This is a genomic window from Paralcaligenes sp. KSB-10 (assembly GCF_021266465.1).
Classification (GTDB): domain Bacteria; phylum Pseudomonadota; class Gammaproteobacteria; order Burkholderiales; family Burkholderiaceae_B.
Genome location: NZ_CP089848.1, coordinates 4,288,189 through 4,344,746, shown reverse-complemented (window position 1 = coordinate 4,344,746; position 56,558 = coordinate 4,288,189). Strand labels below are relative to the sequence as shown.

Annotated in this window: 57 protein-coding genes and 1 pseudogene (2 of these 58 only partly in view); 21 read left to right on the top strand and 37 right to left on the bottom strand. The window is 55.8% G+C overall.

The features are described from left to right. Positions 1-710, bottom strand: partial view of a 3-keto-5-aminohexanoate cleavage protein gene (locus LSG25_RS19890; RefSeq protein WP_232742595.1) — the 5' portion only. 373 nt of this gene lie to the left of the window's left edge; the window shows 710 of its 1,083 coding nt (coding positions 1-710); its start codon is at positions 708-710; its stop codon lies beyond the left edge, outside the window. Between the two features lie 245 nt (positions 711-955). Beyond that, the gene (locus LSG25_RS19885) at positions 956-1,975 is read right to left on the bottom strand and encodes an AraC family transcriptional regulator (RefSeq protein ID WP_232742594.1); all 1,020 of its coding nucleotides are present in this window, start codon (positions 1,973-1,975) and stop codon (positions 956-958) included. A gap of 148 nt (positions 1,976-2,123) precedes the next feature. Here LSG25_RS19885 and LSG25_RS19880 point away from each other — a divergent pair, with 148 nt between their 5' ends. Then, on the top strand, positions 2,124-2,690 hold the full coding sequence (locus tag LSG25_RS19880) for an alpha/beta hydrolase (RefSeq protein WP_232742593.1): 567 nt from the start codon (positions 2,124-2,126) through the stop codon (positions 2,688-2,690). Positions 2,691-2,728: 38 nt separating this feature from the next. Beyond that, the gene (locus LSG25_RS19875) at positions 2,729-3,724 is read left to right on the top strand and encodes a tripartite tricarboxylate transporter substrate binding protein (protein ID WP_232742592.1); all 996 of its coding nucleotides are present in this window, start codon (positions 2,729-2,731) and stop codon (positions 3,722-3,724) included. A gap of 49 nt (positions 3,725-3,773) precedes the next feature. On the opposite strand, the gene LSG25_RS19870 is transcribed toward LSG25_RS19875, so the two are convergent. Next, positions 3,774-4,682, bottom strand: a complete 909-nt coding sequence (locus LSG25_RS19870; protein WP_232742591.1) for a LysR family transcriptional regulator — start codon at positions 4,680-4,682, stop codon at positions 3,774-3,776. Between the two features lie 43 nt (positions 4,683-4,725). Here LSG25_RS19870 and LSG25_RS19865 point away from each other — a divergent pair, with 43 nt between their 5' ends. From LSG25_RS19865 to LSG25_RS19845, 5 genes are read left to right on the top strand one after another with little or no spacing between them, the layout of a single operon-like run. Beyond that, positions 4,726-5,793, top strand: a complete 1,068-nt coding sequence (locus LSG25_RS19865; protein ID WP_232742590.1) for a tripartite tricarboxylate transporter substrate binding protein — start codon at positions 4,726-4,728, stop codon at positions 5,791-5,793. Positions 5,794-5,812: 19 nt separating this feature from the next. Beyond that, a complete protein-coding gene (locus tag LSG25_RS19860; RefSeq protein WP_232742589.1) occupies positions 5,813-7,900 on the top strand; it encodes an acetate--CoA ligase family protein in 2,088 nt (695 codons plus the stop codon). After that, positions 7,897-8,667 (top strand): enoyl-CoA hydratase/isomerase family protein, encoded by a 771-nt coding sequence (locus tag LSG25_RS19855; protein WP_232742588.1) that lies wholly within the window; start codon positions 7,897-7,899, stop codon positions 8,665-8,667. Before LSG25_RS19860 ends, LSG25_RS19855 begins: the two co-directional genes overlap by 4 nt. Then, positions 8,664-10,091, top strand: a complete 1,428-nt coding sequence (locus LSG25_RS19850) for an aldehyde dehydrogenase family protein (RefSeq protein ID WP_232742587.1) — start codon at positions 8,664-8,666, stop codon at positions 10,089-10,091. Before LSG25_RS19855 ends, LSG25_RS19850 begins: the two co-directional genes overlap by 4 nt. A gap of 9 nt (positions 10,092-10,100) precedes the next feature. Next, positions 10,101-10,919: an enoyl-CoA hydratase gene (locus LSG25_RS19845; protein WP_232742586.1), complete on the top strand. Its 819-nt coding sequence runs from the start codon at positions 10,101-10,103 to the stop codon at positions 10,917-10,919. A gap of 115 nt (positions 10,920-11,034) precedes the next feature. Here LSG25_RS19845 and LSG25_RS19840 read toward each other — a convergent pair whose 3' ends face one another. After that, complete coding sequence (locus LSG25_RS19840) at positions 11,035-12,552, bottom strand: PLP-dependent aminotransferase family protein (RefSeq protein ID WP_232742585.1); 1,518 nt, start codon at positions 12,550-12,552, stop codon at positions 11,035-11,037. 133 nt (positions 12,553-12,685) lie between these two features. Here LSG25_RS19840 and LSG25_RS19835 point away from each other — a divergent pair, with 133 nt between their 5' ends. The 5 genes from LSG25_RS19835 (at position 12,686) to arsB (ending at position 16,003) form a co-directional block, all read left to right on the top strand. After that, positions 12,686-13,324 (top strand): FMN-binding negative transcriptional regulator, encoded by a 639-nt coding sequence (locus LSG25_RS19835; RefSeq protein ID WP_232742584.1) that lies wholly within the window; start codon positions 12,686-12,688, stop codon positions 13,322-13,324. 97 nt (positions 13,325-13,421) lie between these two features. Next, positions 13,422-13,727: a hypothetical protein gene (locus tag LSG25_RS19830; RefSeq protein WP_232742583.1), complete on the top strand. Its 306-nt coding sequence runs from the start codon at positions 13,422-13,424 to the stop codon at positions 13,725-13,727. Between the two features lie 173 nt (positions 13,728-13,900). After that, entirely contained in the window at positions 13,901-14,236 is a 336-nt protein-coding gene (locus LSG25_RS19825) for a helix-turn-helix transcriptional regulator (RefSeq protein WP_232742582.1), read from the top strand. 166 nt (positions 14,237-14,402) lie between these two features. Continuing rightward, positions 14,403-14,915: an arsenate reductase ArsC gene (locus LSG25_RS19820; RefSeq protein WP_232742581.1), complete on the top strand. Its 513-nt coding sequence runs from the start codon at positions 14,403-14,405 to the stop codon at positions 14,913-14,915. After that, positions 14,912-16,003, top strand: a complete 1,092-nt coding sequence (arsB, locus tag LSG25_RS19815; protein WP_232742580.1) for an ACR3 family arsenite efflux transporter — start codon at positions 14,912-14,914, stop codon at positions 16,001-16,003. Before LSG25_RS19820 ends, arsB begins: the two co-directional genes overlap by 4 nt. A 31-nt stretch (positions 16,004-16,034) precedes the next feature. Here arsB and LSG25_RS19810 read toward each other — a convergent pair whose 3' ends face one another. The 4 genes from LSG25_RS19810 to LSG25_RS19795 are packed head-to-tail and all read right to left on the bottom strand — an operon-like array spanning position 16,035 to position 19,729. Then, positions 16,035-17,405 carry a lyase family protein gene (locus tag LSG25_RS19810; protein ID WP_232742579.1) on the bottom strand — a complete coding sequence of 457 codons (1,371 nt, stop codon included), beginning with the start codon at positions 17,403-17,405 and terminating at the stop codon, positions 16,035-16,037. Positions 17,406-17,419: 14 nt separating this feature from the next. Continuing rightward, positions 17,420-18,166, bottom strand: coding sequence for an amino acid ABC transporter ATP-binding protein (locus tag LSG25_RS19805; protein WP_232742578.1), 747 nt, complete (start codon positions 18,164-18,166; stop codon positions 17,420-17,422). Continuing rightward, positions 18,163-18,894, bottom strand: a complete 732-nt coding sequence (locus LSG25_RS19800) for an amino acid ABC transporter permease (protein ID WP_232742577.1) — start codon at positions 18,892-18,894, stop codon at positions 18,163-18,165. The genes LSG25_RS19805 and LSG25_RS19800 overlap by 4 nt, the downstream gene beginning before the upstream one ends. A 19-nt stretch (positions 18,895-18,913) precedes the next feature. Further along, positions 18,914-19,729, bottom strand: coding sequence for an ABC transporter substrate-binding protein (locus LSG25_RS19795; RefSeq protein WP_232742576.1), 816 nt, complete (start codon positions 19,727-19,729; stop codon positions 18,914-18,916). A 185-nt stretch (positions 19,730-19,914) separates the two neighbouring features. Here LSG25_RS19795 and LSG25_RS19790 point away from each other — a divergent pair, with 185 nt between their 5' ends. Beyond that, positions 19,915-20,880, top strand: coding sequence for a LysR family transcriptional regulator (locus tag LSG25_RS19790; RefSeq protein WP_232742575.1), 966 nt, complete (start codon positions 19,915-19,917; stop codon positions 20,878-20,880). A 305-nt stretch (positions 20,881-21,185) separates the two neighbouring features. Here the strand turns inward: LSG25_RS19790 and LSG25_RS19785 are convergent, their stop codons facing one another. From LSG25_RS19785 to LSG25_RS19750, 8 genes are all read right to left on the bottom strand, one after another. Continuing rightward, positions 21,186-22,544: an acetyl/propionyl/methylcrotonyl-CoA carboxylase subunit alpha gene (locus LSG25_RS19785; RefSeq protein ID WP_232742574.1), complete on the bottom strand. Its 1,359-nt coding sequence runs from the start codon at positions 22,542-22,544 to the stop codon at positions 21,186-21,188. A gap of 15 nt (positions 22,545-22,559) precedes the next feature. Then, positions 22,560-22,784 carry a biotin/lipoyl-binding carrier protein gene (locus LSG25_RS19780; RefSeq protein WP_232742573.1) on the bottom strand — a complete coding sequence of 75 codons (225 nt, stop codon included), beginning with the start codon at positions 22,782-22,784 and terminating at the stop codon, positions 22,560-22,562. A 65-nt stretch (positions 22,785-22,849) separates the two neighbouring features. Then, positions 22,850-24,778 carry an acetyl-CoA carboxylase biotin carboxylase subunit gene (locus LSG25_RS19775; protein ID WP_232742572.1) on the bottom strand — a complete coding sequence of 643 codons (1,929 nt, stop codon included), beginning with the start codon at positions 24,776-24,778 and terminating at the stop codon, positions 22,850-22,852. Positions 24,779-24,853: 75 nt separating this feature from the next. After that, positions 24,854-26,479 carry an acyl-CoA carboxylase subunit beta gene (locus tag LSG25_RS19770; RefSeq protein WP_232744775.1) on the bottom strand — a complete coding sequence of 542 codons (1,626 nt, stop codon included), beginning with the start codon at positions 26,477-26,479 and terminating at the stop codon, positions 24,854-24,856. A 101-nt stretch (positions 26,480-26,580) separates the two neighbouring features. After that, entirely contained in the window at positions 26,581-27,813 is a 1,233-nt protein-coding gene (locus LSG25_RS19765; protein ID WP_232742571.1) for a CaiB/BaiF CoA-transferase family protein, read from the bottom strand. Positions 27,814-27,834: 21 nt separating this feature from the next. Beyond that, complete coding sequence (locus LSG25_RS19760; protein WP_232742570.1) at positions 27,835-28,854, bottom strand: tripartite tricarboxylate transporter substrate binding protein; 1,020 nt, start codon at positions 28,852-28,854, stop codon at positions 27,835-27,837. 56 nt (positions 28,855-28,910) lie between these two features. After that, complete coding sequence (locus tag LSG25_RS19755) at positions 28,911-30,470, bottom strand: acyl-CoA carboxylase subunit beta (RefSeq protein WP_232742569.1); 1,560 nt, start codon at positions 30,468-30,470, stop codon at positions 28,911-28,913. 51 nt (positions 30,471-30,521) lie between these two features. Next, positions 30,522-31,517, bottom strand: coding sequence for a hydroxymethylglutaryl-CoA lyase (locus tag LSG25_RS19750; protein ID WP_232742568.1), 996 nt, complete (start codon positions 31,515-31,517; stop codon positions 30,522-30,524). Between the two features lie 260 nt (positions 31,518-31,777). Between LSG25_RS19750 and LSG25_RS19745 the strand changes: the two genes are divergently transcribed. The 3 genes from LSG25_RS19745 to LSG25_RS19735 are packed head-to-tail and all read left to right on the top strand — an operon-like array spanning position 31,778 to position 33,683. Continuing rightward, a complete protein-coding gene (locus LSG25_RS19745) occupies positions 31,778-32,218 on the top strand; it encodes a MarR family winged helix-turn-helix transcriptional regulator (RefSeq protein WP_232742567.1) in 441 nt (146 codons plus the stop codon). Next, entirely contained in the window at positions 32,211-32,945 is a 735-nt protein-coding gene (locus LSG25_RS19740; RefSeq protein ID WP_232742566.1) for an enoyl-CoA hydratase/isomerase family protein, read from the top strand. Before LSG25_RS19745 ends, LSG25_RS19740 begins: the two co-directional genes overlap by 8 nt. Before the next feature lie 9 nt (positions 32,946-32,954). Next, on the top strand, positions 32,955-33,683 hold the full coding sequence (locus LSG25_RS19735; protein ID WP_232742565.1) for an enoyl-CoA hydratase/isomerase family protein: 729 nt from the start codon (positions 32,955-32,957) through the stop codon (positions 33,681-33,683). 567 nt (positions 33,684-34,250) lie between these two features. Here LSG25_RS19735 and LSG25_RS19730 read toward each other — a convergent pair. After that, positions 34,251-34,775: an MltR family transcriptional regulator gene (locus LSG25_RS19730; RefSeq protein ID WP_232742564.1), complete on the bottom strand. Its 525-nt coding sequence runs from the start codon at positions 34,773-34,775 to the stop codon at positions 34,251-34,253. Positions 34,776-36,153: 1,378 nt separating this feature from the next. On the opposite strand from LSG25_RS19730, the gene LSG25_RS19725 reads away from it, so the two are divergent. Beyond that, positions 36,154-37,347, top strand: a complete 1,194-nt coding sequence (locus LSG25_RS19725; RefSeq protein ID WP_232742563.1) for an FRG domain-containing protein — start codon at positions 36,154-36,156, stop codon at positions 37,345-37,347. A 541-nt stretch (positions 37,348-37,888) separates the two neighbouring features. Here the strand turns inward: LSG25_RS19725 and LSG25_RS19720 are convergent. The 9 genes from LSG25_RS19720 to LSG25_RS19680 all read right to left on the bottom strand — a co-directional run bounded on the left by LSG25_RS19720 (position 37,889) and on the right by LSG25_RS19680 (position 45,166). Next, positions 37,889-38,866 carry a tripartite tricarboxylate transporter substrate binding protein gene (locus LSG25_RS19720; RefSeq protein ID WP_232742562.1) on the bottom strand — a complete coding sequence of 326 codons (978 nt, stop codon included), beginning with the start codon at positions 38,864-38,866 and terminating at the stop codon, positions 37,889-37,891. Positions 38,867-38,895: 29 nt separating this feature from the next. Next, on the bottom strand, positions 38,896-39,561 hold the full coding sequence (locus LSG25_RS19715) for an RraA family protein (RefSeq protein WP_232742561.1): 666 nt from the start codon (positions 39,559-39,561) through the stop codon (positions 38,896-38,898). After that, on the bottom strand, positions 39,558-40,382 hold the full coding sequence (locus LSG25_RS19710; protein WP_232742560.1) for a carbon-nitrogen hydrolase family protein: 825 nt from the start codon (positions 40,380-40,382) through the stop codon (positions 39,558-39,560). The genes LSG25_RS19715 and LSG25_RS19710 overlap by 4 nt, the downstream gene beginning before the upstream one ends. A 7-nt stretch (positions 40,383-40,389) precedes the next feature. Then, on the bottom strand, positions 40,390-41,310 hold the full coding sequence (locus tag LSG25_RS19705; RefSeq protein ID WP_232742559.1) for a LysR family transcriptional regulator: 921 nt from the start codon (positions 41,308-41,310) through the stop codon (positions 40,390-40,392). Further along, complete coding sequence (locus tag LSG25_RS19700) at positions 41,291-42,214, bottom strand: TauD/TfdA family dioxygenase (protein WP_232742558.1); 924 nt, start codon at positions 42,212-42,214, stop codon at positions 41,291-41,293. Before LSG25_RS19700 ends, LSG25_RS19705 begins: the two co-directional genes overlap by 20 nt. 671 nt (positions 42,215-42,885) lie before the next feature. Further along, positions 42,886-43,242: a glutathione S-transferase family protein gene (locus LSG25_RS19695; protein ID WP_232742557.1), complete on the bottom strand. Its 357-nt coding sequence runs from the start codon at positions 43,240-43,242 to the stop codon at positions 42,886-42,888. A 372-nt stretch (positions 43,243-43,614) separates the two neighbouring features. Then, entirely contained in the window at positions 43,615-43,995 is a 381-nt protein-coding gene (locus LSG25_RS19690; RefSeq protein WP_232742556.1) for a VapC toxin family PIN domain ribonuclease, read from the bottom strand. After that, entirely contained in the window at positions 43,992-44,198 is a 207-nt protein-coding gene (locus LSG25_RS19685; RefSeq protein WP_232742555.1) for a type II toxin-antitoxin system VapB family antitoxin, read from the bottom strand. Before LSG25_RS19685 ends, LSG25_RS19690 begins: the two co-directional genes overlap by 4 nt. Positions 44,199-44,419: 221 nt before the next feature. Then, positions 44,420-45,166, bottom strand: a complete 747-nt coding sequence (locus tag LSG25_RS19680) for an SDR family oxidoreductase (protein ID WP_232742554.1) — start codon at positions 45,164-45,166, stop codon at positions 44,420-44,422. A 95-nt stretch (positions 45,167-45,261) separates the two neighbouring features. Between LSG25_RS19680 and LSG25_RS19675 the strand changes: the two genes are divergently transcribed. Continuing rightward, entirely contained in the window at positions 45,262-46,182 is a 921-nt protein-coding gene (locus tag LSG25_RS19675; RefSeq protein WP_232742553.1) for an AraC family transcriptional regulator, read from the top strand. A gap of 168 nt (positions 46,183-46,350) precedes the next feature. On the opposite strand, the gene LSG25_RS19670 is transcribed toward LSG25_RS19675, so the two are convergent. Further along, a complete protein-coding gene (locus tag LSG25_RS19670) occupies positions 46,351-46,824 on the bottom strand; it encodes an AtaL-like protein (RefSeq protein ID WP_232742552.1) in 474 nt (157 codons plus the stop codon). 10 nt (positions 46,825-46,834) lie between these two features. Beyond that, the gene (locus LSG25_RS19665; RefSeq protein ID WP_232742551.1) at positions 46,835-47,728 is read right to left on the bottom strand and encodes an SDR family oxidoreductase; all 894 of its coding nucleotides are present in this window, start codon (positions 47,726-47,728) and stop codon (positions 46,835-46,837) included. A 114-nt stretch (positions 47,729-47,842) separates the two neighbouring features. Between LSG25_RS19665 and LSG25_RS19660 the strand changes: the two genes are divergently transcribed. Continuing rightward, the gene (locus LSG25_RS19660) at positions 47,843-48,739 is read left to right on the top strand and encodes a LysR family transcriptional regulator (RefSeq protein WP_232742550.1); all 897 of its coding nucleotides are present in this window, start codon (positions 47,843-47,845) and stop codon (positions 48,737-48,739) included. 65 nt (positions 48,740-48,804) lie between these two features. Here the strand turns inward: LSG25_RS19660 and LSG25_RS19655 are convergent. The 4 genes and pseudogenes from LSG25_RS19655 to LSG25_RS19640 all read right to left on the bottom strand — a co-directional run. Continuing rightward, positions 48,805-48,948: pseudogene (locus LSG25_RS19655) on the bottom strand (sugar O-acetyltransferase); the annotation flags it as partial. Positions 48,949-49,054: 106 nt separating this feature from the next. Continuing rightward, on the bottom strand, positions 49,055-49,849 hold the full coding sequence (locus LSG25_RS19650; protein ID WP_232742549.1) for an SDR family NAD(P)-dependent oxidoreductase: 795 nt from the start codon (positions 49,847-49,849) through the stop codon (positions 49,055-49,057). Positions 49,850-50,015: 166 nt separating this feature from the next. Continuing rightward, positions 50,016-50,519 carry an SRPBCC domain-containing protein gene (locus LSG25_RS19645; protein ID WP_232742548.1) on the bottom strand — a complete coding sequence of 168 codons (504 nt, stop codon included), beginning with the start codon at positions 50,517-50,519 and terminating at the stop codon, positions 50,016-50,018. 3 nt (positions 50,520-50,522) lie between these two features. After that, positions 50,523-51,125: an NADPH-dependent F420 reductase gene (locus tag LSG25_RS19640; RefSeq protein WP_232742547.1), complete on the bottom strand. Its 603-nt coding sequence runs from the start codon at positions 51,123-51,125 to the stop codon at positions 50,523-50,525. Positions 51,126-51,286: 161 nt separating this feature from the next. Here LSG25_RS19640 and LSG25_RS19635 point away from each other — a divergent pair, with 161 nt between their 5' ends. Then, positions 51,287-52,225, top strand: coding sequence for a LysR family transcriptional regulator (locus LSG25_RS19635; protein WP_232742546.1), 939 nt, complete (start codon positions 51,287-51,289; stop codon positions 52,223-52,225). 7 nt (positions 52,226-52,232) lie between these two features. Here the strand turns inward: LSG25_RS19635 and LSG25_RS19630 are convergent, their stop codons facing one another. Then, positions 52,233-53,105 carry an NmrA family NAD(P)-binding protein gene (locus LSG25_RS19630; protein ID WP_232742545.1) on the bottom strand — a complete coding sequence of 291 codons (873 nt, stop codon included), beginning with the start codon at positions 53,103-53,105 and terminating at the stop codon, positions 52,233-52,235. Positions 53,106-53,150: 45 nt separating this feature from the next. Beyond that, positions 53,151-53,573: a DoxX family protein gene (locus tag LSG25_RS19625; RefSeq protein WP_232742544.1), complete on the bottom strand. Its 423-nt coding sequence runs from the start codon at positions 53,571-53,573 to the stop codon at positions 53,151-53,153. 117 nt (positions 53,574-53,690) lie between these two features. Between LSG25_RS19625 and LSG25_RS19620 the strand changes: the two genes are divergently transcribed. Then, positions 53,691-54,596 (top strand): LysR family transcriptional regulator, encoded by a 906-nt coding sequence (locus tag LSG25_RS19620; RefSeq protein WP_232742543.1) that lies wholly within the window; start codon positions 53,691-53,693, stop codon positions 54,594-54,596. Positions 54,597-54,710: 114 nt separating this feature from the next. Here LSG25_RS19620 and LSG25_RS19615 read toward each other — a convergent pair whose 3' ends face one another. From LSG25_RS19615 to LSG25_RS19605, 3 genes are all read right to left on the bottom strand, one after another. Beyond that, positions 54,711-55,304, bottom strand: a complete 594-nt coding sequence (locus LSG25_RS19615) for a YdeI family protein (RefSeq protein WP_232742542.1) — start codon at positions 55,302-55,304, stop codon at positions 54,711-54,713. Between the two features lie 328 nt (positions 55,305-55,632). Beyond that, positions 55,633-55,926, bottom strand: coding sequence for a YciI family protein (locus tag LSG25_RS19610; protein ID WP_232742541.1), 294 nt, complete (start codon positions 55,924-55,926; stop codon positions 55,633-55,635). A 588-nt stretch (positions 55,927-56,514) separates the two neighbouring features. Then, positions 56,515-56,558, bottom strand: the final stretch of a protein-coding gene (locus LSG25_RS19605; protein ID WP_232742540.1) for an SDR family NAD(P)-dependent oxidoreductase. Its footprint extends 751 nt past the window's final position; only the last 44 of its 795 coding nucleotides appear in the window; its start codon lies beyond the right edge, outside the window; its stop codon occupies positions 56,515-56,517.

The window sequence follows — 56,558 nt, the reverse complement described above, 5'->3', positions numbered from 1 at the left end:
TTGGCCAGGTTGTAGATGTTGGCTTGATCCATGCCACCGCTGATAGCCACCCAGTTCATCACTAGCGGTCCCTTGTAGACGCCGCGACGAATCATCCGTTCGATCGTCTCAAAGCTGTTGATGTTGTAGCACTGGAACTCGCTCTGGATCCCGGCGGCTGTCAGGCGTCGAATGTGTTCCTCGACCCAGCTGGGATTCGAAGGCACGATCATGTCCTTGTACGTTGCATACAGGTGCGGGAACCCCCGCGAAACTCCCTTGAAGTCATCCTCACCGGCATGTTCTGTCACATTCATCTGCGTCGTGTTGACGGTCACTGTCACTTGGTCGGGCTTCGGGTCGAGTTCGGCCAACATATGCCGCGTATCATCGCTTAGCCACTTGGCGGCCTGGCCATCGGATTCGGGCGCGAAACTGATGGAGCCGCCCACCTGGATGACCATTTCCGGAACGCGGGCGCGCACCCCGGCGATCAGCTCATTGAACATGGACAGGCGCTTGCTGCCCTTGCCATCAAGTTCGCGCACATGCAGATGCAGCACGGTGGCACCGGCTTCGTAGCAATCGACCGCCTTCTGGATCTGCTCTTCCATCGTGATAGGAATATCTTCCGGGAAGTCCGAGGGAATCCAGCCCGGAGCATAGGGAGCGGCGGTGATGATCAGAGGCTGCTGGTTCTCGGGATACAGATGGCCGTCAAGGAAGTTCATGATGAGTCTCCACGTAAGTATTTAGAATGTCGAACTGCTTGGCATCATTATCTGATTCCATCGACGCTCCCACTTATCTTTGGGGGACACGGTCTTGCTAATTCGCGACAACGGGGTATGGCTGGCCATGACACAGCGCAAAATCGCAAAATATTGAATAAGTTTTTGACGACGGCCAATGCATTGAATTAGTGCCAGCCAAAAGAAAACGGCCGATCAAAAAATAATCGGCGGCTCCGGGCAGATTATTTGCGGCTCTTGTCGATAAGCCGCTGGGCACGACTTTCTTTGGCGCTGCAGCCAAACTGTGCCTGGTACCAGCGAGAGAAGCTGCTGGGCGCGGTAAAACCCAGGATTTCTGCAATATCGGTCAGCGACCGTTCGCTTTCAAGCACATAGCGCGCAGCCAGCTCTTTGCGAATATCGTTCACCAGGGACGAAAAACTGTGCTCGCGTTCCGCCAGGCGGCGCTGCACCGTGCGGGGCACCACACCCAAATGCTCGCTGACCTTTTCGATACTGCAGCGCCCGCTTGGCAGCAGCAGCAAGATGGTGCGCCGCACATCATCCAGAACCCGGGTTTCGGGCGACTGGTCTGCATCGTCGATCAGCTTTTGGGCATAGCGCACCATGGCCGGATCCGCCGATGGATTGCGCACATCCAGATCGGCTTTCGCGCAGACGATGCAATTGAAATCGCAACCAAACTCGATTGGACAGCCAAAAAGCTGAGTATGTACGCTCAGATCGTGCGGTGCGCAATGCTCAAAGCACACGCGCCGGGGCCGCCAGTCATTGCCCACCAGTTGGCGTATCAAGCGCACCATCACCCCCAGAGCCAGCTCTACACGTTGGCGTATGGGCTGATGCACACCTCCCGCCATGACCGCCTCCCGGATCAGCACTATGCCGTCGCCTTCTTCTATAGTCAGCGAGAGCGCGCCGTTGAGCACGACCACGTAACGCATCAGCATGTAAAGCGAGTCGCGCAAGGTAACCTGGTCGCGCATCAGCAAACCCACGGCGCCAAGGTTGGACAGCAGGCGGGACTTGGCCATGCACAGACCAAAGCTTTCGTTGCCCGACGCACTGGCCGAAACCTGCAGCAAACGGCCCACGGATTCCACAGGGATCATCAAATCGGGTTCATCGAGCGCGCTGGGACTCAAGCCCACGTCCAGGAGCATACGCACCGGATTCAGCCCAGACGCAATGGCCACTTCGCGGTAGTTGGTAAGGCAAGCTGCACGGACAAGAGGCGCCATCGGTCTATCAGAGTGAAAGTGGCATGAAATGCAAAACGCATGTCGTCCAAGGATAAGCGCAACCAGCGCAGCGCGCCCACACTTGGAGCATCGACCATTCTACACTGGGAACCATGGGCATGATACAAGCCCCCCAAGCGGAAAGAAAATGCCTAACCAAGCCACTATCCTGATCGTTCCGGGCCTGCGTGACCATGTGCCCGCTCACTGGCAAACCCTGCTGGCGGCCAAGCTCCCCAAAGTGCGCAGCGTGGCTCCGCTGGAGCACGATAAGCTCAGCTGTGCGGCCCGTGTCGATGCCATTGAGCGCACCTTGGCCGACATTGAAGGTCCGGTCATCATTGTGGCGCACAGCGCCGGCACGATGATGGTGGCTCATTGGGCACAGCGCGCCACGCGACCTATTCAAGGGGCTCTGCTGGCCACGCCGTCCGACATGGAAACGCCCATGCCCGCCGGCTACCCAACCGTGGATCAACTCGACAGCAACGGGTGGTTGCCGATTCCGCGCAACAGGCTGCCCTTCCCCACCATCCTGGCGGCCAGCAGCAACGACCCTTTATCTCGCCTGGAGCGTGCCCGTGCGCTGGCGGAGACTTGGGGCAGCCGTTTTGTGGAATTGGGCGCGGTGGGCCATCTGAACCCCGCATCGGGCTTTGGCGAATGGCCGAGGGCCGAAGAACTGATACGCGAACTCAGCCTGCATGCTGTGTGAGCATGCTCAAATTTAGACAGCATATCCAGGAGACAAAAATGCAGAAACAATACAAAAGAAAATGGCTCGCATGCATGACCGCAATGGCGCTGGGCGCCATGACTTTGAGCCCCATGGCACTGGCGGCCGATACGGTTTGGCCAAGCAAGCCCATCCGCTTGCTGGTTGCCGGCCCGGCGGGAGGTACCGCGGACGCGCTGGCGCGCTTGCTGGCCGAAGGCCTGCAGAAGAGCCTCGGCAAACCTATTATCGTGGAGTCCAAGCCTGGCGCATCGGGCGGCATTGCCATCAGGGATCTGATGTCCAATGGCAAAGACGGCTATACCTTTTTGGTCATCCAGGACGGCGCGGTCAGCGAAGTACCTTTGGCCTACAAAGTCAATTACAAGCCTTTCACCGATATCAAGCCCTTGGCCCAGTTAAGCCGCACAGGGCTGGTATTGGTCGCCAACAAAGATCTGAAACTGAATAACTTGCAGGATGTAGTGAAGTATGGCCAGTCGCAAAAAGACGGTGTCAATTTTGCGTCTTATGCCACGGGAATGAAAGGACACACCTCCGGCATGCTGCTCGGCCAGCTCACCCATATGAATATGCGCTATGTGGGGTACAAAGGCTCGCCGCAGGCCCTGGTGGATTTGATGGGCGGACAGTTCCCATTAATGTTTGACGGCATAACCACGTCCTTGTCGCTGATTAAAAGCGGGAAAATCAAGGCCATTGCGGTCAATTACCCGACACGGATCCACGAACTGCCCGATGTACCCACCTTCACGGAACTGGGCTATCCGCAGCTATCCAAGGCAGGCTGGTTCGGCGTGTGGGCACAACCCGATACGCCTGCCGAAATTCAGAAAAAACTACGCGACGTAACACTTGCGTTTTTTCAGCAGCCCAACGCCCTGAGCCGCATCAACGCACTCGGCATGGAACCGGGGAAACCCTATACAAGCGAAGAGCTCATGGCTGATTTGCGAGAGGCCTATCAGAAACAGGCGGCTTTGCTGAAGTCAATAAACTATCAACCCCAATAGGTTCGCCGCGAAGAGCGTTCGCGGCGGCGCCATAGTTCACAGCGCCCGGCTATCGATTTTTAATCAGGTCGGATACCAATTCCCGTACCCTCGCGCCGACTAGTCTGGCTGCTTTCGAAAGCGGCCTGTGTCTTGTGAAACTAAGCGCAACTGTGCGGCGAATCACAGGCCTGTCGATTTGAGCGGCTGCCAACTTGCCCGCCTCGAGTTCATCTTTGATGGCCAACAGCGGAAGCAGTGTAAATGCATGCCCGCTCATGGCGACGTCCTTCATGGCGGTCAATGTGTCGACCTCCATTACAACATCGGGCCATATATTGTGTTGGCGGCCCAGCATATCCAGCGTAGCCCGCAAGCCATTGGGCGTTGAGGGTAAAACCAGAGGCAGGTTTGCCAGAGTTCGAAACGGCAGTGTTGCCTTGGCCCCCAGCGCATGCATGGCATCAGGCCGGCCTATCAAAAAAGTGTCGACCGCGCCCAATGAATCTTCGTGACGCCCATCGCTGGCGCCATATCGATTGACTACGATCATATCCAACCTACCCGAGCCAAGCTGTTCATCCAGATCGCCGCTAAACCCTTCGGTAACGTGCAAGCGCACTTCCGGCGCCAATGCCCGGATATTGGTGAACAGCACGGGCAGCAACTCCCGGCTCATCGAAGGCAGCACGCCAAAATGGACGGTTCCCGTCAGCACCCTTGCAGCGTCTTTCACCGTGCTTTCAAGCCGGCCTACCTGGTCGAGCACGAGCTCGATCTCTGGTCGAACCCGCTTGCCAAACTCCGACAAAGTCATGCCCCTGCCGGTTCTTTCGAATAGGCGGTCGCCCCACTCGGTCTCCAACTGCGAAATTTGCCGGCTGACCAGCGATTGGGCGGTATCCGTGGCAGTTGCCGCTCGTGAAAGCGAACCAAGCGCCGCCACAAGCGAGAACATTTCGAGCTGCTTTAAATTCATTAGCTATCACAAATATAGAAACCTGTTATATGCAATATAACTCTTGTGCATAGCCAGCGCCATATCTAGACTTGAATTTCGCTCTTCTGCCGGAAGAGATCAAAACAACATCTCAGGAGACAAAATGAATACTTGCCGTTTCAAGAAGCTTGCCCCGGTTTTTCTACTGGCAGCGGCGGCCGGCCTCGGTGTTACAGCGCCCGCTCGAGCGGCCTACCCCGATAAGCCAATAAAACTGATTGTCCCCTTCACCGCCGGCGGGCCGACCGACGCATTGGCCCGTATTGTGGGTGCGAAACTGACGCAATCCCTTGGGCAAACCGTCATTGTTGAAAATCGCGGCGGTGCCGGCGGCCTGATTGGTACCGAGGCGGCCGCCTCGGCGGCACCCGACGGATACACGCTGTTTTTCGCCACCACTGGCACCATGACGATCAACCCCAGCCTTTATTCGAGCATGAGGATCAAGCCGCTTAGCGCATTCGATGCTGTCGGCATGGTTGCAGGTACGGTGAATGTTCTCGTGGTGCCGCCCTCACTCCACGTCAAAACGACGCAAGAACTTATCGCCTTGGCGAAGAAAAAACCCGGAGCGCTGACCTTTGGCTCGGCCGGGGTAGGAAGTTCAAACCACCTGTCGGGAGAATTGTTTAAAAAAATGGCCGGCATCGATATTGTGCACGTTCCCTATAAAGGTTCGGCACCGGCGCTGACAGATCTTCTGGGCGGGCGAATTTCAATGATGTTCGACACTATTTCCAACGAAGTGCCGAATATCGAAACGAATAAAGTGATCGCGCTGGGAGTGACGGGCACGTCCGAATCACCAACCCTCCCCCACATTCCGACTATTGCGGAAGCGGGTTTGCCGGGCTTTCACGTAAGCATTTGGTTCGGTCTGGTCGCTCCACATGGGATAGCTCCCGAGACCGTACACACGCTGAATCAGGCTATTAACAAAATGCTCGCCAACCCCGATATGCAATCGCAGCTGGCATCGCTTGGCGCAACGCCCTTGCCAGGATCGCCCGGGGACTTCACTGCCCAGATGAAAAAAGATGAGGCCAAGTGGAGCAAAATCATAAAAGACTCCGGTGTAAAGGTAGATTGATAAATTGAAACAAGAGAACATGGTGAATCAATCGAAGGCCATACAGGTGTTGTGCCCCGCCTCGGTCGCGGTAATCGGTGCCTCGGACAATCCCAACAAAGTGGGGGGACGTCCCATTCATTACATGCGCAAGTTCGGTTATGGCGGCCGCATTCTACCCATCAATCCACAAAGGCAGTCTGTGCAGGGCATAGACTGCTATGCAAGCCTGGACGACACAGACATCGTGCCAGAAACGGCCATCATTGCCGTGGCCGGCGAGGATGCGGTTAAAGCCGTCCATGATTGTGCCCGCCGCGGCGTATCGACAGCAATACTGATGGCTTCCGGATTTGCGGAAACCGGAGCGGCAGGCTTGCTTGTTCAGCGGGAACTGGTTGCATTCGCTCTGGCACATGGCATGCGTTTGGTGGGCCCCAACGCCCAGGGCCTGGCTAATTTCGCAACGGGTGCCGTACTCAATTTCAGCACGATGTTCATGGAAGTACCGCCCAAGGATGGGCCAATAGCGGTCGTCAGTCAAAGCGGTGCCGCGAGCGTGATGCCTTATGCATTACTGCGAGAGAAAGGACTGGGTGTGCGCTATTTGGCCGCCACGGGCAATGATGCCGACCTTGGCGTATCGGAACTCGTTCGCTTGATTGCGGCCGATGCGGACATACGTCTGATTCTTGTCTATGTCGAATCTCTGACCCGCCCAGAGTTCCTGGCTGAAGCCGCGGACCTTGCCCGGCAACATGGCGCACACATAGTGCTGCTCAAAGGCGGGAGCAGTCTTAAAGGAGCGGTTGCCGCGGCATCACATACAGGTGCAATAGTGGGACAGGACGCCGCATTGGACGCCTTTCTGGAACAGAATGGTATTTGGCGGGCTCATGACATTCATGAACTGGTCAACGCGGCGCCACTATATCTAAGCGGCTTTTCCCCGAAATCGGGTCGTACAGTCGTGATGAGCCACAGCGGCGCAGTGGGCGTGCTTTGTGCCGATGCGGCCGAACGGATAGGGCTGCCTTTAGCCGAGCTTGAGTCCACAACATGCAACAGCCTTCGAAGCCTTTTGCCGAATTTCGCTACCGTGGCCAACCCTCTGGATCTCACGGCGGCCTTGCTGGGCGACAAGGAAATGTTCCCAAGAGTGCTCGATGTCCTGGGCGACAGCCGCGAGGCGGACATGTTCCTTTTTGGAATTCCTGTTGCAGGACCGGGCTACGATGTTCCGGCATTGGCCAGTGCAACCGCGGCCTTCGCTTCCCATAATAGAAAACCGGTAGCGGTTACGGCGCCCCAGGAATCCGTACGCAGGCAGTTCCAGCATTGTGGAATTCCGACATTCACGGGCGAAACCGACGCAGTGCGCGCTTTGAATCAGTATTTTCAGCAATGCCACTTTCATCGCAGAGAAACGCAAGAGCCGCCCTCTCGAATAGCCACCACCCTGGCCCACGGATTACTTGACGAAGCGGACAGCCTGGCCGCATTGGCCTCGTTTGGGTTGCCTGTGGTCGATCACATGGTCTGCGGGGACGCCGATTCAGCGGTTCATGCCGCTTCACAGCTTAACGACAGTGTCGTTATAAAGGGATGCTCGGCGGATGTCCCGCACAAAACCGAACACGGCCTCGTTCACATTAATGTACTGGGAGCCGAAGAGGTTCGAACCGCCGCCAACGATTGCTTGGCGAAGCTGCGGAAGCTTGGCGCGGCAAAACCACGCGTACTGGTGGCCCGAATGCTCAAAGGCAAGCATGAATTCATGCTCGGCGCGACAGTTGATCCGATATTCGGGCCGGTTATAACAATTGGCGAAGGAGGGACTCTGGTCGAACTCCGACACGACGTGGTTTCGCTGCTGCCGCCTTTCCACGAAGAGGAAGTGCTGCGTGCCATTAAGCGGTTGCGGGTCGCACCGATATTGTCGGGCTTTCGTGGCGAGCCGGCACTCGACGCCCAAGCATTGGCAAAAGCCGCGGTGGCGCTGGGCCATTTCGCCCTGCAACACCGGGCCACGCTGCATGCGGTAGACATCAACCCCATTATGGTGATGCCATCTGGCCAAGGCGCCATAGCGGTGGATGCCGTAGTCGAATTCAAGGATAAGGCATGAGCGACACAGTGCTGTTGAAAATCATGGGCCAAGTCGGCGTTGTATCACTGAATCGGCCACAGGCCCTGAACGCAGTCAACCATGAAATGCGTAACGCACTTATACAAACGCTGGGTATCCTAAATGCCGATTCAGCAGTCCGTTCCGTTGTAATCACGGGTGCGGGTGATCGTGCTTTTTGCGCCGGCCAGGATCTTGACGAAGCAGTCAAGGCAAGCTGGCGCAAAATTGTGCCCTGGCTCGAGGCGCAACGCAACATGTACCAGGCCGTTCGTAACCTGGACAAACCCTGCATCGCGGCGCTCAATGGCGTTGCCGCGGGGGCCGGATTCCAGATTGCCCTGTGCGCGGATCTTCGCATCGCGACGCCGGACGCCCGGATTGGCCAGCCGGAAGTCAAAGCCGGCTTGGCCAGCATTGTTGGCTCATACCTGATGAGCCTGCATGTGGGAATGGGGCATAACGCACAGCTGTCGCTGCAAGGTGATCTGATCAACGGCCAGCGTGCTTATCAGATGGGACTGGTCAATTATCTGGCAGATGATACTTTGGCAGAGGCTATTAAGGTCGCAGAGTCGCTTGCCCTGCATCCAGCCACCGCCATACGCCTTTCCAAACAACGGTTGCGCGCCTTGACACAGGCTGGGTTCGATGAAGCCTGTGTTGCCGGCATTCGTGCTCAACTGGAATGTTATGCAAACGGCGAACCCCAGGCGGCAATGAATGCATTTCTGCACGCCCGAAAGTCCAAAGGAAACAAACAATGAGTTATAAGCAGCATTTTATCAATGGCGCCTGGGTGGATGCGCAGGGAGTCGGGCAAACGATTATTTACGACTCAAGCACTGAAGCATCGATAGGCACAGTCTGTCACGCGATCGATGCCGAGGTCAACGGTGCCGTCGCGGCGGCACGGGCCGCGTTTGCGCCATGGGCCAACTTGCCGATCGAAACGCGGGCCCGTTATGTTCGGGCCATTGCCGAAGGCTTGGAGAGCCATGCCGATGCACTGGTCGCAGGCATCGTCGCCGAAGTAGGGATGCCCGAAAAATTAACGCGCCGCATTCAGGTGCAAGCGCCTATCGCGGCATGGCGCGCAACAGCCGACGCCGCGATAGACGCCCTGGCCGAAACGAAAACCGCGCACTCTTATATCATGCGTGTTCCGGTCGGCGTTGTAGGCGCGATTACGCCCTGGAATTATCCCTTGCATCAAATTACGGGGAAATTGGCGGCTGCCTTGGTGGCAGGATGCACAATAGTACTAAAGCCTTCTGATCTGGCACCCACGTCGGCGCAGATCCTAGGAAAAGCGATCGAGACGGCGAAGCTGCCCGAGGGTGTGGTGAACATTATCTTTGGCGACGGGGCGACAGGAGAGGCCTTGGTTGCCCACCCTGGTGTCAATATGGTGTCGTTTACCGGATCGACCGCGGTGGGGCGTCGTATCGCCAGTTCCGCTGGCCAGGCCCTAAAGCGTGTTTCATTGGAATTAGGTGGAAAATCAGCCAGCATCGCATTAGCAGAGGCTGACCCCGCCTTGGTAGTGCGGCACGCACTGTCCTCCTGCTTCCTGAACTCCGGCCAGACATGCAGCGCCATCACGCGATTGATTGTGCCCGAGGATCAGTACCTGGAATATCGCACGCGGCTCCAGGAAGGAGCGCAAAAGATAACGCTTGGCGATCCACGCGACAGCGCAACGCGCATGGGGCCTTTGGTGTCGAGCGATCAAAGGCAGCGTGTATTGTCGTTTCTTTTGGAGGCCGAAGAAGCCGGATTCGACTTGATCGCCGGCGGGACGCACGCGCCCACGCCCGGACAAGGCTACTTCATCGCGCCTACAGTGTTCGGCCGGGTACCCGCACAAGCGCGCATCGCATCTGAAGAAATTTTTGGCCCCGTGCTAGCCGTTCTTACCTATGTCACTGAAGACGAGGCTATCAATATCGCGAACCAGACACCCTATGGTTTGGCCGGTGCGGTTTGGGGCAGTGAAGATAAGGCAATGGCCGCGGCTCGCCAACTAAGGGCCGGGCAAATTGATGTAAATGGCGCGCCCTTCAATCCCTTGGCTCCGTTTGGCGGATTTGGAGCATCGGGTATCGGACGCGAAGGCGGCATTTACGGCATCCTGGAGTTCACCGAACTGCGGGCGATTCAGGCTTCCTCTACCACCACAGCGCAATAAGGCCACGTTATGTATACACAAATCGAACTGACTTTCGCCGGGACCGATCAGCACGTGGCGATTGTTACGCTGTCTCGGCCGGAAAAGATGAATGCCCTGACCAAAGTCATGGAAGCTGAGTTGCGCGCAGTATTCGAACGGCTCGACAAAGATGCCGCTGTCCGCGCCATTGTATTGACAGGTAAAGGGCGCGCATTTTGCGCCGGCATGGACATTGACGAACTCGAAGTGCTGCCGCCGGACGATATTCAGGCCGCGGAATGGATGCGCCCGTACAACATGAATCGCCGGCCCGACTATCAGAGTCGCTATGCCTATTTCCCGGCAATAGCAAAACCCGTGATATGCGCCATAAACGGGGCGGCCGCGGGCTTGGGATTGATATTCGCCTTATACAGCGATATGCGCTTTGCCAGCGACAAGGCTGTGTTCTCGACTGCATTTGCCAAGCGCGGCCTGATCGCCGAACACGGCATCGCATGGATACTGCCACGCGTAGTGGGGCCGGGAAACGCCGCCGACTTATTGTTTTCGGCACGCAAGGTTGGTATTGAAGAAGCCTTGCAGATGCGCTTGGTGGACCGGGTAATACCTGCCGAACACCTCATGGACGAAGTCATTTCCTATGCCAATGACATTGCAATGAACGTGTCTCCGCGTTCTGTACGAGTGATGAAGCAACAGTTGTCTACCGCACCGTTTCAATCGTTGTCGGAAGCGATTGCCTTGGCGAACCACGAGATGTTCGATAGCCTCCAAAGCGCTGATTTTAAAGAAGGTGTCAGCCACTTCATTGAACGCCGGCCGGCCAATTTTACCGGCCGATAGTTGGCAGACCTATCGGTAATCGCATTGTCATTCTCCGTTCCGATCAGGAATTCGAGGAGCCTCGGTGCCTTCGGCTTTGGGAGAGCATGGTATGGAGCCTCATTGGAAGAGGCAGTCACGAAGCAGCCTGTATGCGCGGCTCGGCCTTTCTCATCGACGTGATGATTGCAGCAAGGATCCGAACCGCTGCCTCCATCTGCTCATTGCTGAATCCACCTAAGCCAAGCACCAGGCCTGAGCGGCCATTGCCTGTCGAATACATTGGAGACACGGCACGCACAGCCACCCCGGCCTCCACTGCGCGTGACGCCAGCAGGACGTCATCGATACCGCGCGCGAGCCAGAGCACCAGGTGCATACCCTGATCGCTAGGCTGCAGCCATCCAAGATCCTTGGGAATCCATCGACCGAGCATCCCTAACAACTGGCTTCGCCGGTCGGCGTACACACCGCGAATGCGTCGGATATGCCGATCTAGATAGCCTTCGGTGATGAAAGCGGCAAGGACATGTTGGTCAGCGCTTGGCGTATGCCTGTCCATCAACACACGCGCACCGCAGAAGGCGGGCACCAAAGCGTCCGGAACGATGGCATAGCCAAGGCGCAGCGACGGAAACAGGATCTTGCTGAAGGTGCCGAGGTAGACGACGCGATCCGGTGCAAGCCCTTGCAGTGAAGGAAACGGATGGCCGGCATAGCGCAGCTCGCTGTCGTAGTCGTCCTCCACAATCCAGGCGCCGCTCTCGCTCGCCCAAGCCAGCAGCGCATTCCTGCGCCCCATGCTCATCGGCATTCCCAGGGGGTATTGATGCGAAGGGGTGACGAATGCAGCACACGCCTGCTTTGCCATTGCCACGCCCGCCTCGACGTTAATCCCGGCATCGTCGACGGGAACGCGCACCACGCGATCCTGTCGCCCTATGCTTTCGAGAATCGCCGTTATGCCACGATAGGCAGGGTCTTCCACCCAGGCGACGTCGGTAGCGCCCAGTAGCACTTGGCAGGCGACATACAACCCTTGCTGGGTCCCCGTCGTGATGATGACTTGCTCAGCACCGCAGTGCACTGAACGCGACCTCCGTACATACCCAGCCACAGCTTCCCGGAGGGCCTTGACACCTTGAGGATCATCATAGCCCGAGGGCGCGCCCGGCCCTCGGGCGCGGATGCGGTTGCCCAGTCGTCGCCACGTTTCATCGGGCGCCGCCGGGCCTGTGGGAACCGAAACAGCAAAGGGTACCGGCGGGAGCGGCTTGAATTGCTCCGCGACTTTGGCGAAGGCGACGGCAGGCGCGGGAAGCGCAGTGGGTGTCGCGTTTGCCATCGGCTTTTGCGAACCGCCGGCGGCGGACCGAGATGGGGTCAATGAAGAAGCGACCCGGGTGCCTGCCCTTGGTTGTGCGTCGAAAAATCCCTCGGCGATCAGTTGTTCGTACGCCTCCAGGACAGTGCCGCGCGCGATATCGAGCGCCTGGGCTAGCCGGCGGGTCGAAGGCAGAAGATCGCCAGGCTTCAAGTTGCCCGAATGTATTGCCTCGCGCAAAGCGTGCGTCAATTGGCGGCCAAGATGCCCGCTTTTACGGTCCAGGCCGCCAATGGGCGGCAAATCCACAGCTTGGGGATGTCGCGGCATACGATTCTGGTCTACTTAAATTTATCGATTGTGGATCTATATAGTAATCCAGAAAAATAGCGATAATCCACGCCAGACAACTGCTTGCAAAAGCACAAGCATTTCAATCAATGTGAAGTCCGGGAGAACTGATATGTATGTACCCACCCATTTCGATGAGCCTCGTGCGGAAGTGCTGCATGACCTCATCAGGCAACATCCTTTTGGAACACTGATCACGCACGGCGCAAGTGGACTGGCTGCCAACCATATTCCCTTTGAACTCAACCCTCAGCAGGGTGACAGGGGTGTGTTGAATGCTCATGTGGCACGCGCCAACTCCGTGTGGGAGGACGTATCCGATGGCGATGAGGTACTGGTGGTCTTTCGGGCCGCCGATGCCTATGTTTCGCCCAATTGGTATCCATCCAAGCATGAATTCCACAAGCAGGTACCCACCTGGAATTACATCGTGGCCCACGCCCACGGACGCATCACCATCCGCGACGACGAGCAGTTCGTGCGCGGCCTGGTTGCCCGCCTGACCCGAACCCATGAGGCGTCACAGCCGGCGCCATGGAAAATGACGGACAGCTCCAAGGAGTACATTGACACGATGCTCAAGGCCATCGTGGGTCTGGAAATCCAAATCACCCGCCTTGTTGGCAAGTCGAAACTAAGCCAAAACAAGGAGGTTCGCGACATACGCGGCGCCGGCGAGGCGCTCAAGGCCCAAGGTGATCTTATAATTGGCAATGCCATGCTGATTTGTGCCGACGCCAAGTCGCCATGAATTTCCTACCTATTTATAACTGAACCTCACAGCTCAGCCGACACTGACCCGAAAGACACCCACACCATGTCATTCCTTGCCCGGGGTGGCGCAGTCCATGATCGTGACGGTGTGGAAATTGGACCTTAGCTATCTCCCCGCCGCCATGGCCGTCGACATAGCGCCTTCACGGAATTTTCTTCACGCTCGTCGCGCCCAGGCCAATCACGCGCCCGTTCGCGGCGTAATCGCATTGCTGATGTTCGCGGCCTATGCGGTATTCGGCAGGCATGGAGTCACTCTGCTGGGCGCTTGTGTGAGCGGCCTGGCGCTGGCGTTCTGGGTAGCGACTTTGCGTTATATGCCGCAATCGGGCGCCCGCAGTCGCGATATCCAGCAGAGCCAGTCCTGGCGGAGCCGTTAGCGGTCGCTGCCGCGACCCCTCGGGAAACGGGTGGAAGGTGATCGAAATGCACCAATGAGGCGGATCGGGATGCATGTCGACGCTCATTCGAATTGACATCACGCCCCTTGTGAAATCGGTGGGTTATCCAGCCTTTGATTGCAAATATTCCATAATTCGACTATATTCGAATTATGGAAACGAATAACGCTATCGAGGCGCTTGCCGCCCTGGCCCATTCAGTTCGCCTGTCGGTCTTTCGCACTCTGGTGCAAGCAGGGCCAGAGGGCTTGCCCGCGGGCCGTATCGCCGAGTTGATGGGCATACCCGCCTCATCATTGTCATTTCATCTGAAGGAACTGCACCGGGCGGGATTGCTCGCCAGTCGTCAGGACGGGCGGTCCATCATTTACTCGACGCGCTACCAGACGATGAATGAGCTGCTTGGCTACCTTACGGAGAACTGCTGCGGCGGCAACCCGTGCTCTCCAATAAGCAACTGTGGCACCATCGTGGAGTCCTCATCATGAAACGCGCTCATGTCCATGTCGCTGTAGCCGATCTGCCGGCAAGCACCTGCATCAGGCTCTTTGGCGACGCCGCCAAAAACAATATCGTCGTGCGGTGAGCCCGGTTCATCTTGCTGCCAGAAACTGATGAACCAACACCTCCCTGACCTCAAACCAGTATTCGATCATGCCTGACAAAACCTTCAATGTGTTGGTGCTTTGCACCGGTAACTCGGCCCGCAGCGTTATGGCCGAAGCGCTTTTTAATGCCCTTGGCAAAGGGCGTTTTCGCGCCTATAGCGCGGGCAGCCACCCCACGGGCAAGGTCAATCTCTTTGCTGTCGAGCGATGCGAGGCGATTGGCTACGACGTCTCGAACCTGCGCAGCAAAAGCTGGGGGGAGTTTGCGGCGCCCGATGCGCCCAAAATGGATTTTGTCATTACGGTTTGCGATCAGGCAGCAGGAGAAACATGCCCCATCTGGCCAGGGGCGCCCATGACGGCGCATTGGGGATTTGAGGATCCTGCCGCGTTTGAAGGCAGTGACGAAGAAAAACGCAAGTTTTTCAACAAGGTATTTCGACAGATCATGGCTCGCGTCAGTCAGTTTGTGAACCTGCCGCTGCATGTTCTTGATCGTAACGCCATCCAGAAGGAGATGCGGGCAATCGGCCAACAGCCCGTGGAACCCCAGGAATGAATTCAATAGCACAAGTCCCCACCGTATCGCAGGGCGGCGGCATTAGTTTCTTTGAGCGCTACCTTACTGTTTGGGTGGTCCTGTGTATCGTTGCCGGTATTTTGTCAGGCCAGTCGATGCCAGGCGTGTTTCAAGGCATCGCCGCGCTAGAGGTGGCGCAAGTCAATTTGCCGGTATGTCTGCTGATCTGGGTCATGATCATCCCTATGCTGATCAAGATTGATTTCGGCGCAATGGGTCAGGTGGCAAGCCACTGGCGCGGCATGGGAGTAACACTATTTGTAAACTGGCTGGTGAAGCCCTTTTCGATGGCGCTGCTGGCCTGGATTTTCGTGCGTCATTTGTTTGCCGGCTGGCTACCTGCCGATCAGCTCGACAGTTACGTGGCGGGGCTGATTCTGCTGGCTGCCGCGCCCTGCACCGCAATGGTGTTTGTCTGGTCACAGCTGTGCAAGGGCGATCCGTATTTCACACTATCGCAAGTAGCGTTGAACGATGCCATCATGATCGTGGCGTTTGCGCCTGTCGTTGCACTGTTGCTCGGGCTATCCTCGATTTCGGTGCCATGGAATACGCTCATCGCCTCCGTAGCGCTTTACATCATTGTTCCGGTCTTAATCGCTCAGGCCATACGCAAGGTGTTGCTTGCCAGAGGCGAGGCGACGTATCGGCACATGGTCGGCGCCTTGGGCCCGTACTCCATTGTCGCGCTTCTGGCCACGCTTGTTCTGCTGTTCAGCTTCCAGGGTAACGCCATCGTTGAAAAGCCGCTGATCATACTATTGCTGGCGGTCCCGATCCTGATTCAGGTCGTGCTGAATTCGAGCCTGGCTTATTACCTGAACCGCCGATTTGGCGTGGCCCATTGTGTTGCGGGCCCATCCGCCCTGATCGGCGCCAGCAATTTCTTCGAGCTGGCTGTGGCCACGGCTATTAGTCTGTTCGGTTTTCAATCCGGTGCCGCGCTCGCTACCGTGGTCGGCGTGCTCATTGAAGTGCCGATCATGCTAGCCCTGGTTGGCGTCTTCAATCGCTCACGCCATTGGTATGAAGCAAAGAGCGCGCTAGCGGAACGCCGGTCGGGCTGACCGGCCGTTGTTCGAGTGGCGTTCTGAGCAATCAATCCGGGCCGCAACGCGCAGTCAGTGCGGCGGCGGCGCTGCGCGCGGCGGCGGCCATGGTTCGCGCCATCTCTGCGCTGCAGCCCGTGTACGCGGCCGGGTCCAGGGCCGCGCGAAGGGCCGCCTCGTCGACCGCGCCGCGAACCGACGCGTCTTCCAGCAACAGGTCGGCCAAAAGGACGCCGCGCCGCGCCGTCTCGGCGATCGCATGCTTGACCCGCTCATAGGCCTGCGTCCGCCCGAGCGCGGGAGCGAGGATCATCATTGCGTTTTCCGCAGCCATGGCCTGGCCCGAAAACGCCACGTTCCGGCGCATATTATCCGGTTCCAACTCCAGGCAGGTCAGCAGCTCGTCCATGGCGCAGACCAGCTCGTAGGCCAGGGGGCACGCCTGGTCGATGAGCGTGTACAGCATCTGGTTGTTGGCTGCGTCTCCTTCATGCGTGGGTTGCATCGCTTCCAGCGCCAGCGGCGTCAAGGCGCGCAAGCGGGCCGCCAGCGCGATCACACCGACCACCACCTTCGGATTGACCTTGTTGGGCATCGTGCTGGAGCCGATAACCTCATCGCCCTGATTTTCGTAGACTTCGCCGATTTCGTCGGCCATCAGGATGTACAGGTCCCTGGCGATCTTGGAGCAGGTTGCGCTGAACAGCGCGAGCAGCAGGATGTACTCCGCGATGTAGTCGGTGCCTGCCCGCGAGGGCACCGCGAGCGGTGTCAGGCCCAGACGTGCCGACAGGCGGCGGTTCAGTTCCGCACCCTGGTCGCCGGACGCGTGCATGGCGCCCAGGGCGCCGCCCCACAGCGAGGCGAAGACACGCGATTCGGCGCCCTCGAAGCGTTGCCGGTGGCGCAGGAACTCTTCGATCCATGCGGCCGCCTTGAAGCCGAAGGTAATTGGCAAGCCATGGCGGAAGTTGGTGCGCCCGGCCGTGAGCATGTCGGTGCCGAGCTCCGCCAGGTCCGCCAGTTTGAACAGCACGTCGCCCAACTTCGTCATGAAGGCCTCGTGCGCCCGGCGCATCAGCAAGGTGCGCGCGGTCAGCATCACGTTCTGCGTGGTTGCGCCCCAATGCACGTAGCCGCCCGCATCGCCTTCACAGGCCCGCGCCAGCGCTCGCACGAGCGACACGATGGGGGCCCGGGTGCGGCCTATGTCGGCCGCCAGCGCGGTCGCGTCGATGTGCTCGAAGTTCGCCTTGCGTCCGATCTCTTGCGCCGCGCTCGGCGGAATCATGCCGAGGCCGGCCTGGGTTTCGGCAAGCACGGCCTCGATCTCGAGCCAGGACTGCCAGTGGCTGCGCTGGGCGAACAGGTTTTGGATGTCGGCGGTCGACGGTCGCACGACGGCAGAAGTACATGTCATGGGGGTGTCACAGGTCAGAGAACCTGCTCCAGAAAATGGCGCAAACGCGGATGGCTCGGGTGGTCGAAGAATTTGTCCGGCGGCCCCTGCTCGAGGATGTGCCCGCCGTCCATGAACACTACCTGGCCGGCGACCTCGCGCGCGAAGCGCATCTCGTGCGTCACCACGATCATGGTCATGCCGGCCCGGGCAAGGTCGCGCATGACAGCGAGCACCCCCTTGACGAGCTCGGGGTCGAGCGCGGAGGTGGCTTCGTCGAACAGCATCACCTCGGGCTCCATCGCGAGCGAACGCGCAATGGCCACGCGTTGCTGCTGTCCGCCGGAAAGGTCCTCGGGGCGGCGCGCCTCGAATCCGTTCAGACCAACCGCCAGCAGCTTGGCGCGCGCGATCTCCTCTGCCTGATCTCTTTTCATGGCGCGCACCTTGCGCAGGGCGAGGCTGACGTTGTCGAGCACACTGAGGTGCGAGAACAGATGAAAATGCTGGAACACCATACCGATTCGCGTGCGTACCTTGTCGATATCGACGCCGGGCGCGGTGATGTCGAGGTCGTCCAGCAAGATGCGGCCGGCTTGCGGGCGCTCCATCAGGTTGGCGCAGCGCAACAGCGTGGACTTGCCCGAACCGGACGGGCCGACGATGCAGGTCGTCATGCCACCGGGTGCTTCAAGATCGATGTCGTGCAGCACGGCGACGTGCCCGTACGACTTGCTCACGTGTTCTAGGCGGACACGGGTGCCGCGTGGATGCATGTTCATTCGGATCCAATCGGTCGGATTGTGCGGCCGCCGCGAAGCCGGCGGTCCCAGGCGTTGATTGCGTAGGTTGTAGGAATCGTCAGGGCGAGATAAATCAGGCCCGCGGCCGTCAACGGCGACAGGTTGGCGTTATTGATCGCGCCGTCCTGCGCCAGTGCGAACATCTCGCGCTGCGATGCCGTCAGGCCCAGCAGAAACACAAGCGACGTGGCCTTGATGACCAGAATGAACTGGCCGGTGAGTGGCGGCAACACGCGCCGCGCGCCTTGCGGGATAATGATGTAGCACATGGTCTGGAGCTTGGTCATGCCAGTGCTGCGCGCCGCTTCGACCTGCCCACGCTCGACACCCTGGAAGCCGGCACGGAAGATCTCGGCGAAATAGGCGCTCTCGATGAGTCCGATCGCCAGCGCCGCATAGCCGTATGTGTTGCCTCCGAAGATACTCAGGCCGGCAAGCGGCAGGCCCTGCCCGATCAGGTAGACGGTGAGAATATGCGGCAGCCCCCGCAGAACGTCGACATACGCGCGGCACGGCAGGCGTACCCAACGCTGCTCCGACAACAGGCCGACCGCCACCAATAGCGCCAGCGTGATCCCGATAGCACTGGCGAACACCGACAGAAACAGTGTGTTCGGCAGACCGACCGCGAGCAGCTGCGGCATCGCATTGAAGATCAGGGTCGGATCGAAAAAAGTTGAAAAGATCTGGTGCAGTCCGTGAAGCATGGTGTACTCGGCGGCTTTATTATTTAACTGCAGGCCGGGGCATGCCAGGATAGTCGGTGAACATACGTTCGGGAATACGCACCCCCGACGGATTCCACTTCGCGAACAGCTTGCCATAGGTACCGTCGGTCATCACCGACGCAAGGGCCTTGTTAAACGCGGCCAGCAGCTCGGGGCGATCCTTGGCTATCGGTATTCCATTGGCGTCGCTCTCGACGGTTTCCGTTGCCGTCAGTTCAGGGTGCTGCGTGATGACACGTTCCGCCGTGGCATTGCCGGTGAACAGGCCATCCACCTGCCCGGCCCTTAAGGCGTTCGTGCTTGACGCGATGTTGGGAAATTCCTTGATCGACACCTTCGGCGCAATCTTTTGCAGCAAGGGGATCAAGGCGCTGCCGGTGGTGATCGCGACCGTCTTGCCGGCGGCGTCTTTCAGCGTGGCCAGCGGCGCGCTCTTGCGGCTCACCAACTGCGCCTGGCCGTAGCCGACCGCGGTGGAGAAGTTCACGACCGCCTGGCGCTTCGCGGTCACCAGCACGCCGAAGGCTGCGGTGTCGTATTGATGGTTTCTGACCGCCGGCACCATGGCGGCGAAAGTCGTCGAGATGTAAGTCACCTTCAGGCCCATGCGGCCGGCAACCGCATTCATCAACTCCACCATGAATCCGGTGGGCTTGCCGTCCTGAAGGAAAGAGACGGGCTTGTCGTCCGTACGATAGGCCACCTTCAGCAGGCCCGGCGTAATGAGTTCGAGGGGGCCCGCCACTGCCGCAGGCGCCTGTATGCAGGCCGCCAGCGCAAGAGCCCAAGCCGCGAAGATGCGCATCCATGTCATAGTCGTCTCCTTGTGATTTGTTGTTTGGCAAAGCTGGACGGCATCAGCGCTTTGCTTCAATCGAAACAGTGTAATGGGGTGAGATCGTCGAATAATATGAATTGATCGACGTATAGTTTTAAAATTCGGAACAGTCGGATAAAATCCCATATCTAACAATTACTTATCAAAAAAGGCCAACAGTAGTGAACATCCGAGCGCTACGCATTTTTCGTCTGGTGGTCAGCGAAGGCTCGCTCGCGGCGGCCGCCGAGGCCATGAATCTCAGCCCTCCCGCCGCCAGCCGCCTGATCTCCTTATTGGAAGCCGAAATCCGGCTACAGTTGTTTCATCGCTCGCGCAGGCGCCTGCAGCTGACGGCGCAGGGCCAGGCGTTCTACCGCGAGGCCGAGCATATCCTGGCCGGGTTCGACGAAATTCCGCGCATCGCGGCCGCCATCCGCACCGAGGCCAAGGGCCGGCTGCGGCTGGTGACGGCGCCGCGCATCGGCCGCGGCATCGTCGCGCCCGCCCTAGCGCTCTTTTCCCGCGAACATCCAGGCATCCGCGCCTCGGTCGACGAACAGTCGCGTTTCGGCATTGAGGCGCAGATGGGCACGCGCCTGTACGATCTTGGCATCATCTCCCTGCCGGTGAGCCACCCTTTCGTCGAAATCGAGAACCATCCGCTATTCCAGGTGCGAATGGAGGCCTTGCTGCCGGAGACGCATCCGCTCGCCGACAAGCCGTCGCTGACGGCCGCGGATCTGGCGGCCGAGCCCCTGCTGGGTTTGTGGCCCGGGCAACCCTGGCGCCAGCAAGTGGACGACTTCCTGCGCTCCGGCGGGGCCAGGCCCGAATACGCGATCGAGACACGGTCGTCATTGATGGCCTGCCAACTGGTGCGCGAGGGTGCCGGGGTGGCCATCCTCGATCGTTTGTGCGCCCAGGCCATCGATCTGCGCGGCCTGGTGATCCGCCCGCTGGTGCCCGCACGCTGGATCCTGTTCGGCTACATCCACCAGTTGCGCCAGCCGCCCAGCGACAATGCGAGCGCCTTCCTGGACTGCGTACGCCGCAGCGTCGAGGCCTTCAGGGCGCGCTCAGTCGAGAATGCGGACGCTGTTGTACCGCTGTGGACGGGCGGTGCCGGGGCGAATGGCGTGATCTGACATGACGAAACCAGGCTGGTGTCGAATTTCATTTCGAATTGAAATCACGCCTCCTGTGAAATCAATGGGCTAGCTAAAAAATGCGTATTTCAATTAGGTGCCGACGTGTCATTCAATTTGGAATTTTGTTCTTGTGCCGTGAACGTAGCAATAGAGTTACCCAGCTCTCCCATACTGATCCCATCGAATATCTAGGATGACCGAAATCCGCAAGGAGCGGACGCTATCCAGGAAAAAGCATTGGAGCACTACTTATCGGTCACATCCACCAGAATGCTAAAACGCTTGAACCGGCAAAGATGACGTCAAGCATTAACTGTGCAGCGCTTTCTGAAATCATCCACAAATCCGGTGTGAATTGTGCCGGAACAGAATTCCTCTGATTTCAAGATTCGTTCGAGAAAACTGAGATTCGATTTGATCCCTTGTATTTCGATACATTGAGTTGCCTCAATCAGTGTTGCGATGGTTTCTTCCCGGGTCTCGCCGCGGCCAATTATCTTTGCGAGAAGCGGGTCGTAATACGGCGATACAACACTGCCTTCTTGATATCCTGTTTCAATCTCTACATTATTCATTTTAGGTATCGAGAATTTTTGAAGCGTACCTACCGAGGGGAAAAATTTGACAGGGTCTTCAGCATATAAGCGAAGCTCAATGGCGTGTCCTTTCGGCGTCACCGGCTCGGGGATGACATCCTTTAATTTGGCGCCAGAAGACAGACGAATCTGGGCTTCAATGAGATTGACACCCGTTATGGCTTCCGTCACTGCATGCTCGACTTGGAGTCGCGCATTAACCTCCAGGAACTGGAAACGCCCGCTCTGATCTCTAAGCATCTCAACAGTGCCAATGACGTCATAGCCGATTTCATTGAAGATATCGGCTATCCCCTTCGCAATATTGCTGATTTCGTCCCTTGACACGTTTGGGGCGAAGGCCTCTTCTATTATTTTTTGATGACGACGCTGTATGGAGCAGTCACGCTCAAAGAGATGCATTGCATTGCCGTATCGATCAGCAAGGACTTGAAATTCAATATGGCGCGGACATGGAAAAAGGGACTCCAAATATATATCCGAGTTGCCGAAGCTGCGTTGCGAAACAGACTGCGCCTGTACAAGCCCTTTCAATAATTGCGCTTCCTCATGAACGGCGACCATACCAATACCGCCCCCGCCGTGAGCTGGCTTTATCAGTACGGGATAGCCAATTGAACGTGCAGCATCCAATGCATCCTGCCCGGGCGTAGAGAATACAGGGGAACTCCGGGACATTGGCATGCCACGGGACCGCATATATTCACGCGCTTTCGTCTTGTCCCCCATCAGTTCGATCCACTTGGGGCTTGGTCCGATAAAGGCAAAGCCAGCCTCAACCACTTTGCGTGCGAATGAATCGTCTTCCGACAAAAAACCATAACCAGGATGGATGGCATCTACACGCGCAGTACGAGCCACATTCAGAAGCGCCTCCTGATTCAAATAACTATCCCGTGGAGCAGGCCCGCCGAGATGATATGCCTCGTCGGCCATCGATATGTAGGGAAGATCTTTGTCAGCATCCGAGTAAACCGCGACAGAGCTTATGCCCATGCCGCGCAATACCCTTATGAGTTTCGAAGCAATTGCGCCTCGATTCGCTACCAAAACTTTGGAATACAAGTTGACCTCTCCTGGTTATTTGTTCGGCTCAACACGTGCCATCAGTTGGCCTTCGGTTATTGTTTGGCCTTCATTTACCAGTATTTCAACAATTAAGCCATCCTCTTCGGCCAATACGGGTATTTCCATTTTCATGGACTCGACGATGAAAATTTCATCACCCTTGGCAACACGTTGATTAACCTTGCACAACACCTTCCACATTGAGCCGGTGATTTCCGAATTGATTTCCTGAACCATGTTTATTCCTTAAGAAATGCTTTGTTGTATTAGCCATGCCGTCCTGTACTTGCCAAGATGCAGTGCTAAACCATGAGTTCCAACAGCAAATTGCCAGAGCTTACTGCCTGCCCAACTTTCACATGCACGTGCTCTACGTGGCCGTTTACCGGGGCTACATAGGTATATTCCATCTTCATGGCTTCCACCGTCAGTAGCGCATCACCTTGCCTGACCGTGTCTGCAACCTTGACAATCACATTAACGACGCGGCCATTCGATACAGCTCGAACCCGGCTGTCAGAGGCCTCATTATTCGAACTGGTTGCAGGCGCGTACGTTTTATCTATAAAACAAAAGGATTGGCCGGCCAGATGAACATAAATGCGGTCATGTACGCTGAAAATGAAAGCCATGCTCTCTAAGCGATCATAGGTAAACCTGACCCGCCCTTCTTGTAGCTGTTTGATCGCCAAGTGGAAGGATTTATCGTCCACCGTGACAACGATTCCTTGCGAACCATCATGGCCAATGTGCACAGTGTGGACGTGTTCAGCCTCATCAGATAAGTAGAGATTGGCGCCACCACGATTAATGCAGGTGAGTGGATCCGAACCAGCACTCGCTGCAAGCGCTATCGCCAATCCTGCGATATCCTTATCCAGCGCTTCAATCGGCTCGCTCTCCGTTTGCATGAAATCGGTACCCACCCCTCCGCGAATGAAACGCGGATCATTCAAACAACGAATCAATGCCTGCTGATTGGTTTTGATACCGAAGACAATGGTTTCACGCAGGGCGGCAACAAGCTTGCGCCGGGCATCCTCGCGTGACGCTCCGAATGCAATGAGTTTGGCCATCATCGAGTCATAATACGGAGAAACGTCCATGCCGCTTTTTAGCGAGTGCTCGACCCTGACCGACGGTGAAGGCGACCAGATATCGATGCGACCGCTTTGAGGCATATAGCCCTGCGCTTCGTCTTCCGCACACAAGCGTGCTTCGATTGCATGGCCCTGGAGTTCTATGTCAGCCTGTTGAAAGCTCAGTTCTTCGTCCATCGCGACGCGCAATTGCCACTCTACCAAATCGAGTTCGGTAATGGCTTCGGTTACGGGATGCTCTACCTGCAGCCGCGTATTCATTTCCATGAAGTAATACTTGCCCGAATCGTCCACTAAAAATTCGAATGTTCCTGCACCTAGATAGCCAGCCTGGACGGCTGCAGCAACCGACGCCGCGCCCATGCGCTCGCGCAGATCCGGATCGAGCCCGGGTGCGGGCGCCTCCTCGATCACCTTCTGATAGCGGCGCTGCACCGAGCAATCACGCTCGCCGAGATGAACTCCATTTCCATACTTATCGATTAGCACCTGGATTTCGATATGCCGGGGGTTCGTCACCACACGTTCCAGGATGACAATATCGCTACCGAACGCATTGCGTGCTTCGGACTGCGCGGAAGCCAGTGCGGCATCGAACGCAGCAGCTGAATGCACAATGCGCATGCCGCGGCCTCCACCGCCCGCCGTGGCTTTGATCATGACGGGGTAGCCCAGTTCCTGCGCTTTGCGCTTCAGCGTTGAAGGATTTTGATCCTCCCCGTCGTACCCAGGTATGCAAGGTAGGCCGGCTTTTTTCATCAACAGCTTAGCCTCTGCCTTGTCACCCATGGCACGTATCGCCTGTTCGGATGGTCCGACGAAGATCAGCCCAGCTTCACGACATGCGTGAGCAAACTCTGCGTTCTCGGACAAGAATCCATAACCTGGATGCACCGCATTTGCGCCGCTCAGATAAGCCGCTTCGATAATGGCATTGATATTCAAGTACGATTCTGCGGGCAGGGCCGCACCCACGCATACGGCCTGATCGGCGAATTCAACATATGGCGATCCGGAATCGGCTTCGGAATAAATTGCGACAGTCGGAATGCCCATTGAGCGGGCAGTGCGCAATATGCGCATGGCAATCTCGCCGCGGTTTGCCACCAAAAGCTTGCTGATAGTTGTCATCAACAGAGTCCTGTAGATAGATAAGAAGTGCGGAACGGGATGTCAGGCATGCAATGACCTCGCCACCTTGGTGGACTATGGGCGGCTGACACCGAATTGCATGGGATTTACCTGACGCATGTCGGCATCTCGGCAAATTTCGAGAGTCTGTGCCAATACATTTCGTGTGTCTCGCGGATCGATGACTCCGTCATCCAGGACATGGGCGCTTGTTGTGAAAACATCCATTTGTCGCATAAAATTCGCCACCACCTTATCGTGGAGTTCTTTCAGCTTGGCCTCATCCGCCTCTCCGTATCTGCGCAACATAGCCGCGCGATTCACGGTAGTCATCGTTTCTGCCGCCTGTTCGGGGCCCATCACGGCTGTTTTCGCGTTCGGCCAGGAAAAACAAAAGCGGGGATGAAATCCGCGCCCGCACATGGCATAGTTTCCCGCTCCGAACGAGGCTCCGCAAAACACGGTAATTTGCGGCACATTGGCATTGGCGATAGCCTGGATCATCTTGGAGCCATGCTTGATGCTGCCACGTTCCTCAAAGCTTTTCCCCACCATGAAACCGGTAGTGTTATTCAAGTAAATCAATGGCATATCGGCCTGACAACAGGCTTGAATAAAGTGAGTGACCTTGGCCGCGCCCGCCGGATCGATAGGCCCATTGTTAGTAATGATGCCCACTGAGTAACCTTTAATGAACGCATGGCCGCATACAGTCGCTGGGCCGTACAAGGCACTGAACTCGCGGAATAATGATCCGTCTACTATCCTTGCAATGACTTCACGCATATCCACGGGCTGGCGGTAGTCTTCCGGCATAATGCCAAGCAACTCGCCGCCGTCGTAGCGTGGAGGTTCGAATTCGACGGCATGCGGCACCTGGCGCCTCTTGTTCCAATGCAACGATTCAAGAACCTCCCGGGCCAAGCGGATGGCATCACGATCATCCTGAGCCAGATAATCCGCCAGCCCTGAGATGGTGGCATGCATAAGTCCACCGCCCAACTCCTCTTCCGTCGCAATTTCTCCTGTGGCGGCTTCGAGTAATGATGGCCCAGCCAGGAACGCCCGAGAGCGATTTTCCACCATGATTATGTAGTCCGAGAGGCCCGTCTGATAGGCGCCTCCCGCGGTAGACGCTCCATGTGTAATCGTTACTATCGGCAGGCCCGCTGCCGATAAACGTGCCAGATTGCGAAATTTCTGGCCTCCATGAACGAAGCTCTGAACTTCATAATTCAAAAGATTGGCGCCGGCGCTTTCCACCAACTGTACGAAGGGCAGCTTGTTTTCAAGTGCAATCTCCTGGATGCGCAATTGCTTCTCCAGGCCTTTGGGCTGAAAAGCGCCCGCATCTATTCCAGAATCGGAGACACAGACCATGCAGCGCACGCCGGAAACGGCTCCAATGCCCGCGATCAGGCCGCCCCCGGCCACTGCCTTTCCATCTGATCGTTTTCGCCCCATGCCGTATCCTGCGAGCGTGGATAATTCAAGGAAAGGAGCATTGCGATCGAGTAGAAGCCCCAGGCGTTCATGAGGCAACAGTTGGCCCCGCTCCCGAAAGCGTGGCCCGGCAGCGTTGGAGACTTCCCGCGTTGATGCTTCGACGCCTCGTACACGTTGCAGCAATGTGAGCATTGCTTCCCGATTCCGGCAAAAGGACTCGCTGGAGGTGACGATGTTTGACTCAATTAAAGCCATGGTATGGTTCCTGTATTGCGCGACAAAGAAACGCAAAGATTTCGCATGACGACCTTACGTGCAAAGTGCTAAATTTGGTGGGCGGCGAACAGGTTGGATTGTTAATGCCGTTCCTTGACGCGACGGATACCAATCACCCCATCTTTTTCAAGCTGCACGAGCTCTTCAGCGTCTATACCCAACATCGTAGAAAGCACAGCTTCGGTATCCTGGCCCAAGGCTGGTCCGGCGTGATGTATGGCGCCTGGAGTATCGGACAACTTTGGAGTAACGCCGGTCAATGTTATGTGTTCCAGCTGTGGATGCCCAATAGTCACCAGCATGTCGCGCTCGCGATAATGTGGATCTTGGTAGATATCCGCTATCGTATAGACCAGAGATACCGGCACTCCCAAATTGTCCAGAAACGTTTGCACATCCCGGCTGCCGTGCTGAACCACCCATGCGCCAACCACTTCGTCGATCGCATCAATATTCTCTGCGCGAGCCTTGACCGTCGCAAAACGCGGATCATCGATTAAATGCGGCATCTGCATTGCCTGACAGAGACGACGAAATACCTTGTCGTTATTTGCGGAAATCAGTACATAAGTATCGTCTTGTGCGATATAAAGATTATTGGGTGCAGTACTTTGAAGACGTGAGCCTGTACGGCCCGGGACAACTTTCAGCTTGTCATACGCCGGAACGATTGACTCCATCATGCTGAATGACGCTTCGTACAGCGCAGCGTCCACCACCTGGCCCTTCCCCGTCTTGTGACGCTCCAGCAAAGCGAGCACTGCGCCATATGCTGCAAATACAGCAGTCTGGTAATCCGTCGAGGCCAGGCCGACCCGCGCGGGGGGACGATCGGGGTCGCCGGTCATATGCCGTACGCCTGCCGTAGCTTCGCATATGGCTCCATACCCGGCCTTTTCCCGATAAGGCCCGCTCTGTCCGTATCCGCTGATACGCACCAGGACAAGGCCGGGATTGGCCCGTGAGAGAACCTCGTACCCGAGGCCAAGCCGTTCTATGGTTCCTGGCCTGAAGTTCTCGACCACAATGTCGCATTGTTCGGCCAGGCTCAACACAAGCTCGACGCCTCGCTGCGTCTTCAAGTCTATGCTGACTGCCTTCTTGTTCCGTAGTATGGATGCTGCGTAGAGCGAGACATTGTTTACGTGGTAGCCAAGCTGACGGACGCTATCCCCTTCGAGCGGTTCGACCTTGATGACTTCCGCACCGAAATCGGCCATCAGTCTGGTGCAAACGGGACCAGCAATCGTGCTGCACAACTCCAGCACACGGTATCCGAGCAACGGGCCTGATGGTGCGGACGCCTGAATCATACCTACTCCCTTCATGAATGTTTACTGGACGGAAATTTTTTCGTCTTCGACAACCTTGCGCCACTTGGCCAATTCGCGGTCTACGAACTCGGCAAACGCCTTGGGAGAACTGCCAACAGGCTCTTCTCCCTGGCTTGTAAGTGAATTGACAACATCCGGCATACGAAGGATCTTTGCGACTTCCGCTTGAATCTGGTCCACGATCGGTTTGGGCACCCCCTTGGGGGCAATCAAGCCGAACCACGATTCAGCGCTATAGCCGGGAAGCCCAGATTCACTCATCGTAGGCAAATTCGGCAAGCTGGGCTCACGATGATTGTTTGTGACTGCGATTCCGCGAACCATTCCTGACTTAATGTGCGGCTTAGCGGTGGGAACGTCCACAACCGCAACTTGCACCACGTTGCCCATGATTGCAGTCATCAATGGGCCGGCGCCATGGAACGGCACATGGACCATATCAACATGGGCCATGGACTTGATCAGCTCTACGGCAAGACGCAACGACGAACTAGGCCCACTGGATCCGTAGTTCAACTTGCCCGGATACTTCTTGGCGTAATCAAGGAGCTCTTGCAGCGTAGTCACGGGGACGGAGGGGTGCACAATGAGCACCAGGTTTGAAGACGCCACTTGTGTAATGGGAACGAAATCCTTTTGGGCATCGTATGGCAAATTTTTAAACAACCATGGGTTCACGGCAAGCGTGTTCGTGGTCATCAGCAAGGTGTAGCCATCGGGTGCCGCCTTGGCCACGACACCCGTGCCGATCACCTGTCCGGCGCCAGGCTTATTCTCAATCACAACCGACTGCCCCCATGCCTGAGTCAGTTTCTGGCCAATCATCCTGGCCAGGTTGTCGGTCGGCCCACCCGGTGCGACGGCCACCAGTAACCGAATAGGCCTATTTGGGTACGTAGACTGCCCATACGCCAATCGTGTTGTGATGCAGCCCATGGCCGCCGTGGCGGCCAACGTGGCTGTGCGAACCAAAACATCGCGCCTACTCGACGAAAAGAGCGGCATAATTTGCTTTTTCATTGTCTCTCCATGTGATAGTTCTTGTTTCATTGACGTGAAACAATTATTGGTGCCACCTAAACTCTCGTGCCCACTCGCCCCTTTGGGCCAAGCTGGGTTTTCAAACGACCCTGCATGGCTCTTATGAACCGGCACAGGTAGGGTCTGGTTTCCCTTGGATCAATAAGATCCTCGATGGAGAATTCTTCCGCCATACGAAAAGGCGAGCTCAATCGGCGAACTTCTTCTTCGATCTCTCTCTGACGCAATTCCGGATCATCTGCTGATTCGATTTCACGGCGATAAGCCGCCATGACGCCGCCTTCCGTGGGAAGCGATCCGATTTGTGCAGAGGGCCATGCTATTTTGAAGTCCAGGCCCATATTGTCCCGTGTAGCAAATCCTCCAAAACCAAAGCAGCGCCGCACGACAACACTCATCATTGGAACGGTTGCTTGCATTCGTGCTTGCAGACAGCGCATTCCTTCGCGCAATGCGCCAGCCTGTTCCGCCTGGGGGCCAATGCAAAATCCAGGCACATCAACAAGAAAGATGATGGGAATGTGAAAGGTGTCGCACAAATCGATCATGCGTGTTTGCTTGCGCGCAGCTGGCCCATCTATTGCCCCGCCGAGGGACATCGGTGTATTGGCGATGATTCCGACAACAAAACCATCCAATCTCGCGAGTCCTGTAATCACAGATTTGCCAAATGTCGGCTGAAGTTCGAAGAATGACTCCTTGTCAACGACCATATGAATGATTTTCTTCATGTCGTAAGGACGGCGCCGGTTCTCTGGAACAATGCCCAGCAACGCCTCTTCAGCACGCCCAGGAGAGTCGCAACCGACTTTCCGTTCCGGCAACTCCCAAACATTCTGGGGCATGTAGCTCAAGAAACGGCGTATTGCATCCAGGCATTCTTCCTCGGTATCTACCGCATTGTCGATAGTGCCCGCTTTATCTACTGCGACACTTGCGCCACCCAGGTCTTCCTTGGTGATATCGATGCCAAGCGCACGCTTTACGACAGGAGGGCCGGACGCAAAAACTTGGCTCTTCCCCCGGATCATGACGGAGAAATGAGAGAGTACGGCGCGTCCTGCCGGGCCGCCTGCGGAAGATCCCATCACCGCGCTAATTACTGGTACATGCCCCAGCAGTTCGACGAAATGGCGCGACGAATTCGACCCGGGGTATAAGGCATAGCCACGTTTACTGACCGACGACACACTACCGCCGGCTCCATGGTAAAGATTGATCAATGGAATCTTGTACTCATAGGCAAGATCGCCTGAGAACCCATTGTGTCCGCCTTTAGGCCGATACCCCCCGCTTGACCCTCCGCGCACACTAAAATCGTCACCTCCCACAGAAACCTGACGCCCATCGATTTCGGCCAAGCCCATGACAAATGTCGAAGGCGTGACACTCACTACCTGACCATTTTCGTAGACCGCCGAACCGGACAGTTGTCCGATTTCCTGGAACGACCCCTTGTCTACAAGCAAATCGATGCGCTCGCGAACGGTTTTCCATCCTTTGGACCGATATCTTGCGAGCGATTCATCTCCGCCATGCTCGCGTGCCCACAAGCGACGTTGGGCTATTTCTTTAGCTTCATTCTGCCAATCCATGCTATTTCCCGATACTGTAAGCTTGAGGAGGAGCCCCTCGGGGGGTACCCACTACGTATTAAAAAACGCCCGCTCTGCCGCCAGTGGATTAACTCCGCTACGTGCAACCTTGCTGAGCAGCTGACGCTGCAAGATATCCTCTGCCATGGCCGAAACGTGCATCAGTCCATCAAGATCTACTCCGGTCCTTACTCCCATCGATTCCAGCAGATTTACCCAGTCTTCAGTGCAAACGTTGCCGGTCACCCCTCCTCCATACCGCACTTTGGAAGGATGGCCGCCGACGCCACCCAAGGCGCAATCGAAGTAACGCACGCCCGCTTCCAGAGCCGCGACACAGTTGGCAATGCCCGTTCCTCGTGAATCGTGAAAATGTGCAATGAATATGATTTCCGGAAACGCCGCCTGAGCCTGCGTAAAGAGTCCACGGGCAGTCTGGGGCGTTGCCATTCCCGTGGTGTCGCCAAGTGCTATATGACGTATGCCTAGCCGAGCCAGCGATTCAATATCTTCCAGCACACTCTCGCGCGACACGCGGCCTTCGAAGGGGCATCCGAAGGCGACAGAGATGGTTCCTATGATGCGAAATGCATTGCCGGCAAGCGATGCCATTTCGCGAATGTTTTTGAACTGATCTTCGCGTGTCCGACGCAAATTCGTCAATGAATGTGAGTTGGAGGCTGAAACCAGGAAGCTGATCTCGTTTGCACCGAAACCTGCCTGGCGATCTGCGTCGGCACGCTCGACAGCTCGCGCATTCGCGCATGTAGCCTTGTAGTAGGTGCCTGGCGCCTTATACAACTTCTTTAACAGGTCGGAAGCGTCCGCAAATTGAGGAATGACAGCCGGATTCGAATAGGAAGTTGCCTCGACACGAGGAAACCCCGCCTTCGCACATGCTTCGATCACAGCCACCTTTTTTTCCGTCGGGATGTATTGCGTTTCATGCTGCAAACCATCACGAGCAAAACACTCACACAAGCAAACCTCGACATCGACCGAAGATTTTTCATCAACCTTAATATGATCATATGTGTCGTATATCATTTTCTGTATTCCATTTTTTATTTTTCTTTATATTGGTAGATTATCTGATAAAAAAACGGTTGATCTCGCTGTTCACACCTTTTACATTAAATTTATTATCTAGTAATTTAATTGATAATGCAACATACTTTCGGTATGATGCGTTATTGCTTGGAAATTAAAGGTTTCATATGGCACCGAAGCAAAACTTAAACAAACCTCCGGCTCCAGCCCAAACCTTGGGCGATTTGACCTCATTCAGGTTGCGCCGGCTTACAAACATGTACAGCAAGGCATCGGCGAGCGAATATGTGCGCAGGTTTGGACTTAGTTTGAATGAGTGGCGGATCATCTCGCTGTTATGGGCCGCAGGGACTCTTTCTTTATCGCGGTTATCACATCAGGCGCAATTCGACCGCGGGCTGACCAGCAGGACCGTTAACGCCTTGATTGATAACGGATACGTCGCACGCCATCGCAATCCGGACGATGGCAGGGGGCTAGTGCTAGAACTAACCCCTAAAGGAAACGATGTGGTGGCAACAGTACAGCCCGTCGCTTCCGAACGTAATCGTCAATTGCTTTCCTGCCTGACTCAAAAAGAGGCGGAAATATTTGACGCAGTTCTCGACAAGCTTACCCATCAGGCACGAGCCATGCTGGACATCGAGCGAGAAAAAGCATTGCAAGAAAACCATCATAAGGAGGCCTCAATTGATTGATAGCACTTCAGAAGATTGTCTTCTGACATATACCGAGGCCGGTGTGCGCACTTTGCTAATGAACAGACCGGCAAGGCGAAACGCCCTCAATACCGAACTTACACAACGAATGCTTGACGCCCTACTATTGGCCGATAGCGACCCGGAAATCGATGTGGTGGTTCTTGGGGGTGTCGGCCCGTCCTTCTGCGCCGGCGCTGATATTTCCGAATTTTCTACGCTCGTTCCCGAAAATGCTAAGCTGGTGGACGAGCGAGCCGATCTTACGATGCGGCTGCACAAGTGCTTCCCGAGTATGTCTAAGCCCGTCATCGCCGCTGTAGAAGGCGCTGCGCGCGGGGGAGGCGCCGGTTTAGCCCTTGCGTGCGACATGCTGGTCATGGCAGAGGATGCCTCGCTGGCCTATCCTGAAGTCACACGAGGAATCGTACCGGCTATCGTTATGACAAATCTGACTCGGCAGTTGGGGCCGAAGCTGGCTTTCAACATGGTCATTACCGGAGAGATCCTCGCGGCACAGCGCGCATCGGACATGGGAATAACCATGCGGCTTTCAACAGCGGGGCAGGCTCTGACCGACGCGACACAGCTTGCAATCCAGATTGCAGGATACAAGTCACAGGCAGTGCAAGCCACTAAAAAATTGTTCTACACAGTTTGGGAGATACCCTTCGATGAAGGACTGGAGTCCGGCCGCTGCGCAAATGTCGCCATGCGTACTTACTGACGCCATATCATGACTACGATCAGCACCACTCTCGCCAACGGCGTCGGGACCATTTTTCTGGATCGACCAAAAAAGCGCAACGCGCTCAATCGCCCCATGTGTGTTGATCTGCGCCGGGCGGTTCGCGATATGGACGCGAGCAGCGACGTGCGGCTCATCCTGCTCCGAGCCAAGGGACCCGTATTTTGCGCTGGCGCCGATATAGACGAACGAGCGACCCTCGACGATGATGGAGTCAGAGCCCGACGACTCCTCGCTTTTGCGGCCTACTCCACCATCGAGAGCGTTGGCAAGCCATGCGTCGCCGTTGTCGAGGGCCCTGCAATCGGCTCAGGAGCTGAAATTGCCACAGCATGTGATTTCATCGTTGCGACCGAGCATGCACGCTTCAAATTTCCGGAAGCGGCAATGGGGACGATCGGTGCGACGCAACGGCTACCCGCTATCGTCGGCCGTTGGCATGCAAAAGAGTTGCTCTTCACTGGCCGTGAAATCGATGCGCACGAAGGACGCCTGATTGGGCTGGTAAGTCGTCTCATCAGTGCCGATATGCTTTCGTCCGAACTTACCGTGCTATGCAATGCAATTATGTCCGCCCCACCATCGGCACTTGCAGCGGCCAAGCGCTGCGTCGATGCAGCGGCGGATCAAGACAGGCGAGCCGCGCTGGCGTCTGAGCTGTTATCAATCGAAAGCATGCTCATCGATGAAAACTGGGAAGATCGGATGCGGCCTTAACGTTTCCTGGATGACCCTTTCCTCTTCAATGGCTTTTAAAAAAAGGGAAAGGTTAGACCTTTGGCCTAGGGCCAAATTGAGATCTCGAAGTTCATTCAAATTGAAATCATGCCACCTCTTGTGAAATCAATGAGTTAGATAAAACATGCATTTCAATTGGGTATCGACGCATCATTCAATTTGGTTTTGCTCTTGTGCCACGAACGTAGTAATAACAGTTATCCAGCCCTGCCACACTGATCGTGCAACTAGACCGTAGTAATGCGCCAACATTATCTAGGACGGCTGAAATCGGCCAGAACCGGTCGACCGTGTGTCCCGCTTTTGGGTTATCCCATAGTTGTTAGCCACTCGTCGTGCCTGTTGATTTCGACCGCTTGAAGCAGGTCATAGTGGCTAGCACACACATGCCCTTGTCTACAGCACCCATGTTTCTTTCTATATGTAGACTGCGCCATTCTGGCGCCTATTAGGACAGTTTTTCTGCGCCTACCAAAAGGGTCATCAGTTCGGCCATTTCCCTTGGCGCCTGCGACATAAGTATCCCTAACTGTAATTTGAAAAGCTCTAGCCTTCGAACCCAGAAGCGGTTGCGTTCACCCGTCGCTTCGTTGTACTGCGTTCGGATGCGTTCCAAGCTTTCACTGGCCTGCTGAATCTGCATTTATCTGCGTTTGTCTCTGGGAAATCGTCATCAAGATAGCTGAAGGACATATTCCGCGCATACGACACCAGCCTGTCCTGTTTCAGACTCACGTGCTCCCAGGCATGCGCAAACTCGTTCCTAATCTTGCGTAGGTACTCGAAATCTTTGAACTGTTCTTCATTAATTAGGCCGAGGGCGTAGCTAGCCTTGATCCGCGATGAGAATGTACCCAGCGGCGCATTGAAACCGGTCAGCAAATCCTTACTCGCCGCGACAGGCAGCATGAAGGCTTCGATCAGCCGTCCCAAGGCCTCGTTCGCGAATGCGGCCAACGACAGGATCAGACTACGTTCGTCGTGGTCGTGCAGTGTTCTCGTTAGCCGATTCAGCGGGCCAAATACGTCATTTTCTATCTCTGAGTGTTCATCCGTCTTTAGAGTCGGCATGTTTATCCTTGATGTTCCCAGATAGGAAGTCTCATTGAACCATCGCGGCTTGACGGCTGTCGAGTTTCAAAGCAAGTATCGCGCATCGCTGAGAGCTGGGCGTCCACTTTGCATCAATAAATCGATGGGAGCGGAGGTTTGCCCCGGGTCTCTGGCAGTCAGGTACGATAGACGACATTCGGCCAGGAGTGGACCTTGGCTGTTGCTACCCTTAGGAGACATTCAAGGCTGATATTATGCTAGTGTATTCGGCAACGCTTTTCTCGTCTTGTTAGCAGCCTTCGTCGCTGAGTTTACTTCGAAATCCCGAAGCTACGACGGTTTCCGGCGATATGACTGTCCGAAGTTGGGGAGATAGGCGCAGAATTTATACCTCAAAGCCATCTCCCTAAAACACAGTTGGTTTTTTCGAAGATCATCATGATTACTGAATGTCCGAACTGCGAATCCAAAGTCGATTGTGAGGAAAAGGGGACCTAACCGATGTAGAAGTAATATGGTTACGCGTCTATGCTGTTCCCACTATAGGCGGAGATGAAGATTTCAGGAAATTGCATGAACATATTCTCCAACCTAAAGCCGCATACATCGGATCGCCGTTAGAAGAAGTAGAGGCTAAAGCTCTACAGAAGAGTTATAGAGACTACCTAATTAGACTTGGTCTGGTTACAGCTCAGATTTCAAAGAACCGCGATGGGGCTCCCGAGTTTGATAGATTCTCTGGCGATTTCAAGATTTCATATCATCACACGAGCGCACTGGGTAATCTCTTATTGCGGCAAATTGGGCTAGCTCCGAAGGAGCAAACATGATGCCGAACCCGGCGCTCAACCCGGCCAGCGCACCCCTATCTCGGGCACTCTGCTGCGTTGGCTTCTGACGTCAATAACACCACTATTGACGTCAAAATCTGGCCTTGCAGAGCATTCCGATCTAGGGCGCGCTGACTTGGATGAATTAATCAGCGTTTCCTTAGCTCGATGTTCCTGAACGTCCACTTTGCCAAACTACCAACTTCTGCAACGGGTCGAGGCTGTGTGAAAACTCACCAAACTAATGAAAACAGGGGTCTTCGACCTCCTAGTGATCTCAGAAAAATCGCTCCTAAGCCGATCTAAGAGACTGCCTTTCTGCCTTCGGCAGCTGCGTGATGCGTTTTCACACAGCCTCGGTCGGTTTCAGACGGAGGTCATGGCCTTTTAACGGCCAAAAACTGACCTTCTAATAGCCAAGATGACCGATCGCTTGACGACTGGTATTGTACGTTCGGAATAAACGTACCACAGGAAAAGCCACTAGCGAGTGTTACAGAGACAACCCTCTGAGATGTCTATTTGCAGACTGTGATCTATCATGATTGCCGAGAATAGGAGACATCATGGTGTATCAGCAATTTGGCGAACTCACAGGTTTGGCAACCGAAACAAGAGCCCTTCTTTGTATTGATCAAGATCGTCCCAACGAGTTTTTGATAACCGTTCTTCCGCGAGGTGAGTCACGATTTGCAGTGCTTGCGTTCGTAGAGGACCTAAGTGCGAAACCCATAAAACTCGTGCCTCAGAATTTGCTCAGGCCGCAAGCAAATGGTGGCCTAGTCTGCCCGCCGCTCCAACCAATTGAACGCCAAGCACTCACTAACTGTGAGATTCTCCTGACCGCAGCGAGCGACGGTAGCTACAGCGGCACTTGGAAAACAGCAGACAAAGCCGGTACGCTCTCTTTTCATGCACCGCAGCATCAGTTGAGTATTGAAGTCGAGGTCCTGCCTGATTGGCAAGGATTCAAACAGTGGGCTTCGCATGCACACTCGCAACTTGACGTTACACTTTTTCGTGGCCATGGAAGCAACAAGTTTGAACTTAGTACAACGTTTCACCGTATAGGGCGAAATCGCATGGAGCGATACTGTGCGGACACTTTAGCGCGCTTTCACAGCGAGGTTGAGGCTGAACTCAGTATGCGTTTAAATATGAATGACGGTGCAGATTATTCCGTTGTCCTTGGACTAGCGCAGCACCACGGTCTTCCGACACCAATGCTCGACTGGACAAAATCACCTTACGTGGCCGCGTTCTTTGCATTTTCAGATGCCTTGGATGCCTCGCACCGTACGAATGAGAGCCATGTCAGAATTTTTGCATTAAGCCGGCAGTTTGTGAACTCTATGTCGCCGCCCAACGTCGTGCTGACGTGGCCAGAACCGTTCGTTGCTTCGCTAGCAATTTCCTCACGTCATAATGCTAGACTTCGCGCCCAGCAAGGTCATTTTCTAGTTACCAACGTCGCCAATTTGGAAGAGTGGTTATGCAAGATGGAGCATGATTCCGGTCAACGGTTTCTATACGCCGTCGACGTTCCAGTCAGCTACGCTGCTGAAGCGCTTCAAGACCTGGCGTTCATGGGGCTAACTGCTGCCACTATGTTCCCTGGGCTGGATGGTGTCTGCCGGACGCTGAGGCACGAAATGGAGTTTACAAAGCCTGTCGCGAAAACGCCTAGTCTACCGGCACCAGATCAAGTAAGCGATAATCGGCCTAAAAATGACGCTGACACCCCCTCCATCGGCGCTTAGATCACGTTGCAGTCATGCGAAATTCCTTCCCCCCCCTTTCTGAACAGCCGCAACGGGTCGGTTTGGGCCACTGGTGATAGGTTCAATCGGCAAGGCCATAAACATCGCCAAGAGCCCAAATTTCCGGGATTCGAACTACGCACCTAAAGGCAAAAAATCGACTCTAGGGCGCATCAATACTAGCTTTACGTGTTTTTGAGAGTTCCAAACTGAGTGAAAGGAATTCCAAACTCAAAGAAAATCGACAGAAGTTCGACAAATTTGTCGATTTCCATTGGGTTTGAACCTCACCCCTATAAAAATCAACAACTTACAGGAGATCTGCCATTGAGATTGAAACCCGCTAGTCGTTTAGTTTGGAAGTTTCCGAACTTCCCACCACTTAGTTTGGGATTTTCCGACAATCCACATCTTCGCTCAAATTTTCAACGAATAGCATGGATAGCGGCCCTTCAGTTTGCTTGTCTTTATCGGCTTCGTCCACGCAATTAGATTCGTGGCAGATATTAGTTTTTGAGGTGAATTCCGAACAAATGCGCCATCAGTGCTTCTTCGCCCCGGTGAGTTCGATAACCTCTTTCCATTTGCGGGCCTCGTCTTTCAGAAACGCTGGAATCTGCGCCCGTGGCATGCTCATTGGCACCAGACCTAACCCTAATAAGCGCTCGCGCATCTTCTCATCCTGCATGACTGCTGCAACTTCTTTCTCAAGGCGCTGCTTTGCTTCATCCGGCACTCCCGTAGGCGCCATCAAAAGAATCCAGCCCTGCATATTGAAGTCATTGAGACCTTGTTCTGCAAGGGTCGGCACTTCAGGCAGGCTCGGTATACGCTCGGCTGACGTAACTCCGATTGGTTTGACGCGATTTCCCTGCAAGGCCGAGGCCAAAACGGGTAAGTTGTCAGACATGAAGTCTATCTGCCCTCCAATCAGGCCTGTAAGGCTTTGCATCCCACCTTTATACGGGATATGCATGCCCGAGATACCGGCATCATGCAGGAACTTAGAGATGACGAGGTGCGGCGTCGTTCCCACTCCAGGAGTGCCATAGGTTAGATTCTGTCCTTGCTCTTTTGCATGCTTGATAAGGCCTCTCACCGTATCGAACGGCTCATCTGATCGGACCACCATCACTTGCGGTGCCCAGGCAATCGCGGCTATGGGCTCCAGATTCACAAGAGGATCATAGGTCATCGTTTCTGGACGCAACGACGGCACAATCGCTAAGGGACCTGTTGAGCCCATGACCAGCGTATACCCGTCAGCGGGCTGTTTGGCCACAAAACCTGTGCCGATAGTACCGCTGGCGCCGACCTTATTTTCAACCACGACGGCCTGGCCTAGGCGTGGCGAGAGCAACTCCGCCAACAAGCGCATTGTAACGTCAGAAGAATTGCCGGACGGAAAGGGCACCACGATCTTGATCGGGTGCTCTGGCCACGCTGCCTGGGCGAGCGTGGCGGTAAATGTCAAGTAACTGAAGGCTAATCCAATGGCGAGAACTTTGCGTAGCTTCATAAGATATTCTCCAATAGTCGTTTTGTTTGTTATGCTTCTTCAAGGACATACTTGCTCGCCCCCGACAGGTCGCCGAGTCGTTCGCCGCCACGCATCTGCTCACCGTTTTTATCGCCGCGAGACTGTTTTTCCAGCGCCATTTCGGACACTTCAGCGACTTCGGCTCGGGGAATGATAAGCACACCATTTTCATCAGCCAGGATAATGTCGCCCGGGCAGACGACAGCGCCCCCACATGCCACAGGTTTATTCATCTGTCCCCCGATGTTGTAAATCCGGGTGGTGATGGGCGATATGCCTCGGGCCCAAACAGGAAAACCGAGCTCTTCGAGTTCAGAGGGATCCGTGCACATGCCATCCACGATAGCGCCCACAGCACCCGCTAGCACAGCGCCAAGCGCCACGCCGCCGCCCAGACAAGCATGCTTTTGATCGCCCAATCGGTCGATAACCAACACATCTCCTGGGCGCAGCAGCGTCAGGGCGTGATGTAGTAGGGTGGAATCCTGCCCGGGCAGCGACAAGGTCACCGCAGTGCCAATTATCTTGCGCGTATGGTTTACTGGCTTGATGTCAGGGGCCATGAATCCCCAGTGACGGAAGTGGCCAACGGTAGCGGTCTGCACCGCTGATAACATGTCGACGTATTTCGGATCCAGTGCAGCAGGCATGGGCTCTAGGACGAATTTTTTCACTGAAGCACCTTTTGTTTGGCCAAGGGAATTTCCTTGCGGACTTTATCGATTAACTGAATATCCAACCGGGCCGTGGCAAAGCCGTCGCCGTCGGAGCACTTGGCGATAACGTGGCCCCAAGGGTCGACGACGAGTGAATGCCCATAGGTATATCGCGTCTCGCCATTTTGCGTAAAAGGTCCGTGCGAACCGCAGGCCACCACATAGCTTTGCGTCTCAATCGCCCGCGCCCGACACAATACTTCCCAGTGATCTTTGCCCGTTTGTAAGGTGAACGCTGCGGGCAACATGATTACATTGGCGCCATTGCTGACAAGTCGCCGAAAGAGCTCAGGAAACCGAAGGTCGTAGCAGATGGCCAGGCCGAGGCGAAAATCGCCCACGTCAGCTGTGCTGATCTCCGAGCCAGCTGCCACCGCGTCGGACTCCCCATAACGCAGCCCATCCGGAGTGAAGATGTCAAACATATGCATCTTCCTATACCGCGCAAGCTCCTTGCCGTGGGGATCGAACACCACGGTTGTGTTGAACACGCGTTCCTGATTGGGAACCTTCTCGTAAAAGCTGCCTGAATGAACGTAGATGCCGTATTCAGCGGCCATGCGGGCGCAAAACCTATAAGCTGGGCCATCAGTTTCGGGCTCGCCCGCTGCCACCTTCTCTTGCGCGCTGCCGCCCGCCCAATCAAAGTGCTCGGGAAACACAATCATGTCGGGGGTGTCTTGTGTAACGGCACTGCGCGTCAGTCTTTCAGCTGTCGCAAGATTCGCTGCTTTATCCGAAACGGAATTCATTTGAATGACGGAAATTTTCACTACCATTTCTCCTTTATTGCCAAGCAATTCTTTTGCCGACCGATTCGCAATAATTGGCCGCGACGTCACGCGCCAAGGCCGCCACCGCTCTTGCTAGGCCCTGGCCTTGGTCGCGCAAGAACACCGCCTGGTAGTTCACTGAAACGAAGGGTCGTTTAAGCTTGATGGGAGCCAACTCGCCGGAGGCGATCTCCCGTTGCACGATGGCTTCGGGAACAGCGGCGATGCCGATACCGGATATGGCAAGCTGAAGATTGGTGGGAACCGCATTCGACACATGGATGATCTGTGGACACACGCCGCAGTTTTCGAAATAGCGGTCGATGCGAAGTTGAGACCGCGTCCCGGGCGGATAGCCAATAATAGGGTACTGGGCTAGCTCTTCAGGAAGTGCTGCATCGGCAAATTTCAGTTCCAATTTGGGGCTGGCGACAAAGGTCATAGAAAATGCGCACAACGGTACACTTTCGAAACGCTCGTGTACCGATTCGCTATCGGCACCTAGAACAAGATCGACTCGGCCTATTTCCAGTTCTTTGAGTAGTCTCTCGGTCAGCTCGGTCTTCAAGCTAATCGAGATTCTCGGGTAGTCCTGTCGCAGCGTATCTACAAGTCTCGGCAATATTGTCGGAATCAACGTGCTGGTCATTCCAATTCTCAATGAGCCCACCAGTTTGTTCGGATCAAGCATGGAGGCACGTAAGGACTGGTGGGCACTTACAATGCGGTCGGCATGCTCTAAAAAGGTCACGCCAACGGAGGTCGGCTCAAAGCCGTCGCCCCCACGTATGAAAAGGCAAACGCCCAGATCCTGTTCGAGGTTGGATATCCGGCTCGATACAGCCGCCTGCGTAAGGCAGAGCTTTTCGGCCGTAGCCTTGATGCTTTTTAACTTGGCCAGCCACAGCGCCGTTTCAAGAAACCGAATATTCATTAAGCAGTGCTACCTGTACGCCGGCACTAGACTGGGCCATCACCGGCAGTTCACCTTCCAATGTAGTTCTATGCATCGTCCTGACGTATTTCGTATCGTCAAAGCCGGTAGCGCAGTGTTGTGTGCAGCGATTGTCCCAGAGCACCGCATCGCCAGATGACCATTTGTGCGTGTAAATGAACTGAGGGTGCTTAGCAAAATCTTGAAGAAACGTAATTAGCTCTTTGCTTTCATTGAAGGGTAGTCCTTCAACGTCACAAGCCCAGCGCCCAATGTAAAGCGAGGTGCGCCTGCTAAGCGGATGTTGTCGTGTTAAGGGATGGTAGACGTCAGGCCGTTCGCGCTTTTCCTCCTCTGTGAGTGGTGCCATCAGGGGGTAGTGGGTCGAATGCAAGTCGATTCGACTGTAGCGAACACGCCGCCCGGCGATAATCTCTTTGACGCTCTGAGGCAAGGCTTCATAGACGCTGTACATATCGACAAAGAGCGTGTCGCCGCGCTCAGGGGGAACCTGTCTTGCATATAGGAAGGAGCCGCCGTTCGGAATGGTTTTGTCCTCGCCATCGGTATGGAATCCCTCGCCAACTCGACGAAGTCCAGCATCGCCTTCGGCATCGCCCACCACAGGTTTGGAGGGATCGACCTTGTTCGCATTCGATACCACGAAAACTTCGGGGTAGCCGTCAAGATTGAACTTAAACGGCCTCATGATATGCAAGGGGCCCAATCGACGGCTAAAGTGCACGTGCTCCTCGGGACTCATGTTCACAGCGCGGAAGCACAGAATCGAATGTTTCATCCAGGCACGCATAATCTGTTCAAGGTCGTCTTCTGATACTACCAACCCAGATGGGCAGTCCAAGACATCGGCACCAAAACCATCTATTTTCGGTATTATTTTCATAATCTCCTCCATCAAGTAAGTGGTCACATGATGTGCGTCACTGTAAAGCGTGGCAAGCGAAAAATTTTTGTATTCGGCTTAACATTTCTTTAAGACGCTGCAGCCGTCTGGTAGGCTGATAGAGGAGCGAGTGCAAGGGACCGACCTACTGAAAGAGAGAAATAAAGTCTGCCGAAACCGGTATGACCGTAGATCCTAAACATCGCCAAAAGCCAAAATCCCCGGACTTGGAATCCTCATCTAAAGACAAAAAAACGGTCGTAGGACGCATCAAAATTAGCTTTACGTGTTTTGGAGAGTTCCAAACTGAATGAAAAGAATTCCAAACTCAATGAAAATGTCGAAGCTCATTCGAATTGAAATCACATCTCATTTGGAATCAATGAGTTAACTAAAATACATAATTCAATTTGGTATCGACGCGTCATTCAATTTGGAATTTTTTTCTTGTGCCGCGAACGTAGTAATAAGAGATATTCAGCCCTCCCACACCAATCGGGCAACTAAACCGCCGACAGTACGCTAGCATTATCTAGAATGGTTAAGATCGGGACACAAGCGGCCGATGTATATTCAGCCGGAACATTATTACTATTAGTCGGTATGGTCATCAGGTCAACAACCTTTACCAGGTGACGTAATGTTGTTTGCAGTTCGGTTCTACGACAGGCCTAAGCGGCTTGATGTGCGAAAGAGTTTGTTAAATGCACACCTTGAATGGCTTTGGGATATAGCACCTCTGCGCCTTCCTTATCTGCCAGATACTGCATGATTGCGTGAGATTCCCAAAGGCGGAATCCGTCATCGTCCAGCAGAGGGACCTTGCCGTTCGGGTTGATTTGGAGGTATGCCTCGAATTTGTGCTCCCCCTTGAGCAGATCAACGGTGATGAGTTCTAGCTTTGCGCCCAATATGATTGCCGTCAGGAGAACACGACGGGAGTTGGAGGAAACCGGATGATAATAGAGACGCATTTGTCCTTCCCACAGCAGGAGCGGGCCCGCAGAGATTTCATCTGGCAAACGCACCAGAACGTCCGCTATTTACAGCGTACTGTAAACGAAAGGGAGCGACCATCCGGATCTTGCTCTGATATCCGGCGAAACATAGACTTCCAATTGTTCGGCGAGGTCAAGCGCAAGCCATGCACGCATGGCACCCGCGGTGGTCACCGCGAAGCGCCACGTTTCCACCCGGTCAGTCAATCGTAGGAAGGACGAACCGTTCGCTGAACGTAAGACGGTGGATGTGTCTTCCCTGAAAACAAGGGATAAGCAAGACCGCAGGTGAACCCAGTCGCGTCTCGCAGAATGCAGATCTAACGAGTGCGACGGAACTACCCAGCGTGATAATTGGCGCTCGAAAGGCTGTAGAGCGCATTAACATTAGCTTTACGTGTATCAGTGAGTGACTGACTGGTGCATCACTCCAAAGCGTTCTGCCAAGGCTGAAAGGCGCTTGTCCAGTGTCCAGAGCTCTGCTTGTGGCGTCATCATGGTCGAAGCCAGGAGCAGCATATCAACCAGCCCGCAATCTAAACCGAAGAGTTTTTCGCCTTCGATGAAGTCCACGGTTTCTTTCAGGGTAGCTTGTTGAGTGTGCCGTATGCTATCAAGATCGGCCAGAATACGCAGCCGATTGGGTGGCGTTCCGCAGGCCAACTCACCAAGCACCATAGGATGCACCATTACGCGATCACGCTCCAGCAAATAAGCCAAACCCTGATTTCCATGTCGGAAGTGATCAACCCATACCGAAGTATCAACCAATACACCGTTCATGCTTCGGCGGGCTCTTTACGGCGGCGCGGTATGTTGGGCATATGTGGCGCTGCCCCCCCGAGGGCTGCGAGTCGTTTCGCAGACTGTACACGCACATACGTCTTGACCGCCTCACGTATAAGATCAGCCTTTTCAATGCCGGGGTCGGCCACTTGCAGCGCCCTCTCAAACAATGCATCGTCAATCGTCACGGTAGTTCGCATTTTTGCCCCCATTAATTTGGCATCAATATATGCATCATATTACATCAAATTAGTGTTTTCACAGGTAATTCCCTAGCTGGCGGGCGCGGCCAGGTCACTGCTGTGCTAGGTCGTAGTTCCATAAAGCGGATTGGTGGTTACCCCGTTAGGGCGATAAGGTCGGTCACAGTGCAGGGCTCTCTTTGAGCCAAGGCATTCCTCCCGTCCAGCTAACACTTCTACTAGTTCTGATTGAACCATTCAACCGCGTCGGCTCCTGCTGGAACGCGGAATGCAGTCGTACCGCCTTGCACAACATTCCAGACAGCTTCTGCGACATCAGTCGAGTGTGTGACCAAGCCGTCGTAGTTCTGAAATCCAGAGAGCACTGAGTCCATGGTGGCAGCGTAGTCTTCGGGAAAGGTCTGGGCGATTCTTGCATGTGCGTTGCTGGCAAAAGCGGTTTCCGGAGCCATACCTGGCAGGATCACGCCGACCTGAATGTTGAAATCCTCCAGCTCCAGCGCCAAGGACCCAGTGAATGCTACTACCGCTGCCTTGCTGGCAGTGTAGACGGGAAGCAGTGGTAACGCTTTTAGCGTTACGGTCGAAGCTACATTGACGATAGTGCCCGCTCGACGCGCCCGAAACTGGGGTAGAAATGCCTGGGTCATGGACATCGTGCCGAACGTATTCGTTTCGAACACTTCGCGTACCGCATCCATCGAAGTACTTTCGAATGGCCCTAGCATACCGACACCAGCGTTGTTCACTAAGACATCGACCTGTCCGGCTTCCTTGACTGCATGTCGGATGCTCTCTGCATCAGTCACATCCAATTTTAAGATGCGCAAATGCTCTGATTTCGGCAAAACATCCTCGCTCGGCGTACGCATTGTGGCGATGACTTTCCAATTGCGTTCCAAAAAGTATTTGGCGGTTTCCAGTCCAAATCCGGAAGAGCAGCCAGTGATTAAAACGGTTTTCATGTGAATCCTCACAACATTAGGGAAACACAACGATAGTCCGCTTAATGCAAATCATCTACAATCAAAAGTCCTAATTTTGTTTGCAAGAGTCCGGCATGGTTGACCCTCTAACGTCTGTTGTAACCTTCCTCCAGCCAAAGATGGCGTACTCGAAAATTGTGACCGGTGCCGGACGCTGGGGCCTGCGTGGCAAATTCGATGATGCGCCATTATTTTGCTGCGTCATCATGGAAGGGAGGATGCGCTACACGGTTGACGGAACGCCACTGGTCGTTGAAGCCGGCGATTTCGTACTGATTCCTTCGATGTCAGAATTTTCGGTAACCAGTTACGAAATCCCTTCCGACCACGAGTGGCAGTCGGAACCTGCATTGCTAGAAAACGGGGAACATCGCAACGGTTTGCTCTCGGCCGATCCAGACGTACGAACACTAGTTGGCCTTTGCCGACTGACATCACCAGACTCTGCTTTGCTCTTGACGCTGCTGCCGAAACTCGTACATATCAGGGGCGACTGTCGACTGTCTGCGCTGGTTCAATTAGTCATAGATGAATCGCGCTCGCAGCGACCTGCGAAGGAGGTTGTCCTCGAACGTCTGCTGGAGGTTTTGTTGATAGAAGCCTTGCGCTCTTCGAGCAATGCGGTAACGTCGCAGGGACTGCTACGCGCACTCGCCGATACCCGATTGGCAAGCGCAATACGACTTATCCATGAAAGCCCAGAAGAGCCATGGACCGTTGAGCGTTTAGCGAAAGCATCGGCGCTATCCCGCTCTACATTTTTTGAGAGATTCGGCACAGCCGTGGGTGTTACACCAATGGACTACTTGCTTTCGTGGCGGATGGCACTGGCAAGAGACTATCTTCAGCGGGAAAAGACGATTTCCGAGGTGGCGGCTCTAGTCGGATACAGTTCATCGAGCACTTTCACAGTAGCCTTCACCCGGCACACTGGCATGCCACCTGGCCAATATGCTAAAACTCGCCAAAATGCACGCGCACGGAACGCCGCCTAGTCGACTGCAGCCTCAGGCGCACTTCATCCACGTCCGTTTTGGGTCGACTTGTGATCGTCGCTGTCCAGCCAATTGCGGACCTTCCGCAATCTCCATTTCCCAGGCAGGCACTCCTCCAACGCAAGGGTGCGGCAGCACTCCGCCACCGCACGGGTATCGCAACTACGATCAGAGCCTGCCTTCTGCAAGCAGTTCGCGCGTCCGCTTCAGTGTCGACAGCAGCGCGCTCTTGTAGCCTTTATCACTGTCCATCCACGCTTGTTCGGCCTGTTCATCGGCGCCGCCCGGTGTCTTGCCGCGCAGCCCGATATAGCAATAAAACCTGAGCTGGAGCGCGCCGGCGGCATTTTCGAACAGTTCGTTGACGATCACGCCTTCACGTGGGCCGCTAGCCTGGAAGAACGAGACTTTTTCCTCCGGGTCGAAGCTGATGATTTCGCGCAGGTAATTCCCACTGATCGTGGCCTCGCGCACGATGTGGGTCGTACTGTCCTCCACCACCTCGCAGCCGGTGCAAAGGTTGGGCGGCAGGAACAGACGGGCATCGCGGGCCTTGAGCACGAGGCCCTTCCATGCCTGGGACCGGGTGAGCGGGGTTGCGCCGGTCGGATTGACCGGGACAGTTGCAGTCGAATAGATCATGATAAAGTCCTTATTGTCGGGCTTGGTTGGGGGGGCAGGCAGAAGCCGCGATTTCGGTGGCGAAGTCCCGGTAGGATCGCAGGGGCCGCCCTAGCAGTGCGGTCAGGCGCGCGATGTCGCCGGCTTGGGGGACCATGCCGTCGCTGAGAAAGCGCTCGCTCATCAGGCGCATGTCATATGCCATCCAGCTCGGCATGAACTGGCGCAGATTTTTTTCGAACCCAGCCGTGTCGTCGCCGCCATAGACGATTGGACGTTTCAACACATCCGTCCAGATGGCGGCCACGTCCGCGCCGGTGAGTGTATCTGGACCGACCAGATTGATGCGCTCGAGCGGAATGGGCCTGGTGGCGGACTGACGATGAATCAGCTCAATCGCCGCGATCTCGCCGATATCGCGCCCATCGATCATAGCCAATCCCTTGCCGCCGATCGGCATCGGGTAGGTGCCGTACCCGAGCACCACGTCCTTGATTGTCAGGTCGTTGTCCATGAAATAGGCCGGGCGCAAAATGGTGGCGGAAAATCCCATTTGCTCGATCATGCGCTCGACGCCGAACTTGCCTGCGAAGTGGGGCACGTTGACGTAGACATCGCTGTGGATCACGGACAGGTAGACGACTCGCTCGATACCCGCCTGGCGGGCGACGTTGAGCGCGACCAGCGCCTGGGTAAATTCATCGGGCACAACGGCATTGAGCAGGAACAGTGTTGACACGCCGGCGAAAGCAGCGCGCAAGGAGCCGACATCAAGCAGGTCGCCCTGCACGACGTCGACGCCGGCCGGGAAGCTGGCGTTCGCAGGCTTGCGGACGAGGGCGCGCACTTTGGTGCCGCGTTTGACAAGTTGTTCGACTACCTTGCGGCCAATATTGCCAGTTGCACCGGTTACGAGAATGGTCATGATGTTTACTCCAGGTCGGGTTGAAAAGCGTCGGTTGACGCTTTGCATGATAGACATCCCACGAGCGTACCGATAGACGGTATAGTTAGACGCACTGTCTCACTGGTGAAACACATGGACCTTCTTGCCCTTTCCGATTTCAACTTAGTCGCCCGTCATGGGGGATTTGGGCGCGCCGCGCGCGCCACCGGTCGTCCGAAAGCGACGCTGTCGCGCCACGTCGTGAACCTGGAGGGCAACCTGGGCGTACGCCTGCTCGAACGGGGCGCGCGCGCTCTCAAGCTCACCCAAGAGGGACAAGCCCTGTACGATCGCACGAGCGTACTGCTCACTGAAATCGACGAGACGGCAATTGCCCTCGTGTCACACGGTGCCAGCGTCCGTGGCAGACTGCGCATCAGCGCGCCGCTGCTATTTTCGCAGACGGCGATGGGCAAGCTGGCCGCCGGATTCGCGCTTCTCCACCCGGAAGTCCGACTCGAGATCACGACGGAAGACCGGCCCGTGGAGATGGTCGAGGAAGGTTACGACTTGGTGATCCGGGTCAATCCAGATCCGGATGAAAGTCTGATCGGCCGCATTTTTCTCCGTGACCGGCTCGTCGTCGTGGCCCACCCGGACCTGCCGCAGCAAGTGGACGACACGCCTGTCCCGACCGTGGTGCGCGGCGCGGGCGACCGCGTCGGGGTCTGGGCCATGAAGAACGCGGGGGGCAGGGCCGTCATAGCGATCGATCCGGTACTGCGCCTGGCGTCACTCGTCATGGTCCGTGATGCTGTTCGGGCTGGGGTCGGTGCCGCTTGCCTTCCAGTGTCGATGGTCAGCCACGACCTGGAGGCCGGCCGCTTGGCCCATTGGGGCGACGTGGACGCACCCGAGATCGCCGTGTGGGCGCTGTATCCCACGCGACGGCTGCTGAGCGCGCGCGTATCCGCCTTTCTCGATTATCTGAAAGGCGCCTTTCCGAAAGGAACGCCGGACGAGCTGGCGGCCTATATCGACCGAATATGAGGGCATTTCAAGTAGGAAATAGCGGTCACTGCGCGTTGTTAAGGATGAGCTCGACGAAGGCCCGCCACGGAGCCCACCGCAGCTACGACCGAGTTTTCACCTACCGTCACCCCGCCGATAATCGTTGCACCGGCAGCGATCCAAACGTTTCTCCCGGTCATAATGGGTCTGCCGATTGTGGCGGAGCGACGCTGCGAAGGCTCAAAGGGCTGGGCACCATATCTGCCGGCCATTTGATTGTTTCAAACATACTTTTTCCCCTTGGTTGTTGGGGACTGCCGGCTGACCGTTCCGTCGGTGCGCAGATCGCGAAGCTCAGGGGATCGAGCGAATGACGCCGCCGTCGACGCGCAGTGCGGCGCCGCTCGTACCGGAAGCCTGTTCCGAGCAGACGTAAATCACCATGTTTGCGACTTCCTCGGTCGTCGTGAACCGGTTGATCAGCGTCGTCGGGCGCATCGTCTTAAGGAAGTTTTGCTCCGCTTCCTCCTGCGTGATGCCCTGCTCCCCAGCGGTGGCCTTCATCCAGTTGCCCAGGATCTCGGATCGGGTCGGCCCGGGCAAAACCGCGTTGACGGTGACGCCAGTCCCACCGACCAGCTCTGCAAGCCCCCTCGATACGGCGAGCTGTGCGGTCTTTGTCATGCCATAGTCGATCATCTCCTTGGGAATCGCTACCCCAGACTCGCTGCTGATGAAAACGACCCGTCCCCAGCCGCGCTTGACCATCCCGGGCACGTAGTGCCGTGCGGCGCGCACGCCACTCATGACATTGAGTTGGAACAGGTCAAGCCACTCGCTGTCCTTCTGCTCAAAGAAGCCGTTGAGGTGGGCCGTGCCGAGGTTGTTGACGAGAATGTCGGCATCCTTCACCTGAGCCACGAGGGCTGCTGATCCCTCCGTCGTTGAGAGGTCGGCGACCACGCCCGTAAAGTCCGCCTCGGGCAACAGCGCACGCAGCTCTTGCAACGCTGCTGCGACCCGCTGTTCTCCGCGCCCATTGATGACGACCGATGCGCCGGCGCGTGCGAGCCCTTCGGCGATCGCACGGCCAATGCCTGCCGTCGATCCGGTAACGATGGCCTTGCGGCCTTTAAGTTCGATCTTCATGCTGTTCTTTTCCAATAGTGTGTGAGTTAAGTGATCCATCCGCTGATCCGGGCTGGAAGCGCGTTCCGCCCCAGATCCAATCTCGCTCGCGCAGATGCGAGTTCAGCGCCCTTCCGCCGAAAGCGCTGAAGCCTGAGCGGCGTGCCCAGGCTTCCGGACAAATGCGTCAACCTGCTTTCTTTGCTGCTGCCGCCTCCGCTGCGCGGGCAAGACATTCGACCCATTCCTGGTGATAGCGGTAAAGTCCACCGGGATGCTTGTGTCCGAGCACGTCGAGAAACCAGGGACCTTGTTGCGTCTCCTCCGTCAGTACGTGACAACCTTGGTCAGTAGGAGTGATGACCCAGCCGTGGTAGGCGCTCGAACCGGTCTCGTCGCCGTCGACTGTCGTAGCCCACGCGAGCCTTTGGTTTGGCACGTACTCGGTCACGACAAGGCTCATCGGAAAGCCAACCGTCACTCGGCTGTATTTCGTGCCGAGCGCCAATTCCTTCTCACCGGTCAGGATCTTGACCTGATCTTCGGCAGGAAAGTAGCTCGACCAATTCTCCGCGTCGACGAGCAGCTTCCACACAACTTCAGGCGGCGCCTTCACGTCAATGTCGTTAAGCGCGTAGATGGCCGACGTCTTCGGATCAAACCGCTCGGGCCAGATTACGTGGTCGTACATCGTTCACTTCTCTTTCTTGAATAGGTCTTGAAAAATTAGCGGCGCCCAGTTCTTGTCCCGGGCCTGCACGAGCTGACCCCCTTCCGCAATCTTGCCCAGACTGATCGGCGCGTAGCCGAGCTTCTCGACCAGGGCGGCGACCGTCGCGGTCGCGTCTTCGTCGTCACCCGACAGAAAGATCACCCGACGGCCTCCGGCGGTGGCAGGATCCTGTGCGAGCACACCTGCGGGCAGATGGTTGAATGCCTTCACGAGGTGCGCGCCAGGCAGCGCTTTGGCGACGATTGCTGAGGAAGGCAGGTTGTCGAGGTCGGACAGCGGCACACCATAAGCATTGGTGACATCAATGACGACTTTGCCCTGCCACGTCGTGGCGGCCTTGGCAACGTCTCGGTGCGCCCAGAATGGAACCACCAGGATGATCACGTCGGCCTTGAGTGCCTCCTGCAGTGCCAGGGGAACGACCTTATCGCCAAGCTCTTCGACCATCGACGCGATGGAGTCTGGGCCGCGAGTGTTCGCGACGCCGACCGAGATGCCGCTACGGGCGAATTGCCGGGCTAGGGCTTTACCGACGTTGCCGGTTCCGATAATGGAATAAGTCATGTTGAATTCCTTGAATGAACGTTTATGAATTTCGGGGCCATCGTGGATTAGTTCACGTCAGATTGCCCTTCACTGTTCGAATGATGGCGGTCGACATGTATTTTGAAAAGATAGTATATTGAGATGTAATCCATCTATTTTTGAGATGGTAGGACACGTGAATGCTCGATGGCGTCTCTCTGGACCAGCTCAGAACCTTCATTGCCGCCGTCGATGAAGGCAGTTTTTCGGCCGCAGCTCGAAAGCTCAACCGCGTTCAATCGGCGGTGAGCGGCTGGGTCGGGGGACTGGAAGACCAAATCGGGGTCAAGCTGTTTGACCGCTCGGGTCGGTTCCCGAAGCTCACGCCGGAGGGCGTGCTGTTGCTCGCAGACGCTCGAAACATCGTGTCAGGGGTGGACACGCTGAAGGCTCGTGCCAAGCTCATGAATTCAGGCGTGGAGGCTGAACTCTCCGTGGTAGTCGATGTGTTCTTTCCGACCACCGTTGTCAGCGCCGTCGCGAAAGCGTTTGCGCGCCAGTTTCCGTTGACGCCACTGCGCCTCTTTGTGGAGGGCTTGGGCGCCGCCTATCTGCCCGTTCTGGACGGCCGATGCAGCCTCGGCATACTGACTCCGTTGCCCCAGACATTTCCGTCACTGGTGAGCGAGCGACTGGGCGAATTGCCGTTGGTCGCGGTCGCTTCAGCATGTCACCCACTCGCGAACTTTAGCCATCGGATACCACGGCGTGAGCTGGCGAAACATGTACAACTTGTGCTCACCGACAGGTCCGACCTCACGACCGGTCGGGACTTCGGTGTCGCATCGCCGTCGACTTGGCGTCTGGCGGACTTGTCGACCAAATATGCGTTTCTCAAAGACTGCGTGGGATGGGGAGGGATGCCCTTGCACATGGTCGAGAAAGACATCGCTGCAGGCACGTTGGTCGTTCTGGATGTGGATGAAATGCCGCGCACAGGTTTCATGCTGACGATGTCTGCATTTCACCGGCCTTCGCAACCGCCTGGACCCGCAGGCAAATGGTTCGTTGACCATCTGAAGACCTTGTGGGAGCAAGACGATGTCGTTCAGGTGCCGTCATCGCGGTTGGGCGTGTAGCGCGGACCTACGCTGCAGCGGCCTTCTGGGCCGCCGCGAAGACATCGCGGGCGGACGTCGTGCCCGGGACGTGCTCCGTACCCTCGACCCCGAGGTTCATCCATCCTGCGTTGACGGCCTCAAACATGTCTTCGGCAGGTCCGGTGTGGCCCTTCGGAATGCCGACCTGCTCGAATGCTGCCGGCCACCCGGCCCGCGGGATGGCAAAAGCTTTGACGTCGACCTTCAAGACTTCGCCCAATTGTGTCGCTACTTCATCCGCGCTGACCATCGAACCGAGCTCAATGACCCGATGCCCCAACCATGCCGGCCCGGTCAGAAGTGCTGCGACCTCGGCGCCGATATCATTGGTCGCGACCATGGCTGATTTCCGGTTTGTCGGGTTGTAGTAGACGGGGAGTGTGCCACCCTGGGCAACCTGCAAACCGTAGAGAAAGTTTTCGAAAAACCCGCCGGCGCGCACATAGGCGACCGGCGATTTCAGGTTCCGAAATCCTTGCTCCAGAAGCGACAGGGCTGTGATCATCCCGAGCCCGCTGGTCCTGTTCGCACCCATCGACGAAAGCGCAACCACTCGCGGCGGCGCTGCCTTGGCGAGCGCCTCGACATAGTTTGCAATCACGCTCTTGGCTTCTTTGTAATCGGGCGAGGGCGCCCAGACAGCCGGCAACATGACGAACGCGCCTTCGACGCCTTTGAGCGCTTGCTCGATGGCTGCCGAATCATTCCAATCGCCGTCTACCAGTTCCACGCCCTGATTCGCCCAGTTAGCCGCCTTCTCGCGATTGCGGACCAGCGCGCGTACTTCCTTGCCGTGCGCCAGCAGATGTGCTGCCGTTGCGCCGCCCACTTTTCCCGTGATTCCCATTACTAAAAACATGTGTTTTCTCCTGATATTGAGGGGCAGAGCACTGCCCCGGTTGGTTTAACGGATGAGCGGCAGAATGGCCCGGATACGGGGATCACGCGCGTAAAGGCCGCCCCATGTCATCGCACCCAGAAGCAGCGAAATGATTTCCGGCGGCGACCCCAACTCACCAATGCGGACATGGGCGCAGATGGCACCTCCCAGAAAACCTGTCACGAGGATCGCGCCGAGGACGGAGGTGGCTGGAATGGCGTAAAGCATGGCGCAGGCGAGTAGGATCGGGCCCACGACACGGGTCAGGTCCATCGCGAACCCAGTTTCCTGCAACATGCTCGCGATCTGTGCTGGCGCGAAAAGCTGAATAGTCCCGTCTGCCACCAGAGCGATAACGACAATCGCGCTCATTATCCGGCCGGCCCACAGCCTGCGATGCAAGGTCATGGCTTGAGGCACTTGATGCGGGTTCATGGTTTTGGACATTTGCCGTTCTCCGATTGGGTTATCTAATTTCGAAGCTTACTGTGTCTCTTAGGTATGATAAACACCGAAAAACTGAACTTACTGTTCTCTCTGCGGGGAACAATACCGAGGCACGAAATGCAAAATCTCGAACCCATCCTCATTTTCATAACGGTAGCGGACATGGGGAGCTTCACCCACGCAGCCGATAGCTTGGGCATTCAGAAGGGAAGGGCCTCAATGGCGGTCCGGAAGCTGGAAGAAGATATCGGTGTCAGACTCCTGCACCGGACGACGCGCAGCGTGCAGCTGACGGAGGACGGACGCGCATTTCATGCGCGTGCCCGTGATCTGCTTGCTGAAGTCGATGACCTACACTCGATGTTCGCAGGCGATCGCGTGGCACTTCGCGGGCGTTTACGAGTCGATCTTCCGACCGAGGTGGCGCGCACAACGATCGTGCCGGCATTGCCGGAGTTCATGGCGACTCATCCCGAGTTGGAGCTGGAAGTGTCGAGTACGGATCGGCAAGTCGATCTGGTTCAAGAGGGGTTCGACTGTGTATTGCGGCTTGGACCCATAAGGGACGAGACGCTGATTGCCCGCCCGCTGGGTTTGCTGCGCATGGTCAACGCTGCCAGCCCCGCCTATCTGGCGCGCCATGGCGTCCCTCGATCGCTCGAAGATCTCCAGCGTCAGGAGCATCGGGCAATTCATTTTTCGACGATGCTGGGCGCAAGACCCTATGGATGGGAATATCCGGACGGCGATAGCTACTCGACGCTTCAGTTGCCAGGTAAGCTGCACGTCAACAGCGCGCAGACCTACGAAGCCGCTGCCCTCGCCGGCCTTGGCCTGATTCAGGCGCCACTCTTGGGGATTGGCCAATACTTAGAGAGTGGAGCACTTGTGGAGGTTATGCCCGATTTTCGTCGCCGGGCGCTCGCCGTGTCCCTCGTCGTAGCACATCGGAGCAATCTGTCGCGCCGAGTACGCGCATTCATGAAATGGATCGAAGTTGTGCTGATGCCGTATCTGGAATGAGGCGTGGTGGATAAACGTTGATCGAGAGTGCCCTAAAAATTGACTGCTCCGAAGTTGTCGTTGCATAGGTAAATCATTTCAATCTTGGCGGCTTTCTGGCGCTACTCGAATTGGTTACGGATGTACCTTTTCATGTCGTTCCAGCATTTGCACGAACTGTGAAATTCGCTTGGCGCGCGTTTCAGCCTTCTTGGCGGTTTGTATCCTGAACAGAACGGCGTATCGATTCCGACTGTCGAGCGTTCCAAAGAAGTCCTTCGCTCGCGCATTGCTATCTAGCGCGGACTGAAAATCACTTGGTACAGTTGCCTTGCTGGCCGAGTCATACGCAGCGTCCCAGCGCCCGTCGATCTTCGCGCGCTCAATTTCTTTAAGTCCGGCTGGTTTCATGGCTCCTGCTTTGACCAAGGCAAGCGCTTTCTCCTTATTGATCTTGGACCAAATGCTTTTGTCTGAACGTCGAGTAAATTTCTGGAGCCAGAATTGCTCGCTGTGGGCTTGCTTTTGTCCATCTATCCATCCAAAGCAAAGGGCAATTTCAACGGCTTCGTCGTATGAAACTGACCGTGTATCGGCTCCCTTCTTTGCAAGTTTCAACCACACGCCAGACGATAGGTTATGGTTTTCTGTCAGCCAGGTAGTCCAGTCTTGTTGCTGCTCAAAGTGATGAATAGACAGGGCTGTAGGGGACTTGGTTGGAGATTTCATTCTCGACCCGTTCTGAATTAGGTGAGCGCCCGACTTGTTACATACAAAAAAATATCAGCCATGGCCTCCAAAGGTAGCACATCGGTGACAAGTCATGGCCCGCATGCATGCTGTGTTCAGGCACTATGCATTGTATATTTGTACACGAATAACACGTCTGATGAAAACGTTAATCCACCGATTTAGGCACCGCGCCTTCTCGACCAAGTTCGCGGGAGCGTCAGCGCGAATGGCTGCTTCGAGGCTAAAGCATGACCGGCCGCTCCTAGCCGATTGAAGCCTATCATCAATGTGTCAGCTCAAGCCTTTACGGTTGCTCCCGTTTATTTCAAATGGCGGTTTGCTCAGGGAACGCCTTGTGCCAAGAGTGGATTTCATATCTTTCCCGCAGCCCGTGTATCCAGAAGGGATCTGTGCGAAGCAGATCTTCAATAACACTTTTACTGTCGCAGTGAACGATCCATAACGCCCCTATGGCATCAGATTCTGGATCCAGCCGCAGAGAGCCGCCGATAAGAATTACGTCACTGTGAACGCGAAGCCATTCAAGGTGTGCATTTAAGAAGCTCTTTCGCACCTCAGGCCGCTTAGGCCTGTCGTAGAAACGAACTGCAAACAACATTACGTCACCTCGTAAAGGTTCGTTGGCCTGATGACCATATCGGTAGGCAGCAAGGAACGACTGCAAATATTAGCCGAAAAAATAGTTAAATCGCTTTGTCCGGGGTCGGGAAATATAGGTCGTCGGGTTAACTCTTGCATTGAGTCGCTACCGAGCGCTGTCTACCTGACGTAGGGTGGCTGCTCACGCAGTGTGGCATTTTTCCTTTTTTCTATATGACCGCGGCGTCATGCCGAAGGACGGTCGGTGGGCGTTTGGACTTGGGAGGGAATCGCCGCAGACGGCGACTTTCGAGTCTAATGTCTGCTTCTGGCCGAGGCTGTGTGAAAACTCGAAAAAGCCCCATTTTCGGGAGTAGCAAAACCATTCCCGATTACCCGATAATCGGGAATGGGTCGATCTGAGAGGTCGCGTCTCAAGTCAGCCTGTTCACGATGGAGTTTTCACACAGCCTCGGCCAGAAGCGGACGTTGATGGCCGTTGTATTACGTTCAAGCTCAGGAGCGCTGCGCAGCTTGATCGAGCGCCTCCTTAGGCCACAGTGTCACGGCGTGACTGGTGAGTGGCCTAAGGAAGACTTCAAAGCATTTAGCGTCCACCGGCCTCACGGCGTAGAGTCGGCAACCCGACGC

Coding starts and splice junctions, on each gene's coding strand:
- LSG25_RS19660 (WP_232742550.1), top strand. CDS start 47,843: ATGGACCTTCTTGCCCTTTCCGATTTCAACTTAGTCGCCCGTCATGGG.
- LSG25_RS19705 (WP_232742559.1), bottom strand. CDS start 41,310: ATGAATATTCGGTTTCTTGAAACGGCGCTGTGGCTGGCCAAGTTAAAA.
- LSG25_RS19850 (WP_232742587.1), top strand. CDS start 8,664: ATGAGTTATAAGCAGCATTTTATCAATGGCGCCTGGGTGGATGCGCAG.
- LSG25_RS19805 (WP_232742578.1), bottom strand. CDS start 18,166: ATGAACATGCATCCACGCGGCACCCGTGTCCGCCTAGAACACGTGAGC.
- LSG25_RS19885 (WP_232742594.1), bottom strand. CDS start 1,975: ATGGCGCCTCTTGTCCGTGCAGCTTGCCTTACCAACTACCGCGAAGTG.
- LSG25_RS19635 (WP_232742546.1), top strand. CDS start 51,287: ATGCTCGATGGCGTCTCTCTGGACCAGCTCAGAACCTTCATTGCCGCC.
- LSG25_RS19650 (WP_232742549.1), bottom strand. CDS start 49,849: ATGAAGATCGAACTTAAAGGCCGCAAGGCCATCGTTACCGGATCGACG.
- LSG25_RS19820 (WP_232742581.1), top strand. CDS start 14,403: ATGCCTGACAAAACCTTCAATGTGTTGGTGCTTTGCACCGGTAACTCG.
- LSG25_RS19835 (WP_232742584.1), top strand. CDS start 12,686: ATGTATGTACCCACCCATTTCGATGAGCCTCGTGCGGAAGTGCTGCAT.
- LSG25_RS19780 (WP_232742573.1), bottom strand. CDS start 22,784: ATGGTTCAGGAAATCAATTCGGAAATCACCGGCTCAATGTGGAAGGTG.
- LSG25_RS19625 (WP_232742544.1), bottom strand. CDS start 53,573: ATGTCCAAAACCATGAACCCGCATCAAGTGCCTCAAGCCATGACCTTG.
- arsB (WP_232742580.1), top strand. CDS start 14,912: ATGAATTCAATAGCACAAGTCCCCACCGTATCGCAGGGCGGCGGCATT.
- LSG25_RS19685 (WP_232742555.1), bottom strand. CDS start 44,198: ATGCGAACTACCGTGACGATTGACGATGCATTGTTTGAGAGGGCGCTG.
- LSG25_RS19855 (WP_232742588.1), top strand. CDS start 7,897: ATGAGCGACACAGTGCTGTTGAAAATCATGGGCCAAGTCGGCGTTGTA.
- LSG25_RS19825 (WP_232742582.1), top strand. CDS start 13,901: ATGGAAACGAATAACGCTATCGAGGCGCTTGCCGCCCTGGCCCATTCA.
- LSG25_RS19645 (WP_232742548.1), bottom strand. CDS start 50,519: ATGTACGACCACGTAATCTGGCCCGAGCGGTTTGATCCGAAGACGTCG.
- LSG25_RS19725 (WP_232742563.1), top strand. CDS start 36,154: ATGGTGTATCAGCAATTTGGCGAACTCACAGGTTTGGCAACCGAAACA.
- LSG25_RS19875 (WP_232742592.1), top strand. CDS start 2,729: ATGCAGAAACAATACAAAAGAAAATGGCTCGCATGCATGACCGCAATG.
- LSG25_RS19700 (WP_232742558.1), bottom strand. CDS start 42,214: ATGAAAATAATACCGAAAATAGATGGTTTTGGTGCCGATGTCTTGGAC.
- LSG25_RS19845 (WP_232742586.1), top strand. CDS start 10,101: ATGTATACACAAATCGAACTGACTTTCGCCGGGACCGATCAGCACGTG.
- LSG25_RS19745 (WP_232742567.1), top strand. CDS start 31,778: ATGTACAGCAAGGCATCGGCGAGCGAATATGTGCGCAGGTTTGGACTT.
- LSG25_RS19630 (WP_232742545.1), bottom strand. CDS start 53,105: ATGTTTTTAGTAATGGGAATCACGGGAAAAGTGGGCGGCGCAACGGCA.
- LSG25_RS19775 (WP_232742572.1), bottom strand. CDS start 24,778: ATGACAACTATCAGCAAGCTTTTGGTGGCAAACCGCGGCGAGATTGCC.
- LSG25_RS19665 (WP_232742551.1), bottom strand. CDS start 47,728: ATGACCATTCTCGTAACCGGTGCAACTGGCAATATTGGCCGCAAGGTA.
- LSG25_RS19810 (WP_232742579.1), bottom strand. CDS start 17,405: ATGACATGTACTTCTGCCGTCGTGCGACCGTCGACCGCCGACATCCAA.
- LSG25_RS19795 (WP_232742576.1), bottom strand. CDS start 19,729: ATGACATGGATGCGCATCTTCGCGGCTTGGGCTCTTGCGCTGGCGGCC.
- LSG25_RS19670 (WP_232742552.1), bottom strand. CDS start 46,824: ATGATCTATTCGACTGCAACTGTCCCGGTCAATCCGACCGGCGCAACC.
- LSG25_RS19680 (WP_232742554.1), bottom strand. CDS start 45,166: ATGAAAACCGTTTTAATCACTGGCTGCTCTTCCGGATTTGGACTGGAA.
- LSG25_RS19720 (WP_232742562.1), bottom strand. CDS start 38,866: ATGAAGCTACGCAAAGTTCTCGCCATTGGATTAGCCTTCAGTTACTTG.
- LSG25_RS19870 (WP_232742591.1), bottom strand. CDS start 4,682: ATGAATTTAAAGCAGCTCGAAATGTTCTCGCTTGTGGCGGCGCTTGGT.
- LSG25_RS19640 (WP_232742547.1), bottom strand. CDS start 51,125: ATGACTTATTCCATTATCGGAACCGGCAACGTCGGTAAAGCCCTAGCC.
- LSG25_RS19830 (WP_232742583.1), top strand. CDS start 13,422: ATGATCGTGACGGTGTGGAAATTGGACCTTAGCTATCTCCCCGCCGCC.
- LSG25_RS19800 (WP_232742577.1), bottom strand. CDS start 18,894: ATGCTTCACGGACTGCACCAGATCTTTTCAACTTTTTTCGATCCGACC.
- LSG25_RS19760 (WP_232742570.1), bottom strand. CDS start 28,854: ATGAAAAAGCAAATTATGCCGCTCTTTTCGTCGAGTAGGCGCGATGTT.
- LSG25_RS19750 (WP_232742568.1), bottom strand. CDS start 31,517: ATGATATACGACACATATGATCATATTAAGGTTGATGAAAAATCTTCG.
- LSG25_RS19690 (WP_232742556.1), bottom strand. CDS start 43,995: ATGAACGGTGTATTGGTTGATACTTCGGTATGGGTTGATCACTTCCGA.
- LSG25_RS19615 (WP_232742542.1), bottom strand. CDS start 55,304: ATGAAATCTCCAACCAAGTCCCCTACAGCCCTGTCTATTCATCACTTT.
- LSG25_RS19880 (WP_232742593.1), top strand. CDS start 2,124: ATGCCTAACCAAGCCACTATCCTGATCGTTCCGGGCCTGCGTGACCAT.
- LSG25_RS19755 (WP_232742569.1), bottom strand. CDS start 30,470: ATGGATTGGCAGAATGAAGCTAAAGAAATAGCCCAACGTCGCTTGTGG.
- LSG25_RS19770 (WP_232744775.1), bottom strand. CDS start 26,479: ATGGCTTTAATTGAGTCAAACATCGTCACCTCCAGCGAGTCCTTTTGC.
- LSG25_RS19710 (WP_232742560.1), bottom strand. CDS start 40,382: ATGGTAGTGAAAATTTCCGTCATTCAAATGAATTCCGTTTCGGATAAA.
- LSG25_RS19730 (WP_232742564.1), bottom strand. CDS start 34,775: ATGCCGACTCTAAAGACGGATGAACACTCAGAGATAGAAAATGACGTA.
- LSG25_RS19735 (WP_232742565.1), top strand. CDS start 32,955: ATGACTACGATCAGCACCACTCTCGCCAACGGCGTCGGGACCATTTTT.
- LSG25_RS19840 (WP_232742585.1), bottom strand. CDS start 12,552: ATGCCGCGACATCCCCAAGCTGTGGATTTGCCGCCCATTGGCGGCCTG.
- LSG25_RS19860 (WP_232742589.1), top strand. CDS start 5,813: ATGGTGAATCAATCGAAGGCCATACAGGTGTTGTGCCCCGCCTCGGTC.
- LSG25_RS19620 (WP_232742543.1), top strand. CDS start 53,691: ATGCAAAATCTCGAACCCATCCTCATTTTCATAACGGTAGCGGACATG.
- LSG25_RS19675 (WP_232742553.1), top strand. CDS start 45,262: ATGGTTGACCCTCTAACGTCTGTTGTAACCTTCCTCCAGCCAAAGATG.
- LSG25_RS19765 (WP_232742571.1), bottom strand. CDS start 27,813: ATGATTCAGGCGTCCGCACCATCAGGCCCGTTGCTCGGATACCGTGTG.
- LSG25_RS19610 (WP_232742541.1), bottom strand. CDS start 55,926: ATGTTGTTTGCAGTTCGTTTCTACGACAGGCCTAAGCGGCCTGAGGTG.